Raw genomic sequence first — 52,676 nt, 5'->3', positions numbered from 1 at the left:
CACCACCACGACTAGCACCATCAAGCAGCCCGGAGCCGCGCCACCACAGTCGCCTTCTCGCAGCACCCGACAACCACAGTCGCCCTACCCGGGCACCCGACAACCACGGTCGCCTGACCGAAGCACCCGGCAACCACAGCCGCCCGACCGCAGCACCCCGGCAACCACAGCCGCCAGTCGAATAGGACGTCCGATCTTTGAATGTGACCCCCGTCACATCTGATGTTGACGCTAACATCCGGCATTGACGGTTGCTCGTGTTTACGTAAACATCGCCGCGAGAGACGAAACTTCGCGGCGTTCGGGGCCGCCGCTCGTGAGGATCGGAGTGCGCGTGAGATCAACTGTTGGGCGTATCGCCGCTGCGGCGCTCGCCGCGACGGCCGTTGTCGCCGCCGTGACGGTGCAGGCCGGGGCGTCGACCACCCGCGACGCCGGAGCGGCCGCCACCGCGACGACCGAGAGCTCCGGGTACACCGGGCCGACCGGGACGAGTGAGTTCCGCGGCGTGAACTGGGCGGACCCGCGGGACAACTACGCCGACGACGAGGTGGTCCCGTCCGGCCTGAGTACGGCGGACTCCTACGCGACGACGTACCAGAAGGCCGTCGGTATCACCGGCGAGTTCCGCAAGGAACTGAAGGCCAACACGATCCGGCTGCCGATCAACCCGTCGAGTGTGGGAACCGCCTGGTGGGCGTCCTACCGGGGTGCGATCGACGCGTCCGTGGCCGGCGGCTTCAAGGTCATCCTCAGCTACTGGGAGGCCGACAACGCCAAGGACGGCCGGGTCGACGATCCGGCCAAGTACGCCGCCATGTGGAACACCGTGGTCGCGGCGTACGGCAAGAACGCGCGGGTGTACTTCGAGCCGATGAACGAGCCGTTCGGCTACTCGCTGAACGAGTGGGTCACGCTCACCACGAACTGGATCGCCACGCACAAGAGCGTCCCGCGCGGCCGGATCGTCATCTCCGGCACCGGCTACAACGACAACGTCACCGGTGTCGGCGCGGAGCCCAAGCTCGACGGCACGCTGCTGTCGCTGCACTTCTACGGCTTCTGGGCCTCCGACGAGAACGAGGCGGCCTGGCTGGCGAACCTGCGGCCCCGGATCGGCGAGTACGGCTGGCGCACGATCATCGATGAGGCCGGTTCCCCGATGACGATCGGCCTGAACTACGGCAACCACGAGGGCAACGTCTACACGTCGTACCTCGCTGCCCTCACCCAGGTCGCGCGTGAGCAGAACATGGGCATCGTCTACTGGCCGGGCCTGCGCAACGGCGACTCCTACTCGATGACGACCCAGGTCGGCCCGAACGACCTGCAGGTCAACAGCCAGAGCGGTCTGGCGCAGCTGCAGTGGGGCTGGGGTCTGCTGAAGACGGAGCCGTCCAACGACCTGCCGCCAGCGCCTCCGGGTGAGCCGATTCGTGGCGTGGCCAGCAACCGGTGCGTCGACGTCCCCGGCTTCTCGACCGCACCTGGTACGGCGCTCGACCTCTGGGACTGCAACAACGGCGGCAACCAGTCGTGGAACTACACGGCTGACAAGCAGCTCACGGTCTACGCGGACAAGTGCATGACCGCCGGTGCCGCGGGCAGCCTGGTCACCATCGAGAACTGCACCGGCGCGGCCAACCAGGCCTGGAACGTCAACGCCGACCTCACCATCACCAGCGTTGCGAGCCCCGACCTCTGCCTGGACGCCGCCGGCGGCGGAACGGGTAACGGCACTGCCGTCGACGTCTGGTACTGCAACGGCGCGGACAACCAGAAATGGACGCGCTCCTAACGGCACCGCGCAGATGCCTCCCGGCCATCCCGGGAGGCACCTGCGGTGACGCCCGCTTCGGCCTCTGGCTGATCGCCTGCGCTGGTGACCATCGTCAGGACGTCAAGCCGGGCCGCTTGATTCTCAAGGCTTCGCGTACGGCGGACGCCTCGGGGGAGCCGAACTCCTCGAACATCCGCAGGGCTTCCTGAAGGTGGCCCGCGTCGGCTCGCGCTTCGCCCAGGACGTGGTGGGCGCGGGCCTCGCCGAGGAAGTAGCAGGTCTCCTGCTGGATGGCCAGGGCCTGCTCGGCGTGTACGACGGCGTCGTCGGTCCGGCCGAGGGCGAGTTCGACCCGGGCGAGGACGACGAGTGCCTCGCCTTCGTGCATCCGGTCCGCGCCGATGGCGATCTCGATCGCCTCGCGCGCATGTGATTCCGCGGCGGCCAAGGACGACTCGGCCAGGTCGGCGAGGGCCAACCCACGGGTGGCATGCGTGCGGTACTCGCGCATGGTGTCCGAGCTCGCCAGCTCGGCGGACTGCTCGAACACGGCTCGGGCCTGCGCAGGGTCGTCGAGAGCGAGGTGACAGAAGCCCAGCTCGTTGAGGATGTGGCTCCGTAGCCGCGGCAGGCCGATCTCGGTGGCGAGGTGACTGGCCTGCTGGAGGAGTTCGCGAGCCTCCGCCGCGCGCCCGGAATCGCGGTACAGACTCGCCCGCGTGTAGGTGACCACGCATCCCCGCGACGTGTCGTGCAGTCTTTCGACCAACTGCTCGGCGCGCTTCAACAGCTCGTCGATCCCGTCCAGCCGGCCGAGCGTGATCCGCGCGTGGCACAGATTCAGCAGCCCGGAGACGGTCAGCGACGGTGTCTGGTCGCCTGCGATCTCGATCATGCGCTCATAGGCCCGCGCCCCGCCGCGGACGTCGCCCTGCATCAGGGTGACGTTGCCGAGGTTCAGGTAGGTCAGGGTCTGCCCGATCGTGTCTCCGGCGCGTTCCTGCGTGTCCAGCGCTCGCGACAGGTAGTCGACCGCGGCGGGAGCATCGCCACTTCTCATCCGGATGACTCCGGTCACGTAGAGGCCGAAGCCCGTCACGGCAGCGGCGCCGGAGTTCTGGGCGGCAGCGAGCATTTCGGTGATCAGCTCGCTGGACAGCGTCCGGCCGGCCGTGCTCTCGAGGATGCCGAACTCACCGAGCGACAGAGCGATCGCCTGCTGGTCATCCGCGGCCCGTGCCGCGTCCACCACGACCTCCAGCATCGACAGCACGTCGGTCAGGTGGCCGTGCCGTTCCATGTCCGAGACCACGCCGAGGGCGAGGTGCCAGCACCAATGTGCCGGGCCGTTGACCGCGCATTCCCGGATCGCGGCGACGATGTTCTGGAACTCGGCCTGCAGCCAGGTGAGGGCCTCGCCCGCGGCAGCGAACCCCACCGGCGGGACCTCCGGTAGTGGCGGACACGGCGGTTCGAGGCGCCACGAGATGAGATGTTCAGCAGCCGCCGTTCTGCCCCGGTAGTACCAGGTGTAGAGCCGATTCAGCGCCTCGGCCCGTTGCGTCTCCGGCTCCTCGACCACGGCCCGCTGTCGCGCGTAGTCCCTGAGCAAGTCGTGGAATCGATAGCGACCCGCCGCGTGCTCCTGCAGCAGGTGAGCACCGGTCAGCACACGTACGGCGGCTCGCGCCTCGGCCACTCGGGTCCCGGTCAACGCGGCGGCCGCATCGACGGTGAAGTCCAAGCCAGGGATGAGGCCGGCCAACCGGAACAAGCGTCGTACGCCTGTCTCCAAGTGGTGGTAGGAGAGGTCGAACGCGGCCGCGACCGCGGACTGCTCGTCGTCTTCCAGGGCGAGAACGGTCAGGCCGCGCTCCTGGAGCTCGGTGACGTAGTCGGCCACGGAGCGGTGTGGTTCGTCGGCTAGTTGTGCTGCGGCGATCCGCAGTGCGAGCGGGAGGCCCGCACAGGCTTCGATCAAATCGGCAACCGAGGCGCCTTCCGCAGTCACGCGACCATGGCCGAGCAGACGGACCAGGAGTTCGTGCGCGGTGTCGGCGTCCAGGGTGTCGAGGCTGATGCGCTGCGCGCCTTCGTGGGCGATGAGACCGGACAGCCGGTTCCGGCTGGTGATCAGGGTCAGGCAGCCAGGTGTTGCCGGTAGCAACGGCCGGATCTGGTCGGTCGAACCCGCGTTGTCCAGCAGCACCAGGATCTTCCGGCCGGCGATCTGGGACCGGTACTCGGCGGTGGCCTCGGCGAGCGACTCCGGCACCCGATCCGAACCCAGGCCGCGGAGCAGATGGCCCAACGCCTGCAGCGGATCCAGAGCCGGAGCCGACGAGTGTCCGCGCAGATCGAGGTAGAGCTGGCCGTTGCCGTAGTTGTCCGCGACCTGGTGTGAATAGTGCACGGCCAGCCCGGTCTTGCCGACCCCTGCCATGCCGGTCAGCAGCACCAGACCGTCCCCGGAGGTCGCGGCCAGATCCAGCTCGGCCAGCTCCGGTTCACGACCGAAGAACGCGCCCGGTGCCGGAGGCAACTGTCCCGGCTTGGTGGCTACTGCGGGAGCTGCGGCGGCCGTCGTGTCCAGGCCGGGGTCCTCCGAGCAGATCGACTCGAACAGCTCGCGAAGCTCGCGGCCGGGCTCGGTCTTGAGGTCACGAGCCAGCCGCTGGCGGGCGGCCCGGTAGGTGACCTCGGCCCTGGACTGCCGGCCGGATCGGTACAGCGCGAGCATGAGCTGGCCGATGATCCGTTCCCGGAGCGGGTAGGCGGCCACGAGTTCGGTCAGTTCGGGCACGATCTCGCGGGCTCGGCCCAGCTCGAGCTCGGCGTCGTACAACTCCTCGTAGGCGACCATCCTTGCCTCGGCCAGCCGTTTCGCTTCCGGCGCGACCAGGTGCGCCTCGTCGACATCGGCGTACGGCGTACCGCGCCACACCGCGAGGGCTTCGCGGAACCCGGTCACGGCGCGTTCCAGGTCGCCGGACTCGGCGGCGTTCCGTGCGGCGGAATGCAGGTCGGCGAAGACGAAGGCGTCGAGCTCGTCCGGGCCGACGTCCAGTTGGTAGCCGCCGGAGACGCCGCGGAGACGCTCCGGCCGGTCGAGCACCTGCCGGAGCCGGTACACGTGCACCTGGAGGCTGTTGGCCGGACGCTGTGGCGCGTCCGTCGGCCAGAGCGCGTCGACGAGAGTGTCGATGGCCACCGATCGGTTCGCCCGGACCAGCAGGATGGCGAGCAACCGGCGACGCAACTCCGACACCGCCACCGCCTGGCCGTCGCTGACTGCCTGAACGGTCCCCAGCACCTCGAAACGCACAGCCACCTCCCAGTCGAGCCCCCATCATCGACTACGGATGGGGGCTCGGCCCGGGAATGGCCGGTCAGTAAGACTGCGTGCCGACCGCCTTGCGGAAGGACGCCGTACAGAAGGCCCTGAAATTGGCGCTGTTGGTGATCGTGCCGGTGGGCCGCCCGATCCGCCGGAGGACGGACGTGGAGTGGGACTCGGTCTCCGGACCCCAGTCGCCGTCGACTCCGGTGGACAGACCCCAGACCTGACGGCAGGCGCCCTGCACGATATAGGTCTGTGACGCCGACCCCGTGCTGTAGTAGCAGTCGTCCTGCTCGCCGTAGATGTCGTTGTCGACGTGCATGTGGTTCCAGTGCGTCGTGTTGTCCATGTAGGTGAGGACGTGGCGGAAGCGGCGCATCAGGCCGGCGGCAGTTCCCCAGTACCGCCGCTTGTACCAGTCCGCGTTGGAGTAGTTGCGCCAGACGTCGTACCGCATGCTGATCAGCTGGGTCGATCCGCTGCTGTTGCGGTAGATGATCCTGCCGAGGTCGAAGGCGCGGCCGAGACCATGCATGCCAGGCTTGTTGGTGTAGGCGCCGTAGGAGTAGATCGTCGAGGCCCAGCCCCAGGAGTCCGGTGTGTTGTCGTTGATGAACTCCTTCCAAGCGGCCAGCTGGTTGTAGAAGCCCGACTCGAAGGTGAAGCTCGTGGTGTTGCCGGTGGGTTCGTAGGCCAGATGGCAGCCGGTCGAGCCGAGGTAGTTCCTGGTGATCATCGCCATCGGCGTGATGGTGCCGGGCTCGGGGAGCCCGGCGGGTTCAGCGGGCCCTGCGGGCTCGGCGGCCGAGGCCTGGCCGGGCAGGATCAGGCCGGCCCCGGCGAGCCCGGCCGCCCCCGCGACCAGCAACTTCCGTCGGGACAGGCCATTGCTCTCAACTGTCATCACATCTCCTTGTTCGGTGGGCGGGCCCCGTGATCGGGGTACCGAGCTGTGGGATGGCTATCTGAGGATGGTCGTGGCGTCGTCGCCGGCGTCCTTGACGTTGATCTGGATCCGGAGGAACGCCAGCCGGTTGTTGTGCCAGGCAAGGCCACCAGGCTCAGGGGAGGCGATCAGGCTGCGGGAGTCGGGTCTCTTTGCCTTGGGCAAGGTCGCGATCGCGGTCATCTTCCCGCTGTTGGCGGGATCGACCCGGACGACGGCGCCCGGGTCTTTCTCCTTGGGCAGCAGGTAGACGACCGGCGCGCCGTCGCCATCCACGCCGATCGGCGGGGTCACGTCGTGATCCTCGCCCCACTCCCGCAGCCACAGCTGCTTGCCGGACCGGACGTCGTACGCCGCGATGCCTTGCCGGAGCTCGGTCGACCGAGTGCTGGCACCGAGGCGGTGCTGCAGGTAGAGGACATCGTTCGCGACGAGCTGCCCCGGGCAGTCGTACAGGCCGTCGCTGCCGGCGATCGCGCACGGGTCCCCGGGGGCCGGTCCCCGCGAGATCCGATAGAGGTCGACGACGACGTTGTGCTTGCCGGTCTTCGGATCGACTCGCCAGATCTGGCTCTGTTGCTGGTTGTACGCGCGGACGACCAGCGGATTGGCCGACAACACACCGGCAAGCATCCACGGCCGCTTGCCCACGACGGGCAGCTTCCACTGGTAGATCGGCTTGCCCGCTGGGTTGAAGGCGGTCAGGTGAAGGCCCTCACGGCCGCCGTGGCGGGAGCAGTTCCGGTAGGCGAACCCGGTCGTGTCGATCACGTCGACATATGTGGTGTAGCACTTCCCCTCCTTCGGGTCCGGCGGCGTCCCGATCGTCGAGCCGTCGGAGACCTTGAGGATGTGCGTGCCCTTTTCGGTCGGGATGTAGAGCCGGTCGCCCAGAATCGCCGGCTCGTGGCTGAGGCGCGGGAAGTAACTGGCCCCCGCCAGGTCCGGACGTGGCGCCCCGGCCGGCGGGAGGTTCTTCGACCACACCACCTTGCCGTTGGTGATGTCGACGACCGTGACCTGACGGCAGCCCTGCGTCCTGGTGCCTCGCAGTACGGCGATATAGCCCTTGCTGGACTGTTGCCCGGAGGCCTTGCACAGACCGTGGTTCGGCGTATCCACCGTGTACGCCGTACTGCCGTTGGCAAGGTCGTAGGCGACGATCTGGTTCGGCATCGAGCGGACCAGGTACTTGTCCGTCCACCAGTGGCCGGTCAGGATGTCGGAGCCTTCGGTCGGCCGGTAGTTCGCGGCGAACCGCTCCTGCAGGACGTACTCGAGCTTCCGGTCCGCGGAGATCTTCGAGCCGAAGGGGCCGAGCTGGAAGTAGTACATGCCGCCCCCGGCCGCCCCGATCAGCAGGACAACGAGCACCAGCGCGACCAGGACGAGGCCTGCCTTCGACTTCGGCTTCCGGTGACCCGGACCCGGCGGCGGCCAGGGCATCGGCTGGCCGGGCATCTGCTGGCCAGGCATCTGCTGGTACGACGTCGGTTGTTGCGGCCACTGGTTGGGCGGCGGGGGGAAACCGCCCGGCGGCGGTCCGTACGGACCGGGCGGAGCACCGTACGGGCCAGGAGGGGTGGGCCGGCCGCCGGGCGGCAGAGGTGGTTGAACGGAGGACACGGCGGGACGCTAACCGCCGGTGAGTAGCACCTGGTAGCGAGCCTCAGCGACCTGAAAGCGCTCGGAAAGCGCGCAGAAAGCGCCCTTGCGGATGCTGGTCACGTGCCCAGCAACGCTCGCATCTCAACGGCCTCGGGAGACCCATAAGCCTCGAACATGGTCAACGCTTCACGCAAATGCTCGCGGCCCGCCCCAGCCTTGCCCAGCAACCGATGCGCCCGCGCCCGCCCGAGAAAGTGGCCGGTTCGCTGGTGGATCGTCAAAGCTTCCTCCGCTCGCGCAATCGCGTCCGCCGGCCGGCCGAGCGCCAGTTCGACCCGCCCGAGCGTGATGATCGCCCCGGCCAGGAGGCCTGGTGCCCACCGCCAGCTGCGGGCGATGTCGACCGCTTCGACGGCATGGGCTTCCGCGGCCGCCAGGTTGCCCGCCGCAAGCTCGGTCTCGGCCAGCCCACGGACGGCCTGGGTGCGCCGTTCCAGTACGCCCCCCAGGTCGCCCAGTTCGGCGGCCCGCTCGAACTCCGCGCGGGCGGCGTCGAGGTCGCCCTGGGCGAGCTGACTGAGGCCCAGGTGGAAGTGACAGGTGCTGCGGGTCGACGGCTCACCGAGATCGTGCGCGGACCGGGCGGCCGCCGAAGCCACCTCGAACGCTTCGCGGTGGCGTCCGGTGTCGCGGTACCAGGTGGCTCGGTAGATGCGCAGCTTGTGCAGATTGAACCGGTCCCCGGAGGAGGCGACCGCGGCGTCGGCTCGCTCGATCAGGTCGTCGATACCGTCGACGTGGCCGAGCATGGCGCGCGTCCGGATCAGTTCGGGCAGCGCGAGCGCGGTCAACCGGTCCCCGTCATGGTCCGCCATGGCGAGGATCTGCTCCCATCGCTGCGCGGCCCCGCTGAGGTCGCCGCGCATGATGGCGATCAGCGCGAGATTGCCCAACGGCTGTACGCGCGCCCACTTGTCGCTGCCGTGGATGTCGAGCGCGCGGGCGAGGTACTGCTCCGCGACGTCGAGATCACCCCTGTACTGGTACACGATCGCGGCGGAGTTGAGGCAGTAGGTGAGAAGGGCAGGGTGACCCACCTGCTCGGCGTGCTCGAGCGCCTCGACCAGGAGATCGGTGTCGATGGGGAGATCGAACCGGTGCCGCACCATGCTGAGCTCCGCGATCATGTTCGCGAGTGCGTGCCGATCGCCCGCCGCCCGGGCGGCCGCTATCCCGCTGTCCGCCATCATGTGGATGTCGAGGACGTAGCCCTGCTCGGCCATCCGGGTCATCAGACCCGCCGCGAGGTGCCACGTCCAGTGCGCCTGTTCAGCGGATTCACCGGCGGTCTTGACCGCGGCGGCGATGTTGGTGAACTCGGCTCGCATCCAGTGGACGGCGGCCCGGGCGTCGTCGAAGGTGGTCTCAGGGATCGCATCGGGACGTGGGGGAGCCGGTGGAAACCGCCGGGTCGAGGCCATCGTCGCGGCGGCCGCCGTCTTGCCTTGGTAGTACCAGGAGTAGAGGCGTTCGAGTGCGTCGTCGCGGGTCTCGGGGGAGTCTTCGGATTCGGCTCGGCGGCGGGTGTCGTCGCGGAGGAGGTCGTGGAAGCGGTAGCGGCCGGGGGAGTGTTCCTCGAGCAGGTGCGCCGCGGTGAGTTTGCGGATGGCGTCGCGCGCGGCCGACGGCGTCGTACCACTCAGGGCCGCGACGGCGTCGACGGTGAAGTCGAGGCCGGGGACGAGGCCGAGGCGGCGGAAGAGTTGGCGGGTCGCCGGATCGAGACGTTCGTACGAGAGATCGAAGGCTGCAGTGACGGCGGAGTGTTCGTCGTCGTGCAGGGTCAGGGCGGCCGCGCCGTGCTCCTTCAGTTCGGTCAGGTAGTCGGCCAGGGTCCGATGGGGTTCGTCGGCGAGTTGGGCCGCTGCGATGCGGAGGGCCAACGGGAGGCCGGCGCAGGCTTCGATGAGGGCGGTGGTCTGGTGCGGCTCGGCGGCCAAGCGGTTCGGGCCGACCAGGCGGGCCAGTAGGGCGTGGGCGGCGTCAGACGGGAGTTCACCGACGCCGATGCGGTGGGCGCCTTCGCGGGCGATCAGGCCGGAGAGCTTGTTCCGGCTGGTGATCACGGTCAGGCAGCCTGATGTTGCCGGGAGCAACGGCCGGACCTGCTCCGCCGACGCGGCGTTGTCGAGCAGCACCAGGAGCTTGCGGCCGTTCAGCACGGAGCGATACTCCGCGGTCGCGTCCGCGACGGATTCCCAGGCCCGGTTCGAGTCCGCGCCGAGCCCGCGAAGCAGTTGCCCGAGCGCGGTCAGCGGATCGAGTGCCGGCTCCGGCGCGTGTCCGCAGAGGTCGATGTAGAGCTGGCCGTCGCCGAAGCGGTCCGCGACCTGATGGGCGTACTGCAATGCCAGACCGGTCTTCCCGATCCCGGCCATCCCGGTGAGTAGCACGAGGCCGTCGGCCAGGTCGAGCTCCTCGAGCTCGGATTCCCGGCCGAAGAACGCGCCGGGCGAGGGCGGCAGCTGGCTCGGCCGCACGGTCGCAGCCGGAGCAGGAGCCGGCGCCGACTCTGGCACTGGAGTCTCGTGATCGAGCTTCGGATCTTCTACCCGGATCGCCTCACCGAGTTCCCGGAGCTCGCGGCCAGGTTCCGCCCGCAGTTCCTTGGCCAGCCGTTGCCGGGCCGCCCGGTAGGCGACTTCCGCCCGGGTCCGCCGACCGGATCGGTAGAGCGCGAGCATCTGCTGACCGATGAACCGCTCCCGTAACGGATACTCCGCGACCAGTTCCGTCAGCTCCGGCACGATCTCCCGCGCCCGGCCGCGCTCCAGTTCGGCGTCGAACAGCTCCTCGTACGCGACCAGTCGCGCCTCGGCCAGCCGTTTCGCCTCCGGCGCGACCACCTCGGTCTCGTCGATGTCGGCGTACGGCGCATCTCGCCACAACGCCAGCGCCTCGCGGAACAGGGCGATGGCCTGCTCGGGATCGCCGGACTCCGCCGTACGACGTGCTTCGGCGTGGAGGCGGAAGAACACGTCGGCGTCGAGCTCATCCGGTTCGACGTTCAGCAGGTAGCCGCCGGACACGCTGACCAGCCGGTCCGGGTCAGCCAGGATCTGGCGCAACCGGTGCACGTGGATCTGCATGCTGTTCCCCGTGCGTCGCGGGGCCGCCGTACCCCACAGCGCGCCGGCGAGCACGTCCGTCGGCACCGGCCGGCCCGCCCGCACCAGCAGGACGGCGAGCAGCCGTCGGCGCAGCTCCGAGATCGGGCCCAGCACTTCCCCGTTGTGGACCACTCGCACTGGCCCGAGCACCTCGAAGCGCATCCCCACCTCCCGACGTGCCCCCATCATGGGACATCAGAGGTCCATATCGGAGGCGATGTGTCCGCTCTATGGACTGGCCCCAGGTGGTGCCGGTCAGCATGAGTACGGCGCCGATCGCGGCCGGCACGGTGAGCCGCTCACCGGCCAGGACGATGCCGATGGCAACGGCCCAGACGGGTTCGGTACCGAGCAGAAGACTCGCCCGGCTGGCGGACGTCCGTTGGACGGCCCAGGTCTGAGCGAGGAACGCGAAGACACTGCAGAACAGGGCGAGGTAGACCAGTTGCAGCCAGGTCGCCACGCCGGCATCCGTGGGTAGGTGACTCACACCTGGTACGGCGAAGAGGGCCGTACCGACGACGGTCTGCACGGTCGTCACCTGCAACGGTCGGAGGTCGGTCGCGAGCCGGCCGACCAGAGCGACGTGGGCGGCCCGGACGACGGCGGCGGCGAGCATGAGCAGGTCGCCGAGACCGGGAGCGTGGAGGCCGTTGCCGGACATGAGCAGACCGACCGCGACGATGCAGAGACCGGCCGCGAGGAAGAACCTCGGCGGCATCCGGCGCCGATCCATCAGCGGTGTCAGGACGAGCGTCAGGCTGATGATCAGCCCGGCGTTGGCCGCGCTGGTGTGCGTGACGCCGTACGTCTCGAGCACCAGCACCGCCGCCTGGCTGAGACCGAGCAACCCACCGACCTTCAGCTCACGTCGGTTCACGCTCCGGACGAAGAGCAGCAGGGCGATGGCGGAGATGCCGTAGCGCAGGAACAGGACGGTCAGGACCGGCGTGGAGCCGGTCGCGGTCTTGGCTGCGAAGTAGCTCGAGCCCCACACGACGGCGACCAGCAACAACACGATGTCGGTACGGCGGGATGCGAGCACGGCTCAACGGTGACGGCTCGCCACGTTGAAGCCAAGTACCACCTTCTTAATCAACCTTGTAGCAGGCCTACAGTATGGGAATGGACGAGCGACAACTGCGGGTGCTTCGGGAAGTCGGCGAGCTGGGCAGTGTGACCGCGGCCGCGGAGGCGCTGCTGGTGACACCGTCGGCGATCTCACAGCAGCTCAGGTTGCTGCAGCGGTCGATCCCGGTGCCACTGACCGAACGTGACGGCCGGCGGGTCGTCCTCACCGCGGCCGGTCGCGCGCTCGCCGGTGCGGCAGCCGACGTGGAGAGCGCGTTGGCCCGGGCGCGGCACACGGTCGACGAGTTCATGGAGCAGCCCGGTGGTGTGGTGTCCGTCGCTGCGTTCCACAGTGCGGCGGCGACCTTCTATCCGCTGCTGTTGCGTGCCGATACCGCACCTCAACTCAGCCTGCACGACGAGGACGTCCCGCAGGACGAGTTCCCGTTGCTGACCCGTGAGTACGACGTCGTCCTCGCCCACCGTCTCGACCACGGCGCTGCGTGGCCGCGTACGGTCGCCGTCACCTCGCTACTCCACGAACCCCTCGACGTGGCCCTTCCCGTCGACCACCCGCTGGCGGCGAAGCGGCAACTGACTCCGCGCGACGTGGCCGACGAACCCTGGATCACCGTCCACGACGGCTTCCCGCTGATGGCCACCATCGAGGCGATCGGTGCCGCCGCCAACCACCGCCTCGACCTGGTCCACCGGATCAACGAGTTCACCGTCGTCGCCGAGGTGGTGGCGGCCGGCGGCGGTATCGCCCTCATGCCCCGGTGGACGGCCCGTCGCCATCCATCGGTCGTACTCCGCCCGCTCCGCGGCGTCCACGCCCGCCGTCACATCGACGCCCTCCACCGCCCCGAACGCACCGCCCGCCAAGCAGTCCGCACCGTCCTCGACCAGCTCCAACACGCTGCCTCGAGCATCCGCGCCTAGAGCCGGCGGTTGAGGGAGAAGAGACGGCCCAGGACGGGCATCAGGATGATGTTGAGGCCGTGCAGTACGCCGATGATCAGCAGGATGCCGCCCACGCGGGCAGCCTCGAACCCGACCTGGGCGGGGACCACCTCGAGTCCCCAGGCCGTGCGCGGTTCGAAGCTCACGGTGAACAGGATGTAGGCCGTGAAGATCAGGTAGTACACGATGTCGGTCAGCACGATGTAGCTCTTGCCGGTCTGCGGATTGTCGTGGAAGACGTCCGCCGCGTAGGCGCGGCCGAAGCGTTTGATGAACGGCCCGAGCCAGAGTGCCAGGGCGATCAGCAGACCGGTCGTGAGGAGCTCCAGGATCCACCAGTCCATCAGCAGTCGACCGTCCTTCCTCGGGGTGACCACCAAAATGATTGCTGCCAGCAACAAAGCTGCAGCGAGCAGAGGGCCGACGGTGCGGGTGATCCGCCGGCGCCGGATCCGGTCGTCGGCGATGCTGCCGAGCACGCGGTCGAACAGGTCCGGTGCCGGTGGCCGGGTCGCGGCCGGGTCGAGAGCGTCGTACAACCTGCGTTCGACCTCGGAGGGTTCGCCGGGAACCGGGCGATGGCTTGTCATCCCGTGACCTCCAGTTGAGACTTCAGCGACCGCAGGCCGCGTTGCAGGTGGGTCTTCACCGAGTTCGGCGACAGGCCGAGGGTGCCGGCGATGTCGCCGATGGACAGTTCGAGGTAGTACCGCAGTACGACGCAGTCGCGCTGGCGGCGGGGGAGTCCGCGCAAGGCCTCGATCACCTCGCGCCGGCTCTCGTCCGCGGCGGCAAGGTCTTCCGCGGACCGGTCGTCGGGTTCGGCCGGCAACCGGTGCCGCAGCGACACGAGCCCGCGCCGGTTGTGGTCGCGGGCCAGGTTGATCACGATCGAGCGCAGGTACGCCGCCGCCCGGTCCTGATCGTTGATCCGGTGATGGTTGCGGGCGAGCCGGAGGAACGCCTCCTGGACCAGGTCCTCGGCCGCCGTCCGGTCGTCCACGAACCACCGGGCGAGGTGGAACAGGCGCGCTCCTTCGGCCCGGAAGAGCGCGCTCACCAGCGCGTCGGCATCCGGCCGGGCACCGTCGGTCGATAGATTCGCTGCCGCATCCATAGCCCCCATCACCCCTACGGACGAGTGAGCCGCCGGACCGGGTGACGAGGCGAAAAAAAGTTGTTTCGCTGTCACCCGGCCCGCGGCAGTGTCCCGTCTGTCGTAGTGATCCGTGCTCCCAGCATGGACGTCGAGGGGGAGTCATGACAGCAGTAACCCGCAAGATCCTGACCACGGCGGCCGTCGTTGCCGCCGCCGCTGCGCTCGTCGCCGTACCGCTGACCGCCGCGCAAGCCGATGACACGCCCGCGCGCGTGGTGACCGAGCAGGGCGCACTGAGTGACCTGGTCCCGGCCGCGGCCGGCCCGTTGGACGGCGCGCGGGCGGTGGTCGTGATGGTGTCCGACGACGGTGACAGCGCGGTGCGCCTGCATGTCTACGGCATCGACCGCTCCGTGGCGGGCCGCACGTTCGGCGCACATCTGCACGTCGGTCCCTGCGTGGCGGGCAACGGCGCTGCAGCCGGCCCGCACTACAACACCGACACCTTGGCCGGACAGGTCCCACCCCGCGTCGACGAGACGACTGAGGTCTGGCTCGACTTCACCGCCACCGAAGGCGGTACCGGCCACGCGGCCGCCGAGGTCCCGTTCGTCCCAGTGCCCGGCAACCGCTCGATCGTGATCCACCAGGAGCCGACCGATCCCAACGGCGCCGCAGGTCCGCGGCTGGCGTGCCTCCCGTTGTCATGGTGACCATTCAGCACTCGATCGAGTCTGGCCCGCGTCGCTTGAGCGTTCCACGCTCCGCCGCGGCCGGGCTCGGTCTCGGCCTGCTGTGGGGGATCGCCGCCCGAGGGTGGATGCGGCTGATCTCGACCTCCCACGAGTTCACCTGGACCGGTACCGGCATGATCCTCGCCCTGACGAGCGCCTCGGGGCTGGCCCTCGGAATCCTGTACGGCGTCCGCCGGGCCGGCCGATCCCGGTGGTGGCGGGTCCTCGCCGTACTGTGCCTGCCCACCTTCGTCGGCCCTGGCGCGTTCTTCCTGCCGGTGTTTCTGCTGGGTGGTCTGCTCTACCTCCACCACCTGTGGTCCTGCTTGGTCGGCGCGGCCGGCCTCGTGCTCGCGCAGATTGGTTTGTGGGAGGGCTTCAACGGCGAATGGATCAACCCTTGGTACCTCTACGGCGGCTTCCTGGTCCTGTCCCTAACCCTGGCCGCCGGCGCCGCCGAACTCTACCGCCCCCGGCCCCAGCTACGCGAAGCCGCCGTTGCTCAGGAGTAGCTGGCCGTTGATCCGCTCCAGGTCCCGGCAGGCAACCGGAATACCGGGGCGGCGTACCGAAGGACGGGTAGTAGTCGCCTCGCCCGAGCCCCGCCCCGGCCCGCCCCGCCTGAGCGTCGCGATCTGAGCCCACTACCACCCGTCCTTCGGCACATCTACGACACGCTGTAGTAGGATGGGGTCATGAAGATCGAGACCGTCCAGCGATGGGTGGCTTCAGTGATCCTGATCCACGTCGGGTCGGTGCCGGCCGTTTCCCTGGCGGTCTACAGCATCGGCGTGGCCGAGGGCGACCGCGGCAAGGGCATCGGCCTGTGGTTCATGTCGGGCGTGATCGGCCTGCTGACCGTCGCCGGCGTGCTGGCCATCTTCAAGCGCTCCCTCCTGTCACCCTGGATGGTCCTCGGCGCCGCACCAACTGCCGTCACGGGCTTTTACCTCTTTTGAAGATGAGAAATCTGTAATCTTCGGCTCATGTGGTTCTCGGGGTGGGATCGCAGGCTTTGAGGATGCGGTCTCCACGGGTGATCTATGGGGTCGTCGCCGGCTTGCTGGTGGCGGCCGGGTTCCTGCTGCCCCGGTATCTGGCTGAGCGGTCGTCGCCGGAGCTCGGCGGCACAGTCGTCGTACCGGCTGGATCCAGTACGACGCCGACGCCCGCTCCGACGGCGACACCGACCAAGCCCACGGCGACGAGCACCACCGGTGCGGAACCGGTGTCGCCGCCGCCGGCCAGGACGGCCGGGCCGGACGATGACGACGATCTCGTGGACGACCCGGACGACGACGATGGGTGATGGCCGGCGGCGGCCGGTGGTCAGCGCCCGGGTGCGGATCATCGGCTGGATGTTCGGTGTGCTCGCGCTCGCCCTGTCCGCGCTGGTCTTCCTCACCTGGCAGGTCCTCGCGACCCGCGCCGACGCGGCCGCGGACGACGAACTGACCCACGAGGCGAACAAGTTCCGCTCCTTCTCGACCTCCAACGCGGCCGCGGGCTTCACCCGGCCCGAGGCGCTGCTCGACCGCTGGCTGCAGAGCAATCTGCCGGACGACTCGGAGGCGTTCTTCACCATCGTCGACGGCCGCGAGTACCACCGCAGCCAGGGCATCCCGCCGGCCCGGCTCGACACCGACGCCGCCTTCGTGGGACGGCTGGCCGGCGCGACCGAACCGTCGTACGGCTGGGTCGACAGCCCGGCCGGGAAGGTCCGGTACGGCGTCATCCCGGTGCAGATCGGAGAGCAGCCGGTGCGCGCGCGGCTGGTGGTGCTCGAGTTCCGCGACGTGATCGCCAAGCCGTCGATGGAAGCGGCCCGATGGCTGGTGATCATCGGCGCGATCACGCTGGTGATGGCGGCCGGCGCGTGCTGGCTGGTCACCGGCCGGGTGCTCGCGCCGATCCGCCAGTTGCGCACCACCGCGGAGCGGATCAGCGACACCGACCTGCGCGGCCGGATCGATGTCGTCGGCAACGATGATGTCGCGCAGCTGACGCGCACGTTCAACACGATGCTGGACCGGCTGGAGGACGCGTTCACGTCGCAGCGCGAGTTCGTCGACAACGCCGGGCACGAGCTGCGGACGCCGATCACGGTGATCCGCGGCCACCTGGAGCTGATGGGCGACGACCCGCGCGACCGCGCCGAGACGAAGGCGCTGGTCCTGGACGAGCTGGCCCGGATGAACCGGATGGTCGACGATCTGCTGGTTCTTGCGAAGAGCGACCGCCCCGGCTTCCTCGAACTCGGCGAGGTCAACTTGACCGAACTCGTCGTCGAGGTGGTCGCGAAGGCACGGCCGCTGGCGGACCGCGCCTGGCGGGTGTCCGCGACGGCCGACGCGACGATAGTTGCCGACGACCAGCGACTGACCCAGGCGCTGATGCAACTCGTGTCCAACGCGGTCCGGCACACGAAGACCGGGGACCGGATCGAAGTCGGTTCGCACCTCGCTGCCGACCGGAGCGTGCTGCTGTGGGTGGCCGACTCCGGGCCCGGGGTGCCGCCGGAGGACCGTGAGCGGATCTTCGAGCGATTTGCCCGCGGCAACGATCAGCGCCGAACCGAGGGCGCCGGGCTTGGGTTGGCGATCGTCCGCTCGATCGCCCAGGCCCATCACGGTGACGTCCGGCTGGCCTCGTCCGGGCCGGGCGCACGTTTCGAGTTGACCCTGCCGGCGCGTGAGGAAGTGGGCGTTCGATGAATCGGATCCTGATCGCCGAGGACGAGGAGCGGATCGCGTCGTTCGTCGAACGCGGGCTGCGCAGCAACGGGTTCGTGACGACTGTGGTCGGCGACGGCGAGACGGCGTACCAGGAAGGTTCCAGTGGTGCGTACGACCTGCTGATTCTCGACATCGGCCTGCCGCGGGTGGACGGGTTCACCGTGCTGCGACGGTTGCGTGAGGCAAGGGTGACGATGCCTGTCGTGATCCTCACCGCGCGGGACAGTGTGCGCGACACGGTCGCCGGGCTGGAGGGCGGTGCGGACGACTACATCGCCAAGCCGTTCGCCTTCGAGGAACTCCTGGCCCGCGTCCGCCTGCGATTGCGCAGCGAAGGTACGCCGGACGCCAACATCCTGCAGGTCGGGGACCTCAGCCTGGACCTGCGCACCCGCCGCGCACTCGTCAACGGCGACACGGTCGAGCTCACCGCGCGGGAGTTCCTGCTCGCCGAAGTGTTCTGCCGGCATCCCGATCAGGTGCTGTCCCGCGAGCAACTCCTCTCCCAGGTCTGGGGTTTCGACTTCGACCCGGGTTCCAACGTGGTCGACGTCTACATCCGCTACCTGCGCCGCAAACTCGGCTCCGACCGGATCCAGACCGTCCGCGGAATGGGGTACCGCCTGCTTCCGTGAGAGGTCTCTCACGAAAGGCTCAGGAACGTCTCACCACTGACCGGAAAGGTGGATTCCATCCAACGTTCACCTGGAGGAAACCATGTCCGGTCTGGGACTCGCGATACCCGCCGATCTGCTCGCCATTGCTCTGCTTGCCTACGGCACCTACTTCCGCCGCTACCACCGGCGTGACCTGCTGCTCGCGTACGTCGCGCTCAACGTCGGGGTGCTCGCGGTCACCGCGATGCTGGCCGGCAGCGGCGCCGGGATGGGACTCGGACTCGGCCTGTTCGGCATCCTCTCGATCATCCGGCTGCGGTCGGACTCGATCACCCAGGAAGAGGTGGCGTACTACTTCATCTCGCTCGCGATGGGCCTGATCAACGGCCTCCACCCCGGCCCGTTCTGGCTCGCGCCCGCGCTGAGCTTCCTGCTGGTCGGACTGATGTACGTCGTCGACCACCCGCGACTCACCCTCCGGTCGCGCCGCCAGAAGGTCGTCCTCGACCAGGCCTACCCGGACGTCCGCGAGGTCGGGCCGGCGCTCGAGCGGCTGCTCCGGGCCGACATCCGGTACTTCGTCGTCCTCGATCTGGACCTGGTCACCGACACCACGGTCGTCGACGTCCGCTACCGGGTCCGCGCCGAGGTACCGCAGACCGCCGTACGGCGTCTTGAGCGGTTCGCCTCATGAGTCGCCGGCTGCTGGCGGCGATGACCGGGGCGCTGGCGCAGTTGCCGCCGATGACGCTCGACGAGGTGCTCGCGGAGGCCGAGCTGCAGACCCGGGTGGATCGCAAGTACCTGGTGCCGATCGGGACGTTCGTCGAGTTGGTGACGCGGTTGCGGGACCGGTTCGCCGTACTGGAGATCGACGGGCAGCGGAGCTTCCGGTACGAGTCGGTGTACTTCGACACACCGTCACTCGGGCTCTACCGCCAGCACGTGCAGCGGCGGCGGTACCGGTACAAGGTGCGGACGCGGTCGTACCTCGACAGCGGGGAGTGCAGCTTCGAGGTGAAGCTGAAGGGGAACCGGTCCGAGACGGTCAAGTCGCGGATGCCGTATCCGCTGGCCGACCGGGCCCGGCTGACCGAGCCGGCCTGGGAGTTCCTGGCCGATCAGTTGCGGACGGCGTACGGCGTCGGACTCGAGGATCGGCTGCAGCCCGCGCTGACCACGACATACCGGCGAAGCACCTTGGTCGACCGGGTCGAGCACGCGCGGATGACGTGTGACATCGACCTGCGGTTCTTCGACGGCCGAGCGTCGGTCGACGTGCTCCCGGCCGCCGTACTCGTGGAGAGCAAGACAGCCGGGCGCGCGGGAGTCGCCGACCTGGTGCTACGCGAACTGCAGGTGCGGCCGATCCAGGTCAGCAAGTACTGCGTAGCGGCCGCGCTGCTCAACCCTCAGCTGCGCGCCAACCCGTGGCACCGAACGTTGCGCCAGCTCACTCGGAGTGGATGATGTGTGCGTCCGGTCCGGGGAAGAACAGGCTCTCGCTGTCGGTATCGGTCCAGTGCACCAGGTACGGCGGAGCGCCGTTCGGGTCGTGGACCTCGACGATCTCGCCTTGCCGCCGGTGCGCACTCACGTGAGTACCCTCGACGATTACTGTGTCACCCGCCGCCGCCTTCATCGGACCGCCTCCATCAGTCGTGACTGCTCTCGTTCCAGCTTGACCCCAGACCCCCCGCGAGCACCAGACGTCAATGGATGTCGGCGGCGAGTCGCGCGGCGAGAGCGGTGAAGATTCCGGCGCAGACGCGCTCGAGGCGGCGGCGGACCTTGCTGCCGGCGCGGAACAGAGTGCTGGCGAGGCTGCCGGCCAGCAGGCCGGCGGAGGCGTCGACCGGGAAGCCGACGGCGATGAAGACGGCGCCGAGGACCAGGAACTGGAGGGTGACCGGCCAGCTGTCCGCGCCGGTGGTGACGAACTGCGGCACGAACGCCAGGTAGAACAGGATGACCTTCGGGTTGGCGAGGTTCGTCAGCGTCGCCATCAGGTACGTCTTCCGCAGCGTCCGCCTCGGCAGCTCCATCACGTCGTCAGCCTCCGCGACCTCTTGCCGGCTGGCCCGCCAGGTCAGGTAGGCGAGATACAGCAGAAACGCGGCGCCGGCGATCCGTACGCCGTTCAGCACCTGAGGTGCGGCCTGGATCAGCGCACCGAGGCCGAGTGACGCCGCGACGGTGTGCACGGCCAGCCCGGTGGACATCCCGGCCGCCGCGACCACCCCGGCACGTCGTCCGCCGACGGCCGCGTTGGCGACGATGAACAGCATGTCCGGTCCGGGCACGATGCTCACGAAGAACACCGCGACCACGAACCCCAGCACGATCGAGAGCTCCATCCGCCCATCCTCACCCGGACGCCGTCTCACCAGCCACGGTTTTCCACCCTGCGAACGCCTCTCGCCGGGTAAGCTTTGTCGAAGCGCTTCGACACCCGCCCGAGAGAGGCCGTTCCCGATGAAGTTCACCGACGGATATTGGCAGTTGCGCGCCGGGATGACGCGGCTGCGGCCGGCCGAGGTCGAGAGTGTGGAGGCGGGGGAGCGGGAGCTCACCGTGTTCGCACCGGCCAAACGGATCGAGCGGCGCGGCGACACCCTCAACCAGCCGGTATTCACGGTCACCTTCTCCTCACCCGCGCGCGGCGTGATCGGGGTCCGGATCGCACACCATCTCGGTGGGCTGCCGGCGCGACCGTCGTACCGGCTGAACACCGACGACGAGCATCCGGTGAAGGTGGAGGTCGGTCCGACCGAGGCTCGGCTGACCTCGGGTGAGTTGAGCGTGGTCGTCGGCCTGGAGGGCCCGTGGGATGTCCGCTTCGAGCAGGACGGGCGACCGCTGACGAACTCGGGTGCCCGCAGCATCGGGCTGATCACCGACCAGGACGGCCGGCACTACCTGCACGAGCAACTCGCGCTCGGGGTCGGCGAGACGCTCTACGGACTCGGCGAGCGGTTCGGTCCGCTGGTGAAGAACGGTCAGATTGTCGACATCTGGAATGCCGACGGCGGCACGTCCAGCGAGCAGGCGTACAAGAACGTCCCGTTCTACCTGAGCAGCAAGGGGTACGGCATTCTGGTCGACACCCCGGCGAACGTGTCGTTCGAGCTCGGCTCCGAGGTCACGTCGCGCAACCAGTTCAGCGTCGAGGGCCAGGAGCTTGCGTACTACGTCTTCGCCGGGCCGACCCCGAAGGACGTGCTTCGCCGCTACACCGGCCTGACCGGACGACCCGCCCGCGTCCCGGCGTGGTCGATGGGTCTCTGGCTGTCGACCTCGTTCACCACCGACTACAGCGAGGAGACGACGACTGCGTTCGTCGACGGGATGGCCGAGCGCGACCTCCCGCTGAGCGTCTTCCACTTCGACTGTTTCTGGATGCGGCAGTTCCACTGGTGCGACTTCCTCTGGGATCCGATCGCGTTCCCCGACCCGGCCGGGATGCTGAGCCGGCTGAAGGACCGCGGCCTCCGGATCAGCCTGTGGATCAACCCGTACATCGCCCAGCGCTCGATCCTGTTCGACGAGGGCCGCAAGCTCGGGTACCTGCTGAAGCGTCCGGACGGTTCGGTCTGGCAGTGGGACATGTGGCAGGCCGGTATGGCGATCGTCGACTTCACCAACCCGGACGCCACCGCGTGGTACCGCTCCAAGCTGCAGACCCTGATCGACATGGGCGTCGACTGCTTCAAGACCGACTTCGGCGAGCGCATCCCTGTTGAGGTCGCCTGGTACGACGGCTCGGACCCGGAGCGGATGCACAACTACTATCCGCACCTCTACAACGAGGCGGTCTTCGGGCTGCTCGAGGAGAACCGCGGCGAGGGCGAGGCCGTGCTGTACGCGCGCTCGGCGACCGCCGGCGGCCAGCAGTTCCCGGTGCACTGGGGTGGCGACTGCGAGTCGACGTTCGAGGCGATGGCGGAGTCGCTGCGGGGTGGACTGTCGCTGGCCGCATCCGGATTCGGCTACTGGAGTCACGACATCGGCGGGTTCGAGGGCACGCCCGATCCGGCGATCTTCAAGCGGTGGGTGCCGTTCGGGTTGCTCTCGTCCCACTCGCGGCTGCACGGCTCGTCGTCGTACCGGGTGCCGTGGGCGTTCGATGACGAGGCGGTCGACGTACTGCGCAAGTTCACCAAGCTGAAGCTGTCACTCATGCCGTACTTGATGACTGCGGCGGCCGAGGCGCATCGGGACGGCGTACCGATGATGCGGCCGATGATCCTCGAGTTCCCGGACGATCCGGCGGTCGCCTACCTGGACCGCCAGTACATGCTCGGGCCGGACCTCCTGGTCGCACCCGTGATGAGTCCGACCGGCGAGGTCTCCTTCTACCTTCCCGCAGGCACGTGGACCGATCTGCTCACCGGCGAACAACTCACCGGCCAGCGCTGGATCCACCAGACCCACGGCTTCGACACCCTGCCAGTTCTGGTCCGCGAAGGCGCCGTCATCCCCATCGGCGCGGTCGACGATTGCCCGGAGTACGACTGGTCCTCAGACGTCGAACTCCGCTGGTTCGCGCCCCGCGAAGGCGGGAGGACGCTCGCAAAGTTGCCAGACGCAACGATCGAGCTCACCCTGCGCAACGGCCAGGTGGAGACTCGGGTGACCGAAGGCGTCTGCGAGCGCTACACCGTGAAGCTCTCCACCACGACCTGAGCCGCGGAGAAGACCACGTAGAGGGTGTGTACGCCGGCCGCTCGCAGCTCGCCCGTCAGGGACGTGAGCTCGTCGGCCGGCGCGATCTGCAGAGTGTCGAGCAGCTCGCCGTGCAGCGGGTCGTCCAGCCGCAGTTCGATCGTTGCCGGCGCGGTCCCTCGATTGGCGACCGAAGCCTGGTACGACGTGTGCACCAGTTCGACATCGTCGAAGGACAGCCACGCGCCCGGCTCGAGTGAGACGACGGCCTCGCCGTGATCGCGGGTCGCGGTGGTCAGGGTGATGGCGGAGTAGTCGTCGAAGCTGGTGGCGGCGAGGTGGTCGATCGGGCGCGGCGGGATGTGCTCGCCGCGGACGTCGAGAGTTGCGGCGAGGCGGGTGTCGGTGCTGGAGCGGCTGACCATGATGCTGTGCCGGGCGGTCTCGACGCAGTGGCGGTCCCTGGTCACGTCCCAGAAGCCAAGGTCGGCGGCTGCGATGGTCAGCTCGACGTCGGTGCTCTCACCAGGGAGCAGCGACAGTCGCTGGAAGCCGCGCAGTTGGCGTAGCGGTTGCTTGACCCGCGACCGCTGCTGATGCGTGTAGAGCTGGGCGACTTCATTGCCCGCCCGGGTGCCGGTGTTGGTCACGGTGAAGGTGACGCGGACTTCGCCGTCCGCTGGGATCGAGGTGGAGCTCAGACGCAGGTCGCCGTACGTGAAGGTCGCGTAGCTGAGACCGTGGCCGAAGGGGTAGAGCGGCATGCCGCGGTAGTACAGGTATGTCGCGTCGGTCGCGATGATGTCGTAGTCGAGCAGGTCGGGCAGATCGGCGGCGGAGTGGTACCAGGTCTGGGTCAGCCGCCCGGCGGGGTCGGCGTCGCCGAAGAGTACGTCGGCCAGCGCGCGACCGTACTCCTGCCCACCATGGGCGGACCAGAGCAGTGCCGGCAGGTTCTGCTGCGCCCAACCGACTGCGAACGGGTAGCTGCTGGACATCACCAGCACCGTGCTCGAGTTCGCAGCGTGGACGGAACGGAGGAGGCGGTCCTGACTCTTCGGCAGGTCGAGGTCGGTACGGTCCTCGGTCTCCCGGCCGTTGACCAGCGGATGATTGCCCAGGACAACGATCGCGGTGTCCGCGCGGGCCGCGACCTTCGCCGCCTCGGTCGCACCGTCGATCAGGACCTCGAGCTCGAAGCCCGTCCCCGAGTCGCTGAGAGTCACTGTGTCGCCCACATGCAGGTAGCGACCGCTGTTCAGGTGCAGCACCTGAATCGTGTCGCCCGTCTCGACCAGGCGGAAGGTCTGCTTCACCTCCCAGCCGTTCGGGCCGGGCTGATCCGCAACCAGCGAGCCGTCGTCCGTGACCGTCAGGTGCCGCCCGTTCCGCACCGACCGCAGCGCGCACGCGTCACCACCCCAGTCGAACAGGTCGAAGTACCTGTCGTCTCCGGCGTCAGCCCGCAGTACGCCGTCCGCCCCGATGGTCAGGTACGACGTCGAGCCGGCGACGCGGAGCGCGATCCGATCGACGCCCTCGCAGTACTCGACCCGGTCCTGGCCCAGTCGTTCGACGAGGCCGTCGTACGCGGTGATCTGGTACGGCAGGGTCCCGGCGTACCAGTCCTCGGAGAGCGTGTTCGCGAGCGGTCCGATGACGGCGAGGCGTTTGATCGCGGAGGCGTTGAGGGGGAGGACCTGGCACTCGTGCTTGAGCAGCACGATCGACTGCCGGGCCGCCTCCTGTGAGAGCCGGCGATGGGCGGGGCAGTTGACCAGATCCGGTTCGAGCGAACGGTAGGGATCGAGCTCGGCCGGGTCGAACTCGCCGAGCCGGAAGCGGATCGCGAGCGCGTGGCGGACCGCGGTGTCGACGTCGTCGACAGTGATCAGGCCGCGGTCGATGGCCTCAGTGAGTTTCTCGATCGACGGCCCAGCGTTGGTGTCGTCCTGAGTGAAGCTGTCCACACCGGCCTTGAGAGCGGCGGCGTACGCGGTCGGGCCGTCGGGGTGATACGCCTGCAGTCCGAACAGGTTGGCGGGCGCGTACGCGTCGCTGACCACGAGCAGGTCGTTCTCGGTCCACTCGCGGAGCACGTCGTTGATCAGCGGGCTGAGGTGCGCGGGCCGTCCGTTCACCAGGTTGTACGACGGCATCACCGCAATGGCTGCACCGGCTTCGATCGGTGCGCGGAACGCGGGCAGTTCGTAGTCGTGCAGGACTCGCGGCGGCAGGTTGCTCGAGGTGGTGCAGCGGTCGGTCTCGTTGTTGTAGGCGAGGAAGTGCTTGAGCGTCGGGGCCGTCTTGAGATGAGTCGGGTGGTCGCCGATCAGGCCGAGACCGTAGGCGGTGGCGATGATCCCGGTCAGCCAGGGATCCTCGGCGTACCCCTCCTCGTTGCGGCCCCAGCGTGGGTCGCGGAGCGGGTTGACGACCGGTGCCCAGACGTTCAGGCCGATCGAGGCCGGGTCCTTCTGGTGGAAGACGCGGACCTCGTCGCCGACCGCGGAACCGACGGCGCGGACGAGTTCCGGGTTCCAGGTGGTGGCCAGCCCGACGGCCTGCGGGAACACGGTGGCCGGGCCGTGCCAGGCGACGCCGTGCAATGCCTCGGTCCCGGTCCGGAAGGAGTCCAGGCCGAGGCGCTGGACCGGGGCCTGGTGCTGGTGCAGCAGGGCCAGCTTCTCGCCGGTGGTGAGCCGGCCGAGGAGATCGTCGAGCCGTTCCCGCAGCGGCCGTGCCGGGTCGCGGAACGGTGGGTTCTGGGCTGGAGTGCTCATCGGCGATCGACTCCACTGCGGCTGGTGTCGAAGCGCTTCGAGCGGTCACCGCGGGCGATGGCTATCGAAGCGCTTCGACGGTCTGGGCGAAAAAATCCGTCTCGGCCAGTGATGACCTGGGTACGACGGAGTGATCAGAGGGTTGCATCCTCAGCCGGACTGGTCAAGACCCGGGCAGACGCTTTCCGTGGTTCACAACGGGCTCGGGAGGTGTCCGGTGGTCAATGGCGCGAGCGCTTGGGCGGTGGCGCCGAGGGGAGTGGCGGTGTGGGGGAACGTCGAGGCGACGACGGTGCAGCCGCCGGCGTCCGGAGCGATCGCGGACTCGTACAGCGCCTTGGTGACGGCGGGGGAGAGGTGGGGAGCCAGCAGGGCGTACGAGCCGCCGAGTACGACGTACTCCGGGTTGAGGATGTTGACGAGCGCGGCGATGCCGTGGCCCAGGTGCGTGCCGGCCTCGGCGAGCACCTTGGTGACAGCGGCCTCGCCCGCGTCGGCCCGGCGGATCAGGTGCTCGAGCTGGATCTGTGGATCGGGGTCGGTCAGTCCGTCGATCCGGGACAGGATCGCCGGCAGGCTCGCGAGCGCTTCCAGGCAGCCGCGGCGTCCACAGCCGCAGCGCGGTCCGTCCGCGACCAGGCGGAGATGGCCGATCTCACCGACGTACCCGAGATGTCCCCGCAGCGGGCGGCCGTCGACGATGATGCCGGCGCCGACTCCGGTGTCGCCGTTCAGCTGGATGAGGTTCTCCGAGCCGGCCAGCGGACCGTAGAGGTGCTCGGCCAGGACGGCGAGCGACGCGTCGTTGTCGACGTTCACCGGGATGTCCGGCCGCCCGAGCGCCGCCGCCAGATCGGCCTGAAGTGGCACGTCCTGCCACCCCAGCCCGGCAGCCAGTACGACGGCTCCGTCATGGTTCACCAACCCCGGCACGCCCACGGTGATCCCGAGCACCCGGCGGCCTGACGACTGCACGGTCGTGATCGCCCGCCGGGCCAGCGCGGCCAACGCGGCGATCGTCTTCGCCGGCCCCGCGTCGACACCGGGACCCGCGCGGTGCCAGCGCAGTACCTGTTCGCCGGAGGTGTCGTAGGCGAGCGCGCTCAGACCGCGCGCGCTGACCTCCAGGCCGATCGCCGCGTACGCCGACCCGTCCAGGACGAGCAGGGTCGCGGGCCGGCCGACGTGGTTCTGGGTCTGCTGGGTCTCGCGGACCAGCTTCCGGTCGAGCAGGTCCCCGACGATGCTCGTCACGGTCGCCTTGTTCAGCCCGGTCCCGGACGCGATCGCGGCCCGTGAGCACGGCGCCTGGCGGCGCAGGTAGCCCAGCACCGCCGCCAGATTGGTGGCGCGGATGTCCGTGTGGTCCGCGGTCTGTGTGGTCAAGGTCCGTCCCGTTTCGGCTCGTCCAGGCAGTGGCCCAAAGTCTGGCTCAGTTCTACACCTTGTCGTGCCTTCGCGTCTGCGTTAATTTGTTTGGCTACCAGCCCAACTAATTCTAGGCCAAGAAATCCAGGAGAGCCATCGTGACTGGACCAGTGGGCGGCGCGACCAGCCGCCGGACGTTCATCTCCCTACTCGGCGCAGGTGCCGCGGCGGCCGCCGGTGGCGTCACGCTGACCGGATGCTCGGACGGAGACGGCGGGTCGTCGACCTCAGGCCGGGCCGAGACCGAGGACAAGCTGTCCGGACTGCTGCCGAAGTACATCGGGTACGAGTCGGTCAAGCCGGACCTGCCGGGTGAGAACGGCGCCGCCCCGGGCTTCACCAAGTACCCGGCCGAGTTGAAGCGCGCCGTCCCGGACAAGGCCGTCACCAGCGGCAAGGAAGTGTCCGCGATGACCCCGCTGTGGAGCCCGCCGCCGCCCGGGCTCGGCAACAACAGCTACTACGACGTGAACAACGAGCGGATCGGCGCGCCGGTCCGGTTCAACATCCTGAACGGCAACGACTACGGCGACAAGCTCGGCCCGATCCTTGCGGCCGGCAACGTGCCGGAGCTGCTCTGCATCCCGGGCTGGAACATCTCCGGGCTGACCCGGTTCGGCCAGGCCGTGGACAAGCTGTTCGAGGACCTGACGCCGTACCTGGCCGGGGACAAGGTGTCGGCGTACCCGATGCTCGCCAACCTGCCGACCAGGGCCTGGGCGTACGGCGTCTGGAACAACCAGCTCAAGGCGGTGCCGTTCCCCTCCGACGGCTTCCCCTGGATGATGATGTACCGCAAGGACATCTTCGACCAGGTCGGCGCGGAGCCGCCGAAGACTGCCGACGATCTGCTCGCGCTGGGCAAGCAGATGACCGACGCGAAGGCGAACCGGTGGGCCTTCGGTTCGGTCTCCGACGAGGTGATCCGCGCGTTCGGCGCGCCGGCCGGCTGGCGCAAGGAGCCCGACGGCAAGCTGGTCAACAAGATCGAGACGCCGGAGTTCGAGGAGGCGGTGGCCTTCGTCCGGAAGCTGTTCCAAGCCGGCTACGTGCATCCGGAGGTGGTTGGCAACGCGGCGGACGAGAACGCGCTGTTCGAGGGCGGCAAGCTGGTGATCCGCCAGAACGGGCTCGGCGGCTGGCAGGAGTCGCTGCAGCGACAGGCCACGGTCAACCCGAAGTACAACCCGCAGCCGGTGATGCCGTTCGCCCATGACGGCGGGACGCCGATCACCTGGGGCGGCGAGCCGGCCGGCATCTTCACCTTCGTGAAGAAGGGGCTCGGCGAGGCCCGGGTGAAGGAGCTGCTCGGCGTCCTCAACTACACGGCGGCGCCGTTCGGGACCGAGGAGAACCAGCTCTACATGTACGGCAAGGAAGGCACGCATTACACCAAGCAGCCTTCCGGTGCACCGAAGCTGACCCCGCTGGGGCAGAAGGAGGTGTCCCAGACGTACATCTTCCTCGGGGGCCGGCCGACGGCCATCACCCAGAGCGAGTACCCGGGGTACGTCGAGTCGATGAGCGCCTGGCAGAACGCTGCCGCCAAGGTCCAGCAGAAGAACCTCTTCGACGGGATCCGGGTCGAGCAGCCGGCCAAGATGGCGGCGCTGCACCAGCCGTTCGACGACGCGCTGCAGGACATCTTCCGCGGCCGGAAGCCGGTCAGCGAGCTGAAGACCGCGATCAAGCAGTGGCAGACGAACGGCGGCAACGAGGGCCGGGACTTCTACGCGAAGGTGCTCAGTGACAACGGTCGCTAAGAATCCTGTGAGGACGGCGCCGGCTGAAGCGAAGGGTCCGCCGGCGCCGCGACGGAAGCGTCCGCGAGGTGGAGCGAGCTGGCGGCATCGGTGGGCGCGGGACTGGCCGCTGCTGTTGATGGTGCTGCCGGTGGTCGTGCTGCTCGGGGTGTTCCACTACTTCCCGACGCTGGGCAATGTGATCGCGTTCCAGGACTACTCGCCGTACGTCGGGATCCGCGACAGTGAGTTCATCGGCTTCGCCAACTTCAGCCGGATGTTCTCCGAGCCGGCGTTCTGGCAGGCGGCGGTCAACACGCTGACGATCACCGCCGTCCAGTTGGTGTTCTTCTTCCCGATTCCGATCGCGCTGGCGTTGCTGCTGAACAGCGTGCTGTCGGCCAAGCTCCGCAACGTCATCCAGGGCATCGTGTACCTGCCGCACTTCTTCTCGTGGGTGCTGGTCGTGTCGCTGTTCCAGCAGATGATCGGCGGTGGCGGGCTGCTGGCGCAGTCGCTGCGGAACAACGGCTACGAGGCCGTCGATCTGATGACCAGGCCGGACACGTTCATCCTGCTGGTCACCGCGCAGTCGATCTGGAAGGACGCCGGCTGGGGGATGATCGTGTTCCTCGCGGCGTTGTCGACGATCAACCCGGCGCTCTACGAGGCGGCTGCGGCCGATGGTGCGAACCGCTGGCGCCGGCTGTGGCACATCACGCTTCCGGGACTGCGGCCGGTGATCGTGCTGCTGCTCATCCTGCGGCTGGGTGACGCGTTGACGGTCGGTTTCGAGCAGTTCATCCTGCAGCGCAGCGCGGTCGGCGCGGATGCCGCCGAGGTGCTCGACACGTATGTCTACTACCAGGGCCTGCTCGTCGGCGACTTCGGGTACGGCGCCGCCGCCGGCCTGTTCAAGGGTGTCGTCGGGCTCGTCCTGGTCCTGGTGGCCAACCGATTCGCTCACATGGTGGGCGAGCAGGGGGTGTATTCGCGCTCATGACGACAAAAGCCGTCTGGGAGGAAGAGCCGACCGCTGTCGGCCGGGTGGGCAAGCCGGTGGTGCTGGCCCTGATCGCACTCGCGGTCGCGTTTCCGTTGTACGTCGTGGTCGTCACGAGTCTGTCCAGCACCGAAGCCGTGACCCGGGCCGGCGGGCTGGTCGTCATACCGCGGGACCTGACGATCGCGGCGTACGTGCAACTGCTGTCGGGTGGGGTGGTCACGCGGGCCCTGGTGATCAGCGTGCTCATCACGTTGATCGGTACGGCGTTCAGTCTGTGGGTCACCGTGCTGGCGGCTTACGGGCTGTCCCGGCCGGGGTCACTGTTCCACCGGCCGTTGCTGTTCGTCGTCCTGCTGACGTTTCTGTTCGGGCCGGGCATCATCCCGAGCTACCTGCTGGTGAACTCGCTCGGGCTGATCGACAGCTACGCGTCGCTGATTCTGCCGACCGCGGTGTCGGCGTTCAACCTGATCGTGATGCGGGCGTTCTTCATGGCGATCCCGGCCGAGTTGATCGACAGTGCGCGGATCGACGGAGCGGGCGAGTTCGCGATCCTGAGCCGGATCGTGATGCCGCTGTCGAAGGCGGTCGTGGCCGTGGTCGGGCTGTTCTACGCGGTCGGCTACTGGAACGCGTTCTTCAACGCGCTGCTCTACCTGAACGACAACAACAAGTGGCCGTTGCAGATGGTGCTACGGACCCACATCGTCGAACAGCAGGCACTGCCCAGCGGCTCCGGCGGAGTGGCCACTGGCGTCGGCCTCGGATTGGCGCCTGCGCCTGGTCTGGCGATCAAGATGGCGATCGTGGTGATCGCGATCGTCCCGGTCCTGCTGATCTACCCGTTCATCCAACGCCACTTCACCAAGGGCGTCATCATCGGCGCGGTCAAGGGGTAAGCATGTCGCTCGCACGCAGAAGCTTCCTCAGTCTCACCACCGGCACAGCCATCGCCGCCACCACCTCCGCCACCGCCTCCGGCGCTGCGCCCGCTCTCCCACTTTCCGCCGCCGCGCCGGCGACCGCCGGCGCGGCGGCGCGCTACCGCTGGCGGAACGTGGAGATCGTCGGCGGCGGGTTCGTCACCGGGATCATCCACCATCCGCGGAAGCGCGGACTCGTCTATGCACGGACCGACATCGGGGGAGCCGCCCGGTTCGACAACCGCACCCAGCGGTGGGAGCAGTTGCTGCACTGGATCGGCTGGGACGAATGGAACTGGACGGGTGTCGAGAGTCTCGCCCTCGATCCGGCCGATCCTTCCCGGCTGTACCTTGCCGTCGGCACCTATACGAACGACTGGTCCCCGATCAACGCCGCGATCCTCCGCTCCTGCGACCAGGGCCGGACGTTCGAGCGGACCGACCTGCCGTTCAAACTCGGCGGCAACGAACCAGGTCGCTCGATGGGTGAGCGGTTGGTGGTCGATCCCAGCGACAGTCGTGTCCTGTTCCTCGGCACCCGGGGACACGGACTGTGGCGCAGCCCGGACCGTGGTGAGACGTGGGCGCGGGTCGAGGGATTCCCGGTGACCGGCACGGCCGGGATCGGCATCGGCTTCGTCTTCTTCGACCCTCGCAACGGCACGATCTACGCCGGCGTCGCGGACCCGGCGGTCGGCCTGTATCGCAGTACCGACAGCGGTTCGACCTGGGCGCCGGTCCCGGGACAGCCGACCGGGCTGTTGCCCCACCACGGCGAATTGGGGGCTGACGGCAATATCTATCTGACGTACGGCGACCGCCCCGGACCCTACGAGATGTACGACGGCGCCGTACACAAGCTGGACACCGCGACCGGGGTGTGGACCGACATCACCCCGTTGCGCCCGAACACCGGTGGTGAGGCCGGGTTCGGGTATGCCGGCCTGGCGACCGATCCACGGTGGCCGGGCACGGTGATGGTGTCGACGATGAGCCGGTGGGGGCCGGTCGACGACGTGTTCCGCTCGATCGACGGCGGGCAGACGTGGTATTCGATCGCTTCGAAAATCGAACTGGACACGTCGGGTTCGCCGTACCTGGACTTCCACGGGACGCCGAAGCTGGGCTGGATGATCGGGGACATCTCGATCGATCCGTTCGACTCGGACAAGGTGCTGTATGTCACCGGTGCGACGATCTTCGGCACCGACGACGTCACCGAGGCCGAGGCCGGCCGCAGTACGCACTGGTCGGTGCGGGCGCATGGGCTGGAGGAGACCGCCGTACTGGATCTGATCAGTCCGCCATGGGGACCGCCATTGATCAGTGCGCTGGGCGACATCGGCGTGTATCGGCACGCGCGGCTGGACGTCGTACCTCCGGATGGACAGGCGTCGAACCCGGTCAGCGGGACGTCGCCAAGTCTCGACTACGCGGCTCTCTCACCCGGCTTCGTCGTACGACTGGCGAATGCCAACGCCGGCGAGCGTGGAGCGTATTCGACCGACGCCGGGGTGTCGTGGCAGCCCTTCCTGGGTGAACCGGCCGGGATGACGCAGACGGGCCGGATCGCGGTGAGTGCCGACGCGAGAACGTTGCTGTGGGCACCGGGTGATGTCGTGCCGCACTACTCGCGCGACCGCGGTACCACGTGGACGATTGTCGACAATCTGCCCGTCAACGCGGCGATTGTCGGCGATCGAGTGGACCCGCGGTTGTTCTACGCGTTCGACAGCGCAACGGGTACGGCGTACGCGAGCACGAACGGTGGAGCCGCGTTCACGATCACCGCCACCGGGCTACCGACCGGGGCAGGGAAGTTGGAGACCGTGCTCGATCGGGCCGGGCATTGCTGGCTGGCGGCCGGTCCGGGCGGGCTGTATCGCTCGGTCGATCGCGGTCTGACGTTCTCGGCGGTGAGTTCAATCGAGGAGGCGTCCACGGTCGGCTTCGGCAAGGCGGCTCGTGGCGCTGCTGGGATGGCGGTCTACACGTCGGGCAAAGTGAACGGCGTCCGCGGGATCTTCCGCTCCGACGACAGCGGCGCGTCGTGGGTACGGGTGAACGACGACCGGCATCAGTACGCGTACACCGGTGAGGCGATCACCGGCGATCCCCGGGTCTACGGTCGCGTGTACATCTCGACCAACGGATTCGGAATCCCCTATGGAGAGCCGGCATGACGCGACTCTGGTACGGCGGGGACTACAACCCGGAGCAGTGGGATCCGTCGGTGTGGAAGGAGGACGTCGACCTGATGCGTCAGGCCGGCGTCAACCTCGTCACCGTCGGCGTCTTCTCCTGGTCGAGTCTCGAGCCGTCGCCGGGGGAGTACCAGTTCGGCTGGCTGGACCAGGTACTCGAGCTGCTGCACGACGGTGGCATCAGCGTCGACCTGGCCACCCCGACCGCATCGCCGCCGCCGTGGTTCAGCCGGCTGCATCCGGAGGCGTTGCCGGTGACGCCGGACGGCGTACGGCTGACGCACGGCAGCCGGGACACGTATTGCGCTTGTGCGCCGGCTTATCGCTCAGCGGCCGTCGGAATCGCACGTGTTTTGGTCGAGCGGTATCACGATCATCCGGCGCTGGCGCTGTGGCATGTCCACAATGAGTACGGGACGACGTGTCATTGCCCGTTGGCGGCCGAGCGTTTTCGGGAGTGGTTGCGGGCGCGCTATGGGTCGCTCGATCGATTGAACGCGGCGTGGACAACGGCTTTCTGGAGCCAGGGGTACGCCGATTGGCAGGACATTCAGCCACCCCGTCGGACCCAGTACTTGGTGAATCCGACGCAGTTCCTGGATTACCGGCGGTTTTGGTCCGACGAGTTGCTGGCGGCGTTCCTCGAGCAGAAGGCGGAGATCAGGGCACGGTCTGCGTTGCCGATCACCACGAACTTCGTCTTCGGCGGCTGGGTGCCGGTGAACCATGCGCAGTGGGCCGCCGCCGTCGATGTCGTTGCCATCGACCACTATCCGAGCCGGCCCGATATCGGTGCGGAGGAGCAGACCGCCTTCGGTGCCGATCTCGCCAGGTCGTGGGCCGATGGGAAGCCGTGGCTGTTGATGGAACAGGCGGCCGGGGCGATCAACGACGGGCAGCGGCTGCACGCGAAGGAGCCGGGCCGGATGGCGAGGCACAGTCTGTCGCATATCGCGCGCGGGTCCGATGGCGCGCTGTTCTTCCAGTGGCGGGCCTCGCGCGGTGGTGCGGAGATGTACCACTCGGCCCTGGTGCCGCACGCCGGGGCGTCCTCGCGGGTGTTCCGAGAGGTCGCAGCTTTGGGATCGGTGTTGCCCCGGCTGGAAGAGGTTGCTGATAGCAAGGTCGTCGCCGACGTTGCTGTTCTGTGGGATGTCGAATGCTGGTGGGCGATGCAGGGGACGCATCTGCCGTCCTCCTCGCTGGACTATCTGGCGGCTGTGCAGGACGCCCATCGGCATTTCTGGCGCGCGGGAGTGACCGTCGACTTCGCGGCTCCGTCGGCGGACTTGTCGTCGTACAAGCTGGTCGTGGTGCCGTCGTTATACCTCACCAGCGATGAGGCGGCTACGTCGCTCACGGCGTACGTCGAGGGTGGCGGGCAGTTGGTGGTCGGGTACTTCAGCGGGATCGTCGACCCCGACCTACAGGTGCGGCTCGGTGGGTATCCGGGCGCCTTCAGGTCGCTGCTCGGCGTACGGGTGGAGGAGTTTCACCCACTGCCCGCCGACGCGGTGGTGGAGTTGTCGTCCGGCGGACAGGGCCGGCTGTGGAGCGAGGACGTCGAGGCGGTGTCGGCCGAGGTAGTCGACCGGTACGTCGGGGGAGTGCTCGACGGGAAGCCGGCGATCACCCGTCGTCAGGTCGGAGCCGGGACCGCCTGGTACGTCTCGACCTCGGTCGACTTCGAGACACCTGCAGGGATCTTCGGTCTTTCGCCATCGGCTGTGGAAACAGTGCGTCGGCGGGCGGGCGACACCACGTGGACCTTCTTGTTCAACCACGGCGACGCGGACGTCGTCGTACCCGCTGATGGGGTTGAACTGACCGAGGGTGTGACGATCGACGGTGAGTTGTCGCTTTCGGGTGGCGGCTATGCCGTGGTGAGGTCGCCGTGAGGGGCCTGGCAGGTGCTGCCGCGAGCGGTGAGCTTCGGCGGGAGCAGAGTCAGCTCGGGTACGCCGCCGCCCTCGAGCTTGGTGATCAGGGACTCGACCGCCTGCTCGCCGATCCGCTCGGCCGGGATGGTGACGGACGACAGCTGCGGCACCTGCCGCTCGGCGACGTCGTCCGCGCAGATCGCCATCAGCGACATGTCATCGGGGACACGGCGTCCGAGTCGCCGCAGGACGTCGAGCAGTGGGCCGATGATCGGCTCGTTCTGCACCACGAGCCCGGTGATGTCCGGGTGGTCGCGCAGCAGTTGCTCGACGGTGCCGAGAATCGCGTCGAAGGTGTGCTCACACGGGGTCTCGACGCCGAGCACGCCACGGCGGTCGGCGGCTTCCACGAATCCGGTCAGCGTGCGTTGGGCGAAGCCGGTCTGGCGTTCGTACACCGCGGACGGCGTACCGAGCAAGGCGAGCGAACGGTGGCCGAGGTCGGCCAGGTGGTCGACGCAATGGGCGCCCGCGGCAACGAAGTCGAGGTCGATACAGGTCAGCCGGTCGGCATCGGCCGGGTATCCGATCAGGACCGACGGCATCGGCAGCTCGCGCAGCACCGGCACCCGCTCGTCGTGCAGCTCGACGTCCATCACGACCAGCGCGTCCACCAGCGAGCTCTGCGCGACCCGCTCCAGTCCTTCCGGCCCTTCGTCAGCGGTCAGCAGCAGTACGTCGTGATCGAACCGGCGGGCCGTGGTCACGACCGCGGCGGCGAACTGCATCATCACCGGGACGTGCATGCCGGTGCGCAGCGGGATCACCAGCGCGAGCACATTGGACCGCTGGCTGGCGAGCGCGCGGGCACTGGCGTTCGGCCGGTAGCCGAGCGCGCGGACGCTGCGCTGGACGCGGTCGCGGGTGTCGGTGGAGATCGACCGCTTCCCGCTGAGTACGTAGGAGACCGTGCTGGCCGCGACCCCGGCATGCCGGGCGACGTCCGCGATCGTGACCATCGTGGGTTCTCCTGTCCTGGTGGTGTGTCTACCCTGTCATACCCCAGTCGAAGCGCTTCGACTCGGAGGCAACAGCGTCGAGTCGAGTAATCCCCTGTGTCAAGTCCCTGCATCTCAACGCCCAAGGATGAGAGGAACAGAAATGACCAGATGGTGGAGAGCGGCAATTGCAGTGCTGACAGTACTCGCGGCGGGCCTGGTGGCCGCCGTACCCGCACAAGCGGCGGCGTGGTCGTCGTCGGACAAGTGGGGCACCTGGTCCAACGGCGGCTACACGGTCCGCAACGACGTCTGGGGCAGCGGTGCCGGCCCGCAGACGATCTGGGCCAACTCCTACAGCAACTGGGGTGTCTGGGCCGACCACCCGAACACTGGCGGTGTGAAGTCGTACCCGCACTCGGCCCGCTACATCGGCAAACGGGTCAGCGCCATCGGCACCCTGACCAGCAACTTCAACGTGTCCCGGCCGGGAAGTGGTGCGTATGCGACGACGTACGACATCTGGGCCGACAACAACGCCTACGAAATCATGCTGTGGATGAACAAGCAGGGCGCTGTCGGTCCGATCGGCTCCTGGCAGGCCAGCGCCACCGTCGGCGGCCACACCTGGGACGTCTACCGCGGCAGCAACGGTGCGAACGCGGTCTTCTCCTTCATCCGCACGTCCAACACCAACGCCGGCTCGGTCGACATCAAAGCCGTCCTGAACTGGATCCGCGGCCGCGGCTGGATGGGTGACGCCACCCTGAGCGAGGTCCAGTTCGGCTTCGAGATCACCTCGTCGTCCGGCGGCCTCAACTTCGCTTCCAACTCCTACTCCGTCAGCTCCTCCTGACCAGACCGGGGGCTCCTCAGGGAGCCCCCACCTGGTGGCAGAATCGCCGCTCGTGGATATCGACGTGGTCATCGCGGGTGCCGGGCCCACTGGGTTGATGCTGGCTGGAGAGTTGCGGCTGGCTGGGGTTCGGGTGGTGGTGCTGGAGCGGCACGGACAGCTCCGGGAAACCGCGAAGGCCAACGGGATCGCCGGGCAGATCCTGGAGTTGCTGCGGCACCGCGGGCTGCTGGACCTGCTGAAAGACGCCAGCACGAACCCTAGCCCGCCTCCCCAGTTCCCGTTCGGCGGTATGGACATCGACTTCAGGGGTCTGGCGAACCCGCCGCTGGAGGCGGTGCAGATCCCGCAGGCGCGACTCGAGCGCCTGCTCGAAGAACGTGCCGGCGAACTCGGCGCCGACGTACGGCGCGGCCACGAGGTGCTCGGCTTCGACCAGGACGACGCCGCGGTGACGGTGGACGTGCAGGGGCCGGACGGGCCGTACCAGGTGACCGCCCGCTACCTCGTCGGCTGCGACGGACCGCGCAGCCGGGTTCGTGAGCTGGCCGGCATCGGATTCCCGGGCACGGTGTATCCGGAGGTCAACCGGCTCGGTCAGGTCGCGTTGCACGAATCGGTGACCAGGCTCGGCAGCGGTGACCTCGACGTCCCCGGGCTCGGCACGGTCAAAGCCGGATTCACTCGTTCGGACCGCGGTGTCTTCGGGTGGGGAGCGCTCACGCCTGAGCTCCTGATGATCTACACCGCCGAGGACGAGAGCATCGAGTACGACGACGACGTGCCGATGACCCTGGACGAGCTCCAGGACAGCGTCCGCCGGGTGCTCGGTGGGGATCTGCCGCTGGGAGAACCTCAGCGGCTGTCGCGCTTCACCTTCAAGGCTCGGCAGGCCGAGCGCTATCGCGAGGGACGAGTGCTGGTGGCCGGCGATGCGGCTCATCTCTTCCCCGCCACGGGTGTGGCAATGAACGCCGGCATGCTCGATGCGGTCAACCTGGCGTGGAAGCTGGGCGCGGCGGTCCACGGTTGGGCTCCGGACGGCCTGCTGGACAGCTATCACGACGAGCGTCATCTCGCCGGCGCACGGACGTTGTTGCACACCCGAGCTCAGGTTGCGTTGCGGCGCGGGCTCGACCCGGCCGCCGACGCGCTGCGGGAAGTCTTCAAGGAACTGCTCACCGACGAGCAGCCCTTGCGCCGGCTCGGAGGCATGGTCGCCGGCTCCGACATCCGCTACCCGGTTCCCGGTCCGGGCGAGCATGCGTTGACCGGCACGTTCGCTCCGGCAGTCGGCGGCGCGGAACTCCTGCACGCGGCTCGGCCCGTCCTCCTCGTCCTGGCCGACCGCCCTGAGCTCCACGAGGCCGCGCAGGGCTGGAAGGACCGCCTCGACATCCACACCGTCGAAGTCGACGACCGCCAAGCTGACGCCATCCTCGTTCGCCCGGACGCCCGGATCGCCTGGGCTGCAGCCATCGACGAACCCGCCGACGTCAGCGCGCCCGCACTGCGCGAAGCGCTCGCCACCTGGTTCGGCCCGCCGCAGACCTAGGAGTGCGGCTCAGGGTGATGCCGAGCAGGACCAGGGCCAAGCCGATGAGTTGTTCCAGTGTGAGGACCTCGCCGGACAGAGTCGTTCCCAGGAGTACGCCGGTGACCGGGTTGAGGAGGCCGATCAGGCCGACTGTGGTGGCGGGGAGGTGGCGGAGGCCGGTGAACCAGGCGGTGAACGCCAGAGCGGTCGCGATCAGGCCGACGTACGCGAACCCGACGAAGGCCGGCAGGTCTATGGCTGGCGGGGCGCCTTCGATCAAGACGGCGAAGGGGATGAGGGCCAGGCCGCCCGCGGTGAGCTGCCAGGCGGTGGTGGCCAGCGGGCTGGCGGCTCGGCCCCATTTCTTGGTGAGGACGTAGCCGCAGGAAGACATGAGCAGGGCGGCGATCGAGGCTGCTACGCCGCGGAGGTCCACCGTCGACGTTCCCGCGCCGAGCATCAGCCAGACGCCGGCCAGACCTGCCGCGGCACCGGTGATGACGGGCAAGGTCGGGCGCTCGGCGAGCAGGGCCCACGCGAAAAGGGCCATGGTCACTGGGGAGGCGGACATGATCGTCGAGGCGAGACTGACCGGCAGGAGTTGGGCGGCGACATAGATCAGCGCGAAGAAGGCGCTCATGTTGCAGATGCCGAGCACCGCTGATCGCCACCACCAGGCGCCGCGAGGGAGGCGGCGAGCGATGCACAGCAACAGCAATCCGGCGGGCAGGGCGCGGAAGACGGCGCCGTACAGGGGATGACCGGCCGGCAGGTACTCGTGGGTGACGAAGTAGTTCGTGCCCCAGGCGATCGGAGCGATCGCGGTGACGAGCACCCAGCGGAAGGTATTTTCCATGGAAACTATTATATCTTCCTGGGAAGATATGCTGTCCGGGTGACCGAAGACCACGTGGCGCGGATCCAGGCGGAGTGGCGGATCGAGCGGCCGGATGTCGACACCAGTCCGCAGGGAGTGATCGGCCGGCTGCATCGGGTTGCGAATCATCTGACTGGTGAGTTGACGCTGCTCTATGCGAAGTACGGGCTGACCGAGGGGGAGTTCGACGTACTCGCCGCCTTGCGCCGGGCCGGTGCGCCGTACGAGCGGGCGCCCGGGGAGATCGCGCTGCACACGATGGTGACGACCGGTGCGGTGACCAAGCGGGTGGATCGGCTCGAGCAGGCCGGTCTGGTGGAGCGGAGGCGAAGTGATGCCGACGGTCGCGGGCGCGTTGTTCGGCTGACGCCGGCCGGGCGTCGGCTGTTCGACCAGGCGTTCACGGCCCACATGGCCAACGAGCGGCGACTTCTCGGAGCGCTGACTCCGGAAGAGGCCGCTCAGTTGGAGAAGTTGCTCACCACCTGGCTCGGCGTCCTGGAGCCTCCCAACTCCTGACATATACCGGTCTAGACATTTTTTCGCCGATGATGCAACTTTCCGGCGTGCTCGCGACATCTATACCTGCGACGGCCACTGGGGTGTGGAGTCGTTGCGGCGCGCAACTGGGGGGCGCCGGTCGTGATCGGCCGAGGGGAAACGGGCGGGAATGAGTACTGTGCAGGAGTTCGCCGATACCGAGATCGCGGTGATCGTGCCCTGCTACAACGAGGTTGTTGCGGTGGGCAAGGTCGTCGCCGAGCTCCGGGCGGCACTGCCGTCGGCGAGCATCTACGTGTACGACAACAACTCGACCGACGAGACCGCCGCCGTGGCCAGGGCCGCCGGCGCGATCGTCCGGCACGAGTCGAGGAAGGGCAAGGGCAACGTCGTACGGCGTGCCTTCGCCGACGTCGACGCGGACGTCTACCTGCTGATCGACGGTGACGACACGTACGACGCCTCGCGCGCGGCCGATCTGGTCCGAGTGCTACTCGACGGGCCGTATGACCACGTCGTCGGCGTACGCAAGCACTCGAATGTCGCCGCCTACCGGCCCGGGCACACGTTCGGCAACCGGGTGCTCACCGGTGCCGCCGGGACCCTGTTCGGCCGCGAGATCACCGACATGCTCAGCGGCTACCGGGCGTTCTCGCGGCGGTATGTGAAGTCCTTCCCGGCCCTGTCCCGCGAGTTCGAGATCGAGACCGAGCTGACCATCCACTCACTGCACCTGCGGATCCCGGTGGCGGAGATCCCGGTCGGCTACAAGGAGCGGCCGACCGGTGGTGAGAGCAAGCTGCGCACGTACCGCGACGGAATGCGCATCCTCCACTGGATCCTCAGCGTCACCCGGCTGGAACGGCCCACGCTGTTCCACGGTGTGATCGCCGGATCGCTCGGGCTGGTGTCGCTGATTCTCGGCCTGCCCGTCGTACTGGAGTATCTGGACACCGGGCTGGTGCCGCGCTTCCCGACCGCCATCCTGGCCTCGACGATCGGTCTCATCGCCATCGTGACGCTGACGTTGGGCTACCTGCTCGACGCCAGCGGACGCAGCCGGCAGGAGGCGGCCCGGCTGGCGTACCTCCGGCAGTCGGCGCCGCACCAGATCGACGCGATGGAGTCACAGGAAGTCCAGCAGGTTGTCTGAGGCGACGCCCCGCACGCGGTTCCGGCGGCGATGGTGGTACCCGATTCCGGCCGCGGCGGTGGCGGCGGCCGCTGCCTTCGTGGTCAGCGGAATCATCCGCGGTACGTATCCGTTCGGAGACAGGCCGCGGAACACCAACGATCTCGGTCAGCAGTTCATCCCGATGCACGCGCACCTGCGGGACCTCCTGACCGGCCACGCGTCCGGCGATCTCCTCTTCAACTGGTCCAGCGGGTTCGGGGTCCCGTTCCTCGGTGACTTCATGGCGTACGTCGGGACGAGTCTGTCGTGGCTGGTTCTGCTCTTCCCGCGGGACCGGATCGACCTGGCGCTGTTCGTGATCGCCACGGCCGCGATGGCGCTCGGGGCCGCCGCGATGACGGCGTACCTTCGGTTCCTCCGCCCCGGGCCGGGCTGGCTGGCCGCGGCCGCCGGGGTCTCGTACGCCTTGTGCGGGTGGGCGATCGACGACGCGACGTACATGACCGAATGGCTGAACGGCATGATCGCCTTCCCGGTGATCTGCCTGCTCTGCGAATGGATCCTGCGGCGGCGATCGATCCCGTCGATGATCGTCACACCGTTCGTCGTCGCGCTGCTGTGGGTGTCGCACTTCTACACGGTCTACATGGCGACGCTCGGCGCGGCCATCGTCGTGGTCGCGCGGTTGCTGACGTACGACGGAAGCTGGCGGCATCGCCTCGCCGGCGGACTGCGCTGCGCGATTGCTGTCGCGATCGGGATCGGACTGTCCGCACCGCTGCTGGTGCCGACGTTCCGGGCCGTGGGTGCGGCGCGGCCGAGTCCGAAGTCGGCGTTCGAGCCGATCAGCTGGCTGGACTTCCTGTCCCGCCTGCTCGCCGGATCCGAAGGCGTCGGGACCACACCGGGCCTCGCGGTGGGCACGCTGATGCTGCTGCTGGCGGTCAGCCTCCCGTTCAACCGTGCGGTCGCGACCCGGGAGCGAATCGTGTGGACCGCGATGGTGGTGCTGACCGTGGTGAGCATGCAGGTCCGGCTGACCCATGAGGTCTGGCACGGGTTCGATTCACCGAACGGCAGTCCGTTCCGGCAGGCGTTCGTGATCGCGGGGATGCTGGTGATCGCCGGCTGGCTCTCACTCGCGTCCGGCGTACGCAACCTCCTCGCCGTCGCGGCACCGCTCGGAATCCTTGCCGTCTTGTACTTCCTGGCGTACGACGTTCGCACTGTCACAGCCACCACTCACGTCGTCGTACCTGTGGTTGCCGCCGTGGCAGTGCTCGGGTGGTTTCTCGCCCACCGGCGACCGGCGGTGTCGAGGTGGGTTCGTGGTGGCGCCGCCGCGTTGCTGGTGGGTGCTGTGTTGGTCGAGACCACGGTGTCGGCCGCTGCCATCGATCAGGCCCGGGCGAAGATCCTGGGTGCCTCTGCTCCCTGGGGAGACCGGCAGGACCAGGCCCGCTCGCTGGTCGGGTCTGCGCTCGACTGGCCCGGGCAGCGGGTGTCTCCGGGCGCGACCACCACGGTGAACGATCCGATGCTGATCGGCGGCCAGGGATCGGAGTACTACTCGAGCACCATCCCGAACGACCTCTCGAAGGCGCTGCTCGGACTGGGATTCGGATACAGCTCCTACGGGCGGGCAACGATCGATCCGAAGAATCCGGTGGTCGACGCGGTGTTCGCCATCGGGGCCCGGGTGGTCTCGGATGGGGATGACCCGCGGTCCGGCGAGCTTCGGCTGGAGAAGCGCTCGGTGGGTCCGCTGGTCTCGATGCGGCCGGGCAAGACCTGGACCTCGACCGACCCCGGCCCGTTCGGGCGGCAGGAAACCGCGCTCGGGACCAACGTTTACGCCGTACCGAAAGTGAAGGCCGTGGCTGGTCCCGGTGTCAGTGTGTCCGATCGGCGTGCGGGTCAAATGCTGATCGTCACGCTGCCTGACGCCGCGACCCCGGCCGAGGTGCGGCTCACCGCGTCGTGCCGAGCCGGTGCGGAGATCTGGCTGGACGCGGCGTCGTTCGTGGGTGAAGTGCTGATTCCCGGCGCCGGCTGGCAATCCGTGCTCAAGCCGAACGCGAAACGGCCGGGCGTCTACACCGGCGCGCCGATGCTGCGGGTCGGAACCGTTGGCACCGATGGTGTCGTCGACGTCCCGCTCCGGGTGACCGGTCAGGCCCGACTGCGGGCCGCGCCGATCGGCTGCCTGGAACCCGATCGGCTGACTGCGGCCATCGACCAGCTCAACCAGAATCGTCCGGCCGGCGTCGATGTCGGCGGTCACAGCATCGACGTCCGGCTCAACCCGGGAACCGCGGGAACCGTGGCCCTTGGTGTGCTGCGGATTCCGGGATGGCGGTGCGCGATCGACGACGGTCCGGCCCGTAGGCCGGCCGAGGTCGCGGGCGTGATGGCGGTGCGGGTGGACGACAAGGCGACCAAGGTGTCCTGCGACTACCGGCCGGCGGGTGCTCGCGCCGGCCTGGCCGTGGGAGCGGCCGCCCTGATCACCCTGGTCGGGGTGGCAGGAGTGCTCGTCCTGTTGCGCCGCAGGAAACTCACGACCGGCTGAAGTGCTTCTCCGGGTTGGGGGAGGCCTGGAGGAGCAGCTTCGTGTAGTCGTGTTGCGGGTCGAGGATGACCTGGTCGGACGGGCCGCGTTCGACGATCTGGCCGCGGTGCATGACCATGATCTCGTCGGAGAAGTGCCGGGCGGTGGCGAGATCGTGCGTGATGTAGAGGACGCCCAGGTTCTCCTCGCGCTGCAGGTCCGACAGCAGGTTGAGGACGCCGAGCCGGATCGACACGTCCAGCATCGACACCGGCTCGTCGGCGATCAGGATGCCCGGTCCGGGAGCCAGCGCCCGAGCGATCGCGACCCGCTGCCGCTGACCGCCGGACAACTCGTGCGGCCGCCGCTTGGCCATCACCTCGGCCGGCGTCAGCTGAGCCCGCTCCAACAGCTCGCGTACGCCGTCCTTCCCCTTCCCGTGGAGCTGCAACGGCCGGGCCAGGTGATGCTCGATCGAGTGATAGGGATTCAACGACGCAAAGGGATCTTGAAAGACCATTTGCACCGTACGGCGATACTCGCGCGAGCGTCGTACCGGCGAACCGTCCAGCAGGATCTGACCCGAGGTGGGACGTTCCAGCTGCAGCAGCAACTTGGCGATGGTCGACTTCCCGCTGCCGCGGCGCGCGGTGCTTGGGCATGACGCGGTCCTCCGGTGGAAAAAGAATGGGGTGGGCGGACGGACGGAAATCATTTGACTGGACCGGTTCAGTTCAGTGAACGGGACAGTACTGGACCGGTTCAGTGACGACAAGACCAAAAGTCCGGTAAGTTTCGGGAACGTGACCTGAGGGAGGTACGGATGGCACGGGTGACGATCCGGGAGATCGCCCGGCGGGCAGGGGTGTCGAAGGGGGCCGTCTCGTACGCGCTGAACGGCCAGCCCGGGGTGTCGGAGGAGACACGGGCCCGGGTGCTGAAGGTCGCCGAGGAGCTCGAGTGGGTGCCGAATCCGGTGGCCCGGCAGCTGTCGGTCGCGCGCAGCGAGACGTTCGGGCTGATCCTGGCCCGGCCGGCCCAGACGCTCAGTGAAGAGCCGTTCTACATGGCCTTCGTCGGCGGACTCGAAGGAGTCCTGAGCGAGCGGTCGTACGCGCTGGCGCTGCGGACCGTCCCGGGGTCGGAGGAAGAACTCGCGGCGTACCGGAAATGGTCCAGGGAAAAACGCGTCGACGGGGTGGTCGTGGTCGACATCAAGGCCGACGACCCGCGCATTCCGTTGCTGAAGGAGCTCGGCCTGCCGACCGTCCTGGTCGGCGACCCGTCCCTGTCCGAGGGACTGACCTGCGTCTGGACGGACAGTACGACGGCCATGGGTGAAGCGGTCGACCATGTCGCGGAGCTCGGTCACCGGCACGTCGCCCGGGTCGCCGGTCCGCCCGACCACGGGCATGTCTGGATTCGCGACCAGGCGTTCGCCGCGGCCACCCGTCGTACCGGCCTGACCGCGGAGGTCGTGCACACCGACTTCTCCGGTGATCAGGGCGCGAGCGCGACCCGGCAGTTGATGTCGTCCGCGACGCCGCCGACCGCGATCATCTACGACAACGACCTGATGGCGGTCGCCGGCCTGTCGACACTCGGCAACCTCGGCGTGCGCTGTCCGGACGAGGTGACGCTGATCGCCTGGGACGACTCGGCCCTCTGCCGGATCACCCACCCGACCCTGACCGCGATGAGCCACGACGTCGTCGGGTACGGCGCCGAAGTCGCGACCCGCCTCTTCGACCTCCTCGAGGGCGCCGAGCCGGCCGCCCACCTCTACTCCACCCCAAAACTCCAGACCCGCCAGAGCTCCGGACCACCTCGCAGGTGAATTGCCTGATCGGTGCCACCTTGAGAAGCCACCGACCATTTCGGGGGCGGATTCATGGTTGGTGAGTTCCCAAGGTCGGGTTTCCGCGGCACCGGTGAAGGCCCGGTTGACCGAGCTCCGAGAGGTGGCGCTGGAGGAGCTCGAGGCCGCCCGCCTGGCCGCGCTCGAACGGCGCGTACCGAAGGACGGGTAGTAGCCGCCGGAGCCTGGCCCGCTTCCGCATGGCATCCGGGGGAGAACCGGGATTGAGGCGGATACCACCCGTTCTTCGGTACCGGATGCGTATGGTTGGGCCGTGCTGGAGTGCCGGGTTCTGGGGCCCGTCGGGGTAACAGTCGACGGTGTCCCGGTGGAGGTTGGCGGGGCGCTGCCGCGGCGGTTGGTGGCCGCGTTGGCGCTGGCCGACGGGATGGCGGTGTCCGACGACCGGCTCGCGCAGGCGATGTGGGACGACCAGCCGCCGGCGAAGGCGGCCGCGGCGATGCAGGCGTACGTCTCCCGGATCCGTTCCGCGCTCGGCCCGTCGTACCGGGACCGGCTGGGCCGTACGCCGGCCGGCTACTTCCTGCACGCCGACGAGATCGACGTACGGCGCTTTGCCACTTTGATCGAGGCGGCACGGGCCCAACTGGCCGCGGACAGGCCGGAGTCGGCCCGGTCACAACTGACCGAGGCGCTCGGGTTGTGGCGTGGTGAGCCCTATCCGGAGATCGCGGCCGATGCCGAGCGCGGGCGGCTGAACGAACTGCGCGAGGTCGCGCTCGAAGGTCTGGCCGAGGCGCGACTCGGCAGTGATGACGCGGCCGAGGCGGTCGTGCAGCTGGAGCAGCTGGTGCGTGAACAACCGCTACGGGAGCACCGCTGGGCGTTGCTCGTCCTCGGTCTCTATCGTTGCGATCGGCAAGGAGATGCGCTGGCGACCTTGCGGAAGGTCCGCGAGTTGCTGGCCGATCAGCTCGGGGTCGATCCGGGTCCTGAGTTGCGGGAGCTGGAGCGTCAGGTGCTCGCGCATGATCCGCGACTACAGCGAGCCGGGCCACCACGCGTCGTACGGCCCGTGCCCATTCGGTGCCCGCTCACGTCATTCCTGGGGCGGGACGCCGAGATCGAGGCTTTGCGGCAGCGGCTCGGCGAGCATCGGCTGGTGAATCTGGTTGGGCCTGCGGGCGTCGGGAAGACGCGGCTGATGGTGGAGTTCCTGTCGTCGGTGCAGGTTGATCCGTGGGTTGCGCGGCTGGCCGACGTACCGGATGGTTCGGGGGTGGCTGCGGCGGTCGCGGATGCGATCGGGCTGGTGATGAATGAGAGCATCGTGGATGCGATCGGTGCTGCGCCGGCCTTGCTGGTGCTGGACAACTGTGAGCACGTTATCGACGCAGCGGCCTCGCTGGCCGCCGAGCTGACGCAAAGCTGCCCGGGTCTGCGCATCCTGGCGACCAGTCGTGAACCGCTCGGTGTGGACGGCGAGATCACCATTCCGGTCGAACCATTGGGATCGGCGTCAGCGGTCGAGTTGCTGGTTGATCGTGTGCGTGCGGTTCGGCCCGGTTGGGATCCGTCGTCAGGTGAGCTGCAGGCGGCGGAGCGGGTTGCGGCCGCGCTGGATGGGTTGCCGTTGGCAATCGAGTTGGCGGCGGCGCGGGCACGGGTGCTCGGGTTGGGGGAGATCGCGGACCGGCTGGACGACCGGTTCGCGCTGCTCGGGTCCGTGCCGCGTGGTTCGCTCGGCAGGCACGACACACTCGAGGCCGCGATCGGCTGGAGTGTCGACCTGCTCGATCCGGCAGATCGCGCGCTGCTGCTCAAGCTCTGGGCCTTCGAGGGCGGGTTCACGCTCGAGGCCGCCGAGACGATCTGGCCGGGCAGTCGTCCCGCGGTGCTGGAATCCCTGTCCGCATTGGTGACCCGCTCGGTCGTCATCGCCGACACCAGCACCGAGCCGACCCGATACCTCCTCCTGGAGAGCATCCGCGCGTACTGCCGCAACCTCGACCCGGACCCCGCCGAGACCCGCGCACTACAGGCCAAGTGGGTCCACCTACTGGCCGAGCGCTGCGCCGTCTCCGTCCGCGGCTTCCAGGCCGGATCCTTCATCCGGATGATGAGCCGCGAGCTGCCGAACCTCCGCGCCGGCTTCGCCCACGACCTCGTCAACGACCCGAGCGCGGCGCTCCGCACCGCGGTCGAACTCGGCGTCTACCTCTATCGCGGCGTCCACCACCGCGAAGCGATGCAGATGCTCCAAGCCGCCCTCGACGCTGCCCCCGCCGCGTCGGCGCTCGACCGCGCTCGCGCTCTCAACTCCTTGACCGCACTCACCTACTTCTCCGGCGATCTACCTGGTACGGCGGACCTCGTGCAGGTCGTGGTCGATCTCCTCCCGGAGATCCCGCAGGACGTCGTACCTCGTGACTACGCGGAGACCCTGTTCTTCATCGCCGTCGGATGTGCCGTCACCGGCCAACCCGAGCTGACTACGCGGGTCACCGGCCAGCTGCTCGAGTACTGCGAGAGGCACGGCCTGGATGTGATGGTCCCGGCCGCGCAGTCGGTGCGGACCGTCGCGCTGCTGAAGGCCGCGCAGGACGCCGAGAGCATGCTGCGGTACGCCGACGAGCTGCAGCGGACCAGTCGCGGCTGGAACAACGGGTGGGCGAACCTGGTCGTCGGCGAGCTCTACCTCGTGCACCCCAAATTGGCGCCGGATTCCGGTGAGCGAGCCCTTGCCGCATTGCGGGTCGCGCTCACGCGGTTCCTGCATCACGAGGACTACCCGTATGCGCTGAACGCGTTGCGGATCGGTGCGTTGGCGCTGGCCCGGGTCGGGCGGCCGCTCGACGATGCGGCTCGGCTGCTGGCCGCCGTACAGGTTCATGCGGATCGGCTCGGGTTGCGGACGCCTGGGCTGTATCTGCCCGGTGAGCCGTGGGTCGAGGAGGCGCTGGGCGTCGTACCGGCTGAGGTCGAGCTGTCCTGGAACGCGATGGTCGCGCTGCTCGCGGACTGATGCAAGCCGGCTGCAAGCGGCTGTCGGCAGCCTCAGAGCATGGAATTCGTGACCGGGGCCGGCGGACGCCGGCTGGATCACGTCCGGCGCGGGCGGGGTGCGCCGCTGTTGCTGATCCAGGGGATGGCCGGGCATCACGAGCTGTGGGGCGAGAAGTTCCTGGGGTTGCTGGCGGAGCGGTTCGAGATCGTCGCGTACGACCATCGGGGGGTCGGACGCGGCGATCGGGTGGACGAGCCGTTCACCGTGGCGGACCTGGCCGACGACGCGGCGGCGGTGATCGCGTCGGTGGGATGGACCGACGCGCACGTCTTCGGGATCTCGCTCGGCGGGATGGTCGCCCAGGAGCTGGTACTGCGTCATCCGTCGAAGGTCAGGTCCGTCGCGCTGGGGTGTACCTGGGCCGGGGGAGCGGGCGGCGTGATTTCGGAGACGTCGCGGCGGATGGTGGACGCGATCGCGACCCGGGACGTGGAGCACGGGCTGCGGACGACGTTCGAGGCGAACCTGTCCTCTCGGTACGCGGCCCGGGTTCCGGGGGCGATGGAGATCTATCGTCGCCGGGCACTCGCGGTGAAGGTGCCGGTGCCCGTCGTACTGATGCAGTGGGAGGCGGCGCAGTCCCACGACACGTCGGGTCGGCTGCAGGAGGTCGCCGTACCGGCGCTGATCCTGCACGGGACGGCGGACGCGAGCATTCCGGTGCTGAACGCGCACCGGTTGGCCGAGCTGATACCGGCCGCGAAAGTCGAACTGTTCGACGGCGCCGGGCATCTGTTCTGGTGGGAGGATCCGGACCGCGCCGCCGCGTTGGTAACCTGCGGTGGTCGTCGGTCGAGCGGATAGGAGATGATGCCCCCCGTGACCGGACCACGTAGCCAGGACGCGCAGGACCGGCTGACCCCGTCGGAGGCCGACCCGTCCGTCGCCGGCCTGACGGTGGGGCTCGGTGGGCCCACTGGGCGGTTCGCCCGGCTGAGCTCGTCCTGGTGGACGCCGCTGCGGATCGCGCTGGCGGTGTGCACGGTCACGTTCGCGCTCGGCGTACTGCAGAAGGCGCCGTGTATGGAGGCCGGCTGGGACCGGCAGAGTTGGCGGCCGTTCAAGGCGCTGTGCTACTCCGACGTCGGATTCCTGTACCAGGAGCGCGGGTTCGCCGAGGGCAACCGGCCGTTCCTCGACACGGGCAACTACCCGGTGCTCGAGTACCCGGTGCTGACCGGCGGGTTCATGGAGGCCGCGGCCCGGATCACCTGGGTGATCACCGGCGACCCGAAGAAGGACCTGACCGTCGAGGAGAAGCGCGACACCGCGGGCGTCTTCTTCCTGGTCAACGTGGTGATGCTTTTCCTGTGCGCGCTGGTCATCGTCGGTCTGACCGTCGCTACCGCGCGTGGTGTCGAGAAACGTCCGGGCGCGGCGCGTGGGCAGCCGCTGGACGCGCTGTACGTCGCCGCCGCGCCAGTGCTCGCGCTGACGTCGACGATCAACTGGGACCTGTTCGCAGTGGCATTGACGGCCGGTGCGATGTTCGCCTGGTCGCGGGGCCGGCCGATCTGGTTCGGCATCCTGCTCGGGCTGGGTACGGCGGCCAAGTTCTACCCGTTCCTGTTGCTCGGGCCGCTGCTGATCGTGTGCATCCGGGGCCGGAAGCTCTGGCCGTGGTTCCAGGCCACGGTCGCCGCGATCGTCGCGTGGGGCCTGGTGAACGCGCCGATCTACCTGCTGGCGAAGAACGAGTGGATGTCGTTCTGGACGTTCAACGACCAGCGGGAGAGCGACTACGGCTCGATCTGGTACGTGCTGAAGCTGGCCAAACACGAGGTCGCGGACGTCAACCAGCTCAACATCGTGATCTTCGCCGGGCTGTGCCTGTCGATCGCGATTCTCGGCCTGATGGCGCCACGGCCGCCCAGATTCGCGCAGCTCGCGTTCCTCGTCGTGGCTGCGTTCCTGCTGATCAACAAGGTCTACTCACCGCAGTACGTGCTGTGGCTGCTGCCGCTGGTGGCATTGGCCCGGCCGCGGTTGCGGGACTGGCTGATCTGGCAAGCGTGCGAGTGCTTCTACTGGATGCTGGTGTGGATGCATCTGGCCCAGTTCCTGGCGCCCGGGAATCCGGAACAGCCGGACCGGATCTACTGGCTGTCGGTGATCCTGCGGATGGCCGGGACGCTCTGGCTGATGCTGGTGGTGTCGCGCGACATCCTGCTGCCGGAGAACGATCCGGTGCGCCAGGGTGACGTGGTCGACGATCCGAGCGACGGGGTCAAATCCGACGCCCGTGCACTGGCGCCCGCTTAGAGGTTGAGCTTCGAGACGTCGAGGTTGCCGCCGCTGACGACGGAGGCGGTCGTGCCTGTGAGTTCGATGCTGCCTTCGAGCAGGGCGGCGAAGGGTGCGGCCGCAGCTGGTTCGAGGGCGAGCTTGGTGCGGGACATCACCAGGCGGGTCGCTTCCAGGAGCGACTCTTCACTCACGCGTACGACGTGGTCGACGTACTGCTGGATGAGCGGGAAGTTGCGCGTGCCGCAGACCGGCGCGGCCAGGCCGTCGGCGATGGATCGGGCGGTCGGCAGCTTCTGCGGTGCGCCCGCCGCGAGGCTGCGGCTGACGACGTCGGCCTGTTCGGGCTCGATGCCGATCACCCGGATCTCGGGCTTGACGAGCTTCACGGCCAGGGCGACGCCGGAGATGAGTCCGCCACCGCCCACCGGGACCAGGACCGTGTCGATGTCCGGCCGTTCCACGAGGAGCTCCAGGCCGAGGCTGCCATGCCCGGTGATCACGTCCTCGTCGTCGAACGGGTGGACGCCGGTCAGCTTCCGCTCGTCCCGGATCCGCTCGTACTGCGCGATCAGGTCACCTTCCACGAGTTCGACGGTGGCGCCATACCCGCGGGCCGCGTCGATCTTCGCCGGTACGGCGGTCGTCGCCATCACCACCGTGGCCGGTACGCCGGCGTTCCGGGCGGCCCAGGCGAGGGCGCCGGCCGCGTTCCCGGCCGAGACGGTGACGACACCGCGGTCGCGCTCCTCGGCGCTGAGCCGGAGCAACTTGGTGAGCAGGCCGCGGACCTTGAAACTGCCGGTCTTCTGGAACAGCTCGGCCTTGAGCAGGATCGTGCTCCCGAAGCGTTCGTCCAGGGCGCTCGAGGTCAGGATCGGAGTCCGGTGGATGCGGCCTTCGAGCTGGTCGGCGGCCTGCTGGATGTCCTCGAGCGTCGGCATGGTTCCGACTCTATTTGTCTACTAACTGGATAGACATACTCTCGTATAGCGAGACGCGGTCCAGACCGGTCGAATCCAGGCCTAGCGTTTCCGTCATGAGGCCGACCCTGACAGTGATCGTTGATCCCGCCGACCGCTGGATGAGCCGGGCCGCCTGTATCGGTCAGGCCCCTGCCTACGACGAGACGGCGACGCCCTGGGAGCAGCGCAAGGCCCGCCAGCTCTGCCTGACCGAGTGCCCGGTGCTGGCGGAGTGCCGCGAGTGGGCCCGCCGGACCAGGTTCACAGGAACCGCCGCCGGCGAGACCCTTCTCTACGGCCGCCGCCGCGGCCACCCGGAGAAGGCGGCAGGCTAGAGGCGCTTGGCGACCGCGGCTGCGAGCTTCTCGTTGGCTTCCGGGAACTCCGGGAGGAACAGGTAGGGCTCGATGAGCTCCAGCTCCATCAACAGGAAGCGGCCGTTGACGACCACGCCGTCGACGCGGGCATACAGGGGCGCGCGACCGGCCTCGGCCAGGGCTGCCTGAGCGCGCTCGAGCACGGCCGGAGTCGGCTCGGTGACGGTCGCTTCGCCACCGAACATCATCTGGACCCGGTAGTCACCAGCTGCCGGGCGCTTGACGACGGCGTGGGTGAACTCGCCGTCGATGAACATGAGCGACCACTCGCCCTCGGTCACGATCTCGGACACGAACGGCTGGACCAGGTACACCGTGTCCGGGAGGTCGTCCATCGCCCGGCTCAGCTCGTCGGACCCGGCCACGCCGCGGACGGTGTGACGGGCGGAGGCGCTCACCGTGGGCTTGATGACGATCTCCTGGCCGTCGAGCCCGGCGACCACCTCGCGCAGGCACGCGCCGGCCGCGATCTGCGACGGCACGATCGCAACCCCGCGCTCGCGCAGCTCGACCAGGTACCGCTTGTCGCCGTTCCACCGGACCAGGCCGCTGTCGTTGAACACTGGTACGCCGGCTTTGTCGACCAGGCTGAGCCATTCGGTGAACTCGCCGTACCGGACGTGGTAGTCCCAGACCGAGCGCAGCAGGACGGCGTCGTACGCCGACCAGTCGACGGACGGGTCGGTCCACACCTCGGCGACCGGGTCCAGACCGGTGGCGCGGAGTGCGTCGACGAGGGGGAAGTCGTGCTCGTGCAACTCGGGATGGGCGGCCGAGGTCGCGAGGGCGATGCGTTTCGTCACGCCGCTCAGTGTTGGCGGGCAGTTGGTGGCGAGTCAAACTGCTTTAGGGCGCTCGGGTCGTGACGCACAGTTAGCGGGCTGGAGGATCTACGCTCGTGCTGTGGCTACTCGTGTGCTCGTGGTGGACGACGACCCGACTGTTTCGAACGTGGTTTCGGCATACCTGACCAAGGCGGGGTACGACGCCCGCGTGGTCGCCGACGGTGTCGCGGCGGTCGAGGTGTGGCAGCAGTGGAAGCCGTCGGTCGTCGT

Annotated in this window: 42 protein-coding genes and 1 pseudogene; 27 read left to right on the top strand and 16 right to left on the bottom strand. The window is 68.4% G+C overall.

The features are described 5' to 3' along the window. Positions 1-334 precede the first annotated feature (334 nt). Positions 335-1,798 carry a ricin-type beta-trefoil lectin domain protein gene (locus tag V9K99_RS42405; RefSeq protein ID WP_337012555.1) on the top strand — a complete coding sequence of 488 codons (1,464 nt, stop codon included), beginning with the start codon at positions 335-337 and terminating at the stop codon, positions 1,796-1,798. Between the two features lie 94 nt (positions 1,799-1,892). Here V9K99_RS42405 and V9K99_RS42400 read toward each other — a convergent pair whose 3' ends face one another. The 5 genes and pseudogenes from V9K99_RS42400 to V9K99_RS42380 all read right to left on the bottom strand — a co-directional run. After that, on the bottom strand, positions 1,893-5,105 hold the full coding sequence (locus V9K99_RS42400) for an AfsR/SARP family transcriptional regulator (protein ID WP_337012553.1): 3,213 nt from the start codon (positions 5,103-5,105) through the stop codon (positions 1,893-1,895). 64 nt (positions 5,106-5,169) lie between these two features. Next, on the bottom strand, positions 5,170-6,024 hold the full coding sequence (locus tag V9K99_RS42395) for a hypothetical protein (RefSeq protein ID WP_337012551.1): 855 nt from the start codon (positions 6,022-6,024) through the stop codon (positions 5,170-5,172). Positions 6,025-6,081: 57 nt separating this feature from the next. Further along, positions 6,082-7,542 (bottom strand): hypothetical protein, encoded by a 1,461-nt coding sequence (locus V9K99_RS42390; protein ID WP_337012549.1) that lies wholly within the window; start codon positions 7,540-7,542, stop codon positions 6,082-6,084. 248 nt (positions 7,543-7,790) lie between these two features. Then, complete coding sequence (locus V9K99_RS42385) at positions 7,791-10,958, bottom strand: AfsR/SARP family transcriptional regulator (protein WP_337012547.1); 3,168 nt, start codon at positions 10,956-10,958, stop codon at positions 7,791-7,793. 145 nt (positions 10,959-11,103) lie between these two features. Continuing rightward, positions 11,104-11,862, bottom strand: a pseudogene (locus tag V9K99_RS42380) (DMT family transporter); the annotation flags it as partial. 107 nt (positions 11,863-11,969) lie between these two features. Here V9K99_RS42380 and V9K99_RS42375 point away from each other — a divergent pair. After that, positions 11,970-12,857, top strand: coding sequence for a LysR family transcriptional regulator (locus tag V9K99_RS42375; RefSeq protein WP_337012545.1), 888 nt, complete (start codon positions 11,970-11,972; stop codon positions 12,855-12,857). Here V9K99_RS42375 and V9K99_RS42370 read toward each other — a convergent pair. After that, a complete protein-coding gene (locus tag V9K99_RS42370; protein ID WP_337012543.1) occupies positions 12,854-13,468 on the bottom strand; it encodes a hypothetical protein in 615 nt (204 codons plus the stop codon). The two genes, V9K99_RS42375 and V9K99_RS42370, sit on opposite strands and share 4 nt — an antisense overlap. Then, on the bottom strand, positions 13,465-13,995 hold the full coding sequence (locus tag V9K99_RS42365; RefSeq protein WP_337012541.1) for an RNA polymerase sigma factor: 531 nt from the start codon (positions 13,993-13,995) through the stop codon (positions 13,465-13,467). Before V9K99_RS42365 ends, V9K99_RS42370 begins: the two co-directional genes overlap by 4 nt. Before the next feature lie 143 nt (positions 13,996-14,138). On the opposite strand from V9K99_RS42365, the gene V9K99_RS42360 reads away from it, so the two are divergent. The 8 genes from V9K99_RS42360 to V9K99_RS42325 all read left to right on the top strand — a co-directional run bounded on the left by V9K99_RS42360 (position 14,139) and on the right by V9K99_RS42325 (position 19,533). Then, the gene (locus V9K99_RS42360) at positions 14,139-14,690 is read left to right on the top strand and encodes a superoxide dismutase family protein (protein ID WP_337012539.1); all 552 of its coding nucleotides are present in this window, start codon (positions 14,139-14,141) and stop codon (positions 14,688-14,690) included. A gap of 35 nt (positions 14,691-14,725) precedes the next feature. Beyond that, positions 14,726-15,223, top strand: a complete 498-nt coding sequence (locus V9K99_RS42355; protein WP_337012537.1) for a hypothetical protein — start codon at positions 14,726-14,728, stop codon at positions 15,221-15,223. Positions 15,224-15,406: 183 nt separating this feature from the next. After that, complete coding sequence (locus V9K99_RS42350; RefSeq protein ID WP_337012535.1) at positions 15,407-15,670, top strand: transcriptional regulator; 264 nt, start codon at positions 15,407-15,409, stop codon at positions 15,668-15,670. A gap of 62 nt (positions 15,671-15,732) precedes the next feature. Continuing rightward, the gene (locus tag V9K99_RS42345; RefSeq protein WP_337012533.1) at positions 15,733-16,020 is read left to right on the top strand and encodes a hypothetical protein; all 288 of its coding nucleotides are present in this window, start codon (positions 15,733-15,735) and stop codon (positions 16,018-16,020) included. Further along, a complete protein-coding gene (locus V9K99_RS42340; protein WP_337012531.1) occupies positions 15,977-17,425 on the top strand; it encodes a sensor histidine kinase in 1,449 nt (482 codons plus the stop codon). Before V9K99_RS42345 ends, V9K99_RS42340 begins: the two co-directional genes overlap by 44 nt. After that, positions 17,422-18,081: a response regulator transcription factor gene (locus V9K99_RS42335; protein ID WP_337012529.1), complete on the top strand. Its 660-nt coding sequence runs from the start codon at positions 17,422-17,424 to the stop codon at positions 18,079-18,081. Before V9K99_RS42340 ends, V9K99_RS42335 begins: the two co-directional genes overlap by 4 nt. A gap of 82 nt (positions 18,082-18,163) precedes the next feature. Next, positions 18,164-18,757, top strand: a complete 594-nt coding sequence (locus tag V9K99_RS42330) for a DUF4956 domain-containing protein (protein ID WP_337012527.1) — start codon at positions 18,164-18,166, stop codon at positions 18,755-18,757. Then, a complete protein-coding gene (locus V9K99_RS42325; RefSeq protein ID WP_337012525.1) occupies positions 18,754-19,533 on the top strand; it encodes a polyphosphate polymerase domain-containing protein in 780 nt (259 codons plus the stop codon). The genes V9K99_RS42330 and V9K99_RS42325 overlap by 4 nt, the downstream gene beginning before the upstream one ends. Here V9K99_RS42325 and V9K99_RS42320 read toward each other — a convergent pair. Together V9K99_RS42320 and V9K99_RS42315 are read right to left on the bottom strand one after the other, a co-directional pair. After that, positions 19,517-19,705 carry a DUF1918 domain-containing protein gene (locus V9K99_RS42320; protein ID WP_337012523.1) on the bottom strand — a complete coding sequence of 63 codons (189 nt, stop codon included), beginning with the start codon at positions 19,703-19,705 and terminating at the stop codon, positions 19,517-19,519. The two genes, V9K99_RS42325 and V9K99_RS42320, sit on opposite strands and share 17 nt — an antisense overlap. 70 nt (positions 19,706-19,775) lie before the next feature. Further along, on the bottom strand, positions 19,776-20,420 hold the full coding sequence (locus V9K99_RS42315) for a LysE family translocator (RefSeq protein ID WP_337012521.1): 645 nt from the start codon (positions 20,418-20,420) through the stop codon (positions 19,776-19,778). A 118-nt stretch (positions 20,421-20,538) separates the two neighbouring features. Here V9K99_RS42315 and yicI point away from each other — a divergent pair, with 118 nt between their 5' ends. After that, positions 20,539-22,749, top strand: coding sequence for an alpha-xylosidase (yicI, locus tag V9K99_RS42310; RefSeq protein WP_337012519.1), 2,211 nt, complete (start codon positions 20,539-20,541; stop codon positions 22,747-22,749). On the opposite strand, the gene V9K99_RS42305 is transcribed toward yicI, so the two are convergent. Next, a complete protein-coding gene (locus V9K99_RS42305) occupies positions 22,719-25,511 on the bottom strand; it encodes a glycoside hydrolase family 3 C-terminal domain-containing protein (RefSeq protein WP_337012517.1) in 2,793 nt (930 codons plus the stop codon). The genes yicI and V9K99_RS42305 overlap by 31 nt on opposite strands. Positions 25,512-25,703: 192 nt before the next feature. Next, positions 25,704-26,897: an ROK family transcriptional regulator gene (locus tag V9K99_RS42300; RefSeq protein WP_337012515.1), complete on the bottom strand. Its 1,194-nt coding sequence runs from the start codon at positions 26,895-26,897 to the stop codon at positions 25,704-25,706. A 140-nt stretch (positions 26,898-27,037) separates the two neighbouring features. Here V9K99_RS42300 and V9K99_RS42295 point away from each other — a divergent pair, with 140 nt between their 5' ends. The 5 genes from V9K99_RS42295 to V9K99_RS42275 all read left to right on the top strand — a co-directional run bounded on the left by V9K99_RS42295 (position 27,038) and on the right by V9K99_RS42275 (position 34,712). Continuing rightward, positions 27,038-28,702 (top strand): ABC transporter substrate-binding protein, encoded by a 1,665-nt coding sequence (locus V9K99_RS42295; RefSeq protein ID WP_337012513.1) that lies wholly within the window; start codon positions 27,038-27,040, stop codon positions 28,700-28,702. Positions 28,703-28,820: 118 nt separating this feature from the next. After that, positions 28,821-29,684 (top strand): ABC transporter permease, encoded by an 864-nt coding sequence (locus V9K99_RS42290; protein ID WP_337012511.1) that lies wholly within the window; start codon positions 28,821-28,823, stop codon positions 29,682-29,684. Next, on the top strand, positions 29,681-30,586 hold the full coding sequence (locus V9K99_RS42285) for a carbohydrate ABC transporter permease (protein WP_337012509.1): 906 nt from the start codon (positions 29,681-29,683) through the stop codon (positions 30,584-30,586). Before V9K99_RS42290 ends, V9K99_RS42285 begins: the two co-directional genes overlap by 4 nt. A 2-nt stretch (positions 30,587-30,588) precedes the next feature. Then, on the top strand, positions 30,589-32,793 hold the full coding sequence (locus V9K99_RS42280) for a carbohydrate-binding protein (protein WP_337012507.1): 2,205 nt from the start codon (positions 30,589-30,591) through the stop codon (positions 32,791-32,793). Continuing rightward, entirely contained in the window at positions 32,790-34,712 is a 1,923-nt protein-coding gene (locus V9K99_RS42275) for a beta-galactosidase (RefSeq protein ID WP_337012505.1), read from the top strand. Before V9K99_RS42280 ends, V9K99_RS42275 begins: the two co-directional genes overlap by 4 nt. Here V9K99_RS42275 and V9K99_RS42270 read toward each other — a convergent pair. Next, the gene (locus V9K99_RS42270) at positions 34,688-35,713 is read right to left on the bottom strand and encodes a LacI family DNA-binding transcriptional regulator (protein WP_337012503.1); all 1,026 of its coding nucleotides are present in this window, start codon (positions 35,711-35,713) and stop codon (positions 34,688-34,690) included. The two genes, V9K99_RS42275 and V9K99_RS42270, sit on opposite strands and share 25 nt — an antisense overlap. Before the next feature lie 142 nt (positions 35,714-35,855). Between V9K99_RS42270 and V9K99_RS42265 the strand changes: the two genes are divergently transcribed. Together V9K99_RS42265 and V9K99_RS42260 are read left to right on the top strand one after the other, a co-directional pair. Next, the gene (locus tag V9K99_RS42265; protein ID WP_337012502.1) at positions 35,856-36,548 is read left to right on the top strand and encodes a glycoside hydrolase family 12 protein; all 693 of its coding nucleotides are present in this window, start codon (positions 35,856-35,858) and stop codon (positions 36,546-36,548) included. 34 nt (positions 36,549-36,582) lie between these two features. Continuing rightward, positions 36,583-38,103, top strand: a complete 1,521-nt coding sequence (locus tag V9K99_RS42260; RefSeq protein WP_337012500.1) for an FAD-dependent monooxygenase — start codon at positions 36,583-36,585, stop codon at positions 38,101-38,103. Here the strand turns inward: V9K99_RS42260 and V9K99_RS42255 are convergent. Continuing rightward, entirely contained in the window at positions 38,045-38,941 is an 897-nt protein-coding gene (locus tag V9K99_RS42255; protein WP_337012498.1) for an EamA family transporter, read from the bottom strand. The two genes, V9K99_RS42260 and V9K99_RS42255, sit on opposite strands and share 59 nt — an antisense overlap. 39 nt (positions 38,942-38,980) lie before the next feature. Between V9K99_RS42255 and V9K99_RS42250 the strand changes: the two genes are divergently transcribed. From V9K99_RS42250 to V9K99_RS42240, 3 genes are all read left to right on the top strand, one after another. Further along, the gene (locus V9K99_RS42250) at positions 38,981-39,481 is read left to right on the top strand and encodes a MarR family winged helix-turn-helix transcriptional regulator (RefSeq protein ID WP_337012496.1); all 501 of its coding nucleotides are present in this window, start codon (positions 38,981-38,983) and stop codon (positions 39,479-39,481) included. 151 nt (positions 39,482-39,632) lie between these two features. Next, positions 39,633-40,616 (top strand): glycosyltransferase, encoded by a 984-nt coding sequence (locus V9K99_RS42245; RefSeq protein WP_337012494.1) that lies wholly within the window; start codon positions 39,633-39,635, stop codon positions 40,614-40,616. Continuing rightward, positions 40,609-43,170, top strand: coding sequence for a YfhO family protein (locus V9K99_RS42240; RefSeq protein WP_337012492.1), 2,562 nt, complete (start codon positions 40,609-40,611; stop codon positions 43,168-43,170). Before V9K99_RS42245 ends, V9K99_RS42240 begins: the two co-directional genes overlap by 8 nt. On the opposite strand, the gene V9K99_RS42235 is transcribed toward V9K99_RS42240, so the two are convergent. Next, positions 43,157-43,864: an ABC transporter ATP-binding protein gene (locus V9K99_RS42235; RefSeq protein WP_337012490.1), complete on the bottom strand. Its 708-nt coding sequence runs from the start codon at positions 43,862-43,864 to the stop codon at positions 43,157-43,159. The genes V9K99_RS42240 and V9K99_RS42235 overlap by 14 nt on opposite strands. Before the next feature lie 108 nt (positions 43,865-43,972). On the opposite strand from V9K99_RS42235, the gene V9K99_RS42230 reads away from it, so the two are divergent. The 5 genes from V9K99_RS42230 (at position 43,973) to V9K99_RS42210 (ending at position 50,297) form a co-directional block, all read left to right on the top strand. Then, positions 43,973-44,986, top strand: coding sequence for a LacI family DNA-binding transcriptional regulator (locus V9K99_RS42230; protein WP_337012488.1), 1,014 nt, complete (start codon positions 43,973-43,975; stop codon positions 44,984-44,986). A 61-nt stretch (positions 44,987-45,047) separates the two neighbouring features. After that, the gene (locus V9K99_RS42225) at positions 45,048-45,179 is read left to right on the top strand and encodes a hypothetical protein (protein WP_337012486.1); all 132 of its coding nucleotides are present in this window, start codon (positions 45,048-45,050) and stop codon (positions 45,177-45,179) included. A 156-nt stretch (positions 45,180-45,335) separates the two neighbouring features. Continuing rightward, a complete protein-coding gene (locus V9K99_RS42220) occupies positions 45,336-47,993 on the top strand; it encodes an ATP-binding protein (protein ID WP_337012484.1) in 2,658 nt (885 codons plus the stop codon). Between the two features lie 39 nt (positions 47,994-48,032). Continuing rightward, positions 48,033-48,839: an alpha/beta fold hydrolase gene (locus V9K99_RS42215; RefSeq protein ID WP_337012482.1), complete on the top strand. Its 807-nt coding sequence runs from the start codon at positions 48,033-48,035 to the stop codon at positions 48,837-48,839. Between the two features lie 6 nt (positions 48,840-48,845). Beyond that, the gene (locus tag V9K99_RS42210; protein WP_337012557.1) at positions 48,846-50,297 is read left to right on the top strand and encodes a glycosyltransferase family 87 protein; all 1,452 of its coding nucleotides are present in this window, start codon (positions 48,846-48,848) and stop codon (positions 50,295-50,297) included. On the opposite strand, the gene V9K99_RS42205 is transcribed toward V9K99_RS42210, so the two are convergent. After that, positions 50,294-51,223, bottom strand: coding sequence for a threonine/serine dehydratase (locus V9K99_RS42205; RefSeq protein ID WP_337012480.1), 930 nt, complete (start codon positions 51,221-51,223; stop codon positions 50,294-50,296). The genes V9K99_RS42210 and V9K99_RS42205 overlap by 4 nt on opposite strands. A 95-nt stretch (positions 51,224-51,318) precedes the next feature. Between V9K99_RS42205 and V9K99_RS42200 the strand changes: the two genes are divergently transcribed. Next, a complete protein-coding gene (locus V9K99_RS42200; RefSeq protein ID WP_337012478.1) occupies positions 51,319-51,579 on the top strand; it encodes a WhiB family transcriptional regulator in 261 nt (86 codons plus the stop codon). Here the strand turns inward: V9K99_RS42200 and V9K99_RS42195 are convergent. Next, positions 51,576-52,424 carry an ATP-grasp domain-containing protein gene (locus V9K99_RS42195; protein ID WP_337012476.1) on the bottom strand — a complete coding sequence of 283 codons (849 nt, stop codon included), beginning with the start codon at positions 52,422-52,424 and terminating at the stop codon, positions 51,576-51,578. The two genes, V9K99_RS42200 and V9K99_RS42195, sit on opposite strands and share 4 nt — an antisense overlap. Between the last annotated feature and the right edge of the window lie 252 nt (positions 52,425-52,676).

The sequence above is a fragment of the Kribbella sp. CCNWLW201 genome, from assembly GCF_037203805.1.
Taxonomy (GTDB): Bacteria; Actinomycetota; Actinomycetes; order Propionibacteriales; family Kribbellaceae; genus Kribbella.
The sequence above is the reverse complement of the archived record's forward strand: the minus strand, read 5'-3'. Positions and strand labels throughout refer to the sequence as shown.

What these genes read in the sequence shown, in the direction of transcription:
- V9K99_RS42270 (WP_337012503.1), bottom strand. Translation starts at nt 35,713, where the DNA reads ATGGTCACGATCGCGGACGTCGCCCGGCATGCCGGGGTCGCGGCCAGC.
- V9K99_RS42320 (WP_337012523.1), bottom strand. Translation starts at nt 19,705, where the DNA reads ATGAAGGCGGCGGCGGGTGACACAGTAATCGTCGAGGGTACTCACGTG.
- V9K99_RS42305 (WP_337012517.1), bottom strand. Translation starts at nt 25,511, where the DNA reads ATGAGCACTCCAGCCCAGAACCCACCGTTCCGCGACCCGGCACGGCCG.
- V9K99_RS42235 (WP_337012490.1), bottom strand. Translation starts at nt 43,864, where the DNA reads ATGATTTCCGTCCGTCCGCCCACCCCATTCTTTTTCCACCGGAGGACC.
- V9K99_RS42200 (WP_337012478.1), top strand. Translation starts at nt 51,319, where the DNA reads ATGAGGCCGACCCTGACAGTGATCGTTGATCCCGCCGACCGCTGGATG.
- V9K99_RS42375 (WP_337012545.1), top strand. Translation starts at nt 11,970, where the DNA reads ATGGACGAGCGACAACTGCGGGTGCTTCGGGAAGTCGGCGAGCTGGGC.
- V9K99_RS42205 (WP_337012480.1), bottom strand. Translation starts at nt 51,223, where the DNA reads ATGCCGACGCTCGAGGACATCCAGCAGGCCGCCGACCAGCTCGAAGGC.
- V9K99_RS42210 (WP_337012557.1), top strand. Translation starts at nt 48,846, where the DNA reads ATGCCCCCCGTGACCGGACCACGTAGCCAGGACGCGCAGGACCGGCTG.
- V9K99_RS42280 (WP_337012507.1), top strand. Translation starts at nt 30,589, where the DNA reads ATGTCGCTCGCACGCAGAAGCTTCCTCAGTCTCACCACCGGCACAGCC.
- V9K99_RS42340 (WP_337012531.1), top strand. Translation starts at nt 15,977, where the DNA reads ATGACGACGATCTCGTGGACGACCCGGACGACGACGATGGGTGATGGC.
- V9K99_RS42230 (WP_337012488.1), top strand. Translation starts at nt 43,973, where the DNA reads ATGGCACGGGTGACGATCCGGGAGATCGCCCGGCGGGCAGGGGTGTCG.
- V9K99_RS42330 (WP_337012527.1), top strand. Translation starts at nt 18,164, where the DNA reads ATGTCCGGTCTGGGACTCGCGATACCCGCCGATCTGCTCGCCATTGCT.
- V9K99_RS42335 (WP_337012529.1), top strand. Translation starts at nt 17,422, where the DNA reads ATGAATCGGATCCTGATCGCCGAGGACGAGGAGCGGATCGCGTCGTTC.
- V9K99_RS42370 (WP_337012543.1), bottom strand. Translation starts at nt 13,468, where the DNA reads ATGACAAGCCATCGCCCGGTTCCCGGCGAACCCTCCGAGGTCGAACGC.
- V9K99_RS42395 (WP_337012551.1), bottom strand. Translation starts at nt 6,024, where the DNA reads ATGACAGTTGAGAGCAATGGCCTGTCCCGACGGAAGTTGCTGGTCGCG.
- V9K99_RS42285 (WP_337012509.1), top strand. Translation starts at nt 29,681, where the DNA reads ATGACGACAAAAGCCGTCTGGGAGGAAGAGCCGACCGCTGTCGGCCGG.
- V9K99_RS42390 (WP_337012549.1), bottom strand. Translation starts at nt 7,542, where the DNA reads ATGCCTGGCCAGCAGATGCCCGGCCAGCCGATGCCCTGGCCGCCGCCG.
- V9K99_RS42290 (WP_337012511.1), top strand. Translation starts at nt 28,821, where the DNA reads ATGGTGCTGCCGGTGGTCGTGCTGCTCGGGGTGTTCCACTACTTCCCG.
- V9K99_RS42350 (WP_337012535.1), top strand. Translation starts at nt 15,407, where the DNA reads ATGAAGATCGAGACCGTCCAGCGATGGGTGGCTTCAGTGATCCTGATC.
- V9K99_RS42365 (WP_337012541.1), bottom strand. Translation starts at nt 13,995, where the DNA reads ATGGATGCGGCAGCGAATCTATCGACCGACGGTGCCCGGCCGGATGCC.
- V9K99_RS42325 (WP_337012525.1), top strand. Translation starts at nt 18,754, where the DNA reads ATGAGTCGCCGGCTGCTGGCGGCGATGACCGGGGCGCTGGCGCAGTTG.
- V9K99_RS42315 (WP_337012521.1), bottom strand. Translation starts at nt 20,420, where the DNA reads ATGGAGCTCTCGATCGTGCTGGGGTTCGTGGTCGCGGTGTTCTTCGTG.
- yicI (WP_337012519.1), top strand. Translation starts at nt 20,539, where the DNA reads ATGAAGTTCACCGACGGATATTGGCAGTTGCGCGCCGGGATGACGCGG.
- V9K99_RS42275 (WP_337012505.1), top strand. Translation starts at nt 32,790, where the DNA reads ATGACGCGACTCTGGTACGGCGGGGACTACAACCCGGAGCAGTGGGAT.
- V9K99_RS42265 (WP_337012502.1), top strand. Translation starts at nt 35,856, where the DNA reads ATGACCAGATGGTGGAGAGCGGCAATTGCAGTGCTGACAGTACTCGCG.
- V9K99_RS42255 (WP_337012498.1), bottom strand. Translation starts at nt 38,941, where the DNA reads ATGGAAAATACCTTCCGCTGGGTGCTCGTCACCGCGATCGCTCCGATC.
- V9K99_RS42245 (WP_337012494.1), top strand. Translation starts at nt 39,633, where the DNA reads ATGAGTACTGTGCAGGAGTTCGCCGATACCGAGATCGCGGTGATCGTG.
- V9K99_RS42360 (WP_337012539.1), top strand. Translation starts at nt 14,139, where the DNA reads ATGACAGCAGTAACCCGCAAGATCCTGACCACGGCGGCCGTCGTTGCC.
- V9K99_RS42345 (WP_337012533.1), top strand. Translation starts at nt 15,733, where the DNA reads ATGCGGTCTCCACGGGTGATCTATGGGGTCGTCGCCGGCTTGCTGGTG.
- V9K99_RS42215 (WP_337012482.1), top strand. Translation starts at nt 48,033, where the DNA reads ATGGAATTCGTGACCGGGGCCGGCGGACGCCGGCTGGATCACGTCCGG.